Source organism: Elstera sp. (genome assembly GCF_044372965.1).
GTDB lineage: Bacteria > Pseudomonadota > Alphaproteobacteria > Elsterales > Elsteraceae > Elstera.
Window position 1 is genome coordinate 1 of sequence record NZ_JBILQX010000012.1, and the last position, 43,196, is coordinate 43,196.

Genomic DNA, 43,196 nt, shown 5'->3' on the forward strand with positions numbered 1-43,196 from the left:
CGACGCAAAAGCCGGAAAGCCTGCTGTACCGCGTGCTGATGGCCTCCAGCAAACCCGGCGATATTGTGCTCGATCCTTTCTTTGGTACCGGCACCACCGGCGCGGTTGCTAAATATCTGGGCCGCCACTTCATCGGCCTTGAGCGCGACGAAGCCTATGCCGCTGGTGCGCAAGCGCGGATCGACAGCGTCGAGCCCGCCCCCGCCGAGGCGATTGCGGCGACGCAATCGCCGCGCGAAGCCCCGCGCATTCCCTTTGGTAATCTGGTCGAACTCGGCCTGATCCGGCCCGGCGAGCTGTTGTTCGACGTGCGCCGCCGATACTCCGCCCGCGTCCGCGCCGATGGCAGCCTTGCTGCCGATAGCGCCCGCGGCTCCATCCACCAGGTCGCAGCCGCTTTGCAATCGGTTCCCAGTTGCAACGGTTGGACTTTCTGGCACGTCGAGCGGCACGGGCAATCCGTACCTCTGGACTCTCTCCGCAGCACCCTCCGAGAAGGACTACGCGCATGACCCCCCGTCCCCACTTCCCGCCGCCGCCGGTGCGTGTCAAAGCTGTTGACAGTCAAGTCATGCTGACCGTGCGCGTCGAAGCCGAGCTTGAACGCCGCCTCGCCAATCTCGCCCGCGCCACGGGCCGGACCAAGAGCCATTATGCCCGCGAAGCGATTATGCGCCTGCTCGCGGAAAAAGAAGCCCCGATCCGCGAAACCCCGTCTGTGCCGATGCCACGCTTCCAACCCGTGGTAGGCCGCTAGGGGATTTGCCCCAAAATTTAGAATCATCTCTTGATTCCGTTAGGATTAGAGACGAATTATTAACCTATCTCAGGTTTTACTGAGACAAGTGATCGAGAGAAGGGCAACGCCTCCGCTCTTCTCTCGGGCCCCGCCCACCGAGCGCTTGTGCCTCTGCTGCTCGGTGGACGGGGTTTTTTTATGCCAATCGTTACGCTTGCGACAGGTCAGCCGAACTGTACCGAGCGGCGGCTGAACGACCCATATTCAAACCCATCGATCGGAAAGTGAATCGCTTCGTCATAGGCAAGCGACGCGCCGACGACCATCAGCAACGGCAGAAAATGCTCGTCGGTCGGCAGCGACTCCTTCGCCCCCGGGGCTTGGCTCTCGAAATTCCCCAAGGCCTGAACGTCCTTTCGCGTCACCGCATCGGCAATCCAGGCATCGAACTCGGCGGCCCAGGCGCGCGGCGGCCCCTGGTGAAACCCGGCCCGCATATTATGGGTGATATAGCCGCTGCCAATAATCATCACCCCCTCGTCCCGCAGGGGCGCGAGCGCTTCGCCAATCCGAATCAGATCGGCGGGAGGGACTTTCGGAATCGCGATCTGCAGCACCGGAATATCCGCCTCCGGATAGCAGCAAAGCAGCGGAACATAGGTGCCGTGATCATAGCCGCGCGCCGGGTCGCGCCGGGTTTTCGTGACGCCCGCAAGGAGCGCCTCCACTCGGTCCGCCAACTCCGGCGCGGGCGGGCAGGGGTACTTCAACTGATACAGCGGCTCTGGGAAACCATAGAAATCGTAAATCAACGGCTGCGGGCTGGTCGCGCCGATAACGAGTTCCCGCTCCTCCCAATGGGCGGAAATCATCAGAATCGCTTTCGGGCGCGGCAGGGTTTTCGCCCACGCCGCAAGCCCGGCAACGCGCGCCTCGTCGGCCAAAAGCATCGGCGAGCCGTGGGCGATAAAAAGAGCGGGCATGGTCATGGGCGAATCCCTTCCAAAAAAGTCAGTGCCCCGCATACATGGCAGGCTTGGCCCCGGTTCGGCAGAGCGCTAATCTGCGACACATGGTTGACGAAACGGAAACCTTTCACCCTTCCCAGCCGCTCAGCGGCGGCTTAGACGATCTGCGCGCCTTCTGTGCCGTGGTCGATCTCGGCACGCTCACCGCCGCCGCGCGGCTGTTGGGCGAAACCAAAGGGTCGATCAGCCGTAAAGTGCAACGGCTGGAAACCCAGTTGGGAACGCGCCTACTCGCCCGCACCCCCCGCGCCGTCCATCCGACCGAAGAAGGCCGTCGCTTTCACCAAAGCGCGCGCGACGCCCTGGCCGTGCTGGACGATGCTGCCGATAGTGCCCGCCAAACCCGGCAAGCGGTGCGCGGGCTTATCCGGTTCACCGCGCCGGTGGATTTCGCCACGCACATCTTGCCGCCGCTGTTGGTGGCCTTTCAGCACGCCCATCCGCAGGTGCGTATCGAGATGGTCGGGCTCGACACCACTCTCGACCTTACCGCCCATCGGCTCGATCTCGCGTTGTGCGTTAGTCTGGGGCCGCTGGCCGATCTCTCCTACCCGGTCTTGCCGCTGCGCGCGATCACCATGGGCCTTTTTGCCGCCCCCACCTATCTCGATCAGCGCGGCGCGCCAACGACTCCCGGAAGCCTATCCGCCCACGCGACGATTCTCGCGGCCACCTTTCGGGGTCAATCGGCGCTCACCCTGCGACGCGGCCTAGAGGAAGAAACGGTCCCCGTGCGCGCCCAGCTTATCACCGCCGATTTCACCAGCGCGCTGCGCTGTGCCGAAGCCGGGGGCGGTATCGCCCCGCTGCCGCATCTGGTCGCCGCCGAAGCCGTGGCTCAGGGCCGCCTTACCCCCGTTCTCACCGATTGGAGCTTGGGAGAAGGCCATCTCTACGCCCTCACCCAGGACGGGCGCGGCGGCCCCGCGCGGGTGCGGGCTTTACTGAGTTTTTTGAAAACGGCGCTGAACGCGGATTAAACCGCGGGCGGAACCACGCCAGGGGCGGGCGTGCCCGCAAAATTGGCCGCAGCCCCCGCCGGTTGGCCTTCGGTGCCGCCCCGGACCGTGACCGCGTTCGACGCGAAAATAACGCCCGCATCGCGCAACGCCGCATAAACCCGCTTTAGCGCTTCCCGCTGCAACCAACTGGCGCGGTCGGGTTTGGAGGTGAACTTCAAGCGGACGACAATGGCGGTATCATCAATCGCGGCCACGCCCTGCATTTTGAGCGGCAGAATCATCAGTGGCGCAAACTCCGGCATTTCCGCCATGGCGAGGCCGACGCGCTTGATGGTTTTGCGGGCAACTTCGATATCGGTCTCGCGGTCGAGCCGGATATTGAACTTCACCGTCGCCCATTCGCGGCTGGAATTGGTGACGGAGGAGATTTGACCGAAGGGGATTGTATGGACGAGCCCGCTCTGGTGCCGCAACTGCACCGAGCGCAGCGTAATGCGCTCCACGGTGCCCTTCAGCCTGCCGGTATTGATATACTCACCGACGCGAAACGCATCGTCGGCGATAAAGAAAATGCCCGAAACGATATCGCGCACCAGGGCTTGCGAGCCGAAGGAAATGGCGAGGCCCAAAATCCCGAACCCGGCCAGCAGCGGGGAAATATCGATGCCGAGGCGCGATAAACCCACGAGCACGGTTAAACCGATAACGGCAGCCAGAACGACCGCGCGGAGTAGAGGTAAAATCGTACCGAAACGGCTGCGAACCTGAGGCTCTGCGCCCTCCTCTTCGGCGTCTGGGCCAACAGGGCCCGTCGCGTTTTTGGTCGGAGCGTAGGCAGTAAACAGCGCCGACAGAAAGGTCCAGATAATCCAACCGACGAGGAAAACGGCAATGACCGAAATCGGGCCTTCCAGCGCGGCCACCTGGGTGGGCGTAAAAATCTCAGCCAAAAAGAACTGCCAGAGGCGGCTTAAAACCCAAAGGCCGAGAATCCAGACAGCCGCCCCCGCCGTTGTTGCCGCAACCAAGGCCCAGGCGCGAATAATCGGGTTGGTTCCGACCAAACCCGTTTCGGAACAGGGCATATGGGCGATCCATTCGCGGATCAAGGCCCCAAGCCCCGCCGCCGTAATCGGGATGAGGACGAGCAGAATTTGCGTCGCCCCCGCCGCATTTGCCCAGCGCGCCCCATCCGGCGCAACCGCCGCGACGCGGCCCACGGCCCAAATCAGCACTGCCGAGGCGATTAAAAAAGTGGGGAGGGCCGAGGCCATGACGCGGCGCGCCGCGCTCACCGGCTCTGCCCCCAGGCACAGCGCGCGAATATCGCGCCGCCCAACCCAAAACCACCACAGCTTATAAACCGTTATTGCCCCGCCAAATAGGCTGAACCACCCGGCAATCGCCAAGGGCGACGACCCGATTCGCCCGAAAAGTTCGACGGTGAACAGAATCGACGGACCGATAAACCCATAAAACCGCATGCAGCGGGCATGAAACTCGGCATTGGGCATCGGCATAACCCGGCACGCGGGCCGACCGGGTGCGAGCAGAAATTCCGCCGTGGCAACATAGGCGATAAAGCCGATGGCAACGGCGCTTACCCCTTCGGCGATCCAGCGGGCCAAATCGGGTTCCGGGAGCAGCCGGGCGCTCAAGGTTTGCGACAGCAGCAAAAACAGACAAAGCCCGAGGATGTGGGATAGCCAGGTAGCAAGCCCACCCGCAACACGCTCGATCAGCGCGCTATCGGGCCGGGTCGGTCGCCAATCCAGCCGCGCACGCGGCCACAGCACCCGGACCCCACGCATCAGACTATAGCCCGCAAGGGCTGAGCCCAGCACGATTGCCAGCGCGACACCCATCGCCTGCAAGGGCGATCCTCGGTTGCGGATATCGCCCCACGCCCGGATCAAATCATCGCCAAGGCGCGGAATATAGGGGACGGAATCCCACCCATATTGGGTGCCGATCATAAAATTCTCGGTGAGTAACGCCCACCCGCTGCGCTCGGCATCGGGCGACAGCGGTGCCATCATCGCAGCCTGCGCCGCCGGCGTCATTAAGCGGAGTTCGACGGGCCGGCCCTGGCGCGACGCGGCATCGACCAGCCGTTCCACAACGCCCGGCGCTTCTTCCCCCGTTACGGTAATAATGATGGGAGTCGATGAATTCGGCGCGGCAGTCGCCGCCGTTCCGAGACCAATGATGCACACGAGGGCCGCCAGAAGCCCCCAAACCCGGAGGCCCCACCCTGCGCGCTTCAAGCCTTGGCCCCGCCGCAGCTTAATTCTCGCCCCCATCGCCCCCGAACAGCTTGGCGCGGTTGGGCAAAAGGGAGCGCAGCTTATCCATCGGTTTGGCGCGCGAGCCCGATTCGGGTGCGGTCGGATTCCCGGTCAAGTTAATCAACTCAACCCGCCGTTCGACCGAATTGCGGAACTCTTCGCTCGCCCCAGCCTTCATGGCTTTAGGCAGATATTCTTTGACCATCAGCAGAATAGCCTGCTTCTGCTTTAAGCGCTGATCCTGGGCAGCATCGCGCGCCTTTGCTAATAGATCGTCAATATAAAAAATATACCCTTCCTTTTCCATATTAACGATCGAGCGTTGCGCATCATGAATCAAGTCACGCGGCAGTTTTGGATTTTTAATGAAAATTTGAATATTTGTAACCGAGCGTTCCATTGATGAAATTTGCCCGGTTTGGGCATATTTCATCCCATCGGCGACCAATTGATCGACGCGTTTGCGGGTTTGCTCGACCAAACGGTCGAGTTCTTGCGCTTTTTGGATATTGTCCCGGTTTCCTGTCATGATCTTCTCTTAACGTAGAATCTCTTGAAAGTCCGTAAAAATCGAGATTCTTAAACGTGTGCGCGTGGGCGCATCCACACCGCCGTATCGTGGAAGACCGCCCCACCCGCTGGGGCCGGACTGAAATCCGATACAAGGGTATTGATGCCCAACTTCTCCGGGAAATCGCCGTTGCGCCAAAGCCCTTCGGCAACCAGGAGCGCCGGGTTCATGCCATCGCGCACCGTAGCGGTGAGTGTAATCGACCCTTGCGGATTCCCCACTGTGACAAGATCGCCATCGCTAATGCCCTGCGCTGCCGCCGTATCTGGGTGGATTAGCAGTTTCGGCGTGCCCTCGCGCACCCGCGACGCCCCGACGTCCGAAAAACTGCTGTTGAGGAACTGACGGGCGGGCGGGGCGATCAGCTTGAACGGATGCGTGGCGTCACGCGGGGCAATAATATCCCAATGGTCGGGCAAGCGCGGCAGGTTGGGATCATCGATCCCCACGCTCGACCAATCGGGCGCGAAATGGAATTTCTTGTCCGGGGTGGCAAAACCACTTTCAAACCGCCCTTCCTCCGACGACGGGGTACAATCAACCCAGCGCTGCGCCTCGAAGGTTGCCAGATCGGGATAGCCCGAGGCCGCGAGCGTCTGCTCGATCATCTCCCGCGCGGTCAGATCGAACCCCGGCTTGTCGCCAACGCCCAGGCGCTGCCCCAGGGCATTGATGAGATCATGGTTCGAGCGGCACTCCCCCGGCGGATCGATCAGGCGCATCCCCACCTGCAAATGCCCGTGGCCGCCAGCGGTGTAGAGATCGTCATGCTCCACGAACATGGTCGCGGGCAGCACAATATCGGCCATCAGGGCGGTGTCGGTCATGAACTGCTCATGGACGACCGTAAACAGATCCTCGCGGGCAAAGCCTTGCGCCACCAAGGCGCTATTCGGGGCCACCACCATCGGATTGGTATTCTGGATCAGCAGCGCCATCACCGGCGGGCCGTCCTGCAACTCCGATTGATCGCTCGTGAGTTGCCCCGTGAGCGCCGCGCCGATCCGGCTCATGTCCATCACGCGCACGTCGGGCCGGCGCATCGGCGTTCCGTCGATCAAGCGCTTGTCGAGCTTATAGAGCGTGGCGCCGTAGGACCAGAACGCCCCGCCGCCCGGAACTTGCCACGCACCCGTAACCGCCGGAAGGCAGGTGACAGCGTGAACGTTCAAAGTGCCGTTGCGCACGCGGCTAAAGCCGTAACCGATCATCAGATAGGCTTTTTGTGTGCCGGTATAAAGAGCCGCGAACTCTTCGATCTGCTGCACCGTGAGCCCGGTGATCGCCGCCGCCCATTCCGGCGTTTTAGCGGCGACCTGGGCTTCGAGCGCCGCGTAATCCTTCGTCTGCGCTGCCATATAGGCGCGGTCGGCCCGCCCGTCGCGGAAGGCAATATGCATGACGGCGCAGGCCAGCGCACCGTCGGTGCCCGGCAGCAAGGGAAGGTGCATGTCGGCAAGATCGGCAGTCGGCGAGCGGTAGGGGTCGATCACCACGATCTTCGCGCCATTCTGCTTGCGCGCCTTGCTCATAAACCCGGCGATATGGACGTGGGTCGTCACGGGATTGCCGCCCCAAATGACGATAATCTCGCTCTGGAGCATTTCCTGCGGATGCGTGCCGCGCTCGAAACCGGTGCCCGCCACCCAGCCCGACCGCGCGAGGGCCGTGCAGATCGTCCGCTTCTGATCGGAATAACCGAGGGCGTGGCGCAGGCGATGAATCCCGTCGCGCTGCACTTGGCCCATCGTGCCCGCATAATAATAGGGCCAAATCGCCTCAGCCCCATGGGTCTCGGCAATGGCTTTGAAGCGCGCGGCGATTTCGTCCAGCGCCTCATCCCAGGAGATGGGGGTAAACTGGCCACTGCCTTTCGGACCCGAGCGGCGCAGGGGCTGCATCAGCCGATCCGGGTGATGGACCCGATCCGCATAGCGCCCGACTTTCGCGCAGAGCACGCCCGCTGTGTAAGCATTGTCCGAGGCCCCCCGAAACCGCCCGACGCGGTTATCGGGCAGAATCTCCACCTCCAGCGCGCAGGTCGCCGGGCAATCATGCGGGCAGGCCGAGGATTTAAAGAGGGAAGCGGGCTTGGCGGCGGTATCGAGCGGCATTATCGGGTCCACGGCGGCAAAGGCAGAACACCCCGCTAGCTGACCAGAAGGTCAACCCTAGGTAAAGCGCGAAAGCGCACCCTGCCTGTTAAAGAGGCACTAAAGCCCCGGTTCCTGCCGCCCCTGAATCGACGGCGCGCCCGCCAGAAACGGATTCGGGCCGCGCGGGCGGGCGAAGGTGGCTTGCCAGCCGACCCAGCCAAAAATCCCGAAAATCCCCGGCACGGTCAGCCACGGCCAGAAAGAGAGAATCCCCGGCTCCTCAGCGGTGCGCACCACGGGCGGCGGGGTGGTGATCGTGCGCGTAACCGTCACGTCCTCCTGCGGCACGGCCATCGGGTTTGCCGGGCTGCGCTGCGACACGGGCGGACGATTGCTGATGCCCGGGGGGAGAATTTGCGCGCTTGCTTGCGGCGCTGCGGGCAAAGGGGGGGCCACCCGGGACGGCGTGCCGCCAGTCACGGACGGGGCCGAAATCGCCCCGCCACTCCGCTGCCCATAGCCGGTAATCACCTGCTGCGAGCCGCCGAGCGCTTGGCCGGACACCGAGGCTTGCGGCGCGGCGGCCACTTTCGGCGGCGGGGCGGCCGCCGCCGCCGCCGCCTGCTGTTGGCGCTTCTGAGCGCTTTCGAGACTGAGCGGATTGCTGAATTTGGTATCGCGCATCTGCCGAAGCGCGTTCAAGGTCGCGCCATCGAGCTTACCCGTGACCGGAAGTTTCGCCTCGGCTTGGAACTTTTGCAGCCCCTCCACCGTCTGCGGCGTCATCTCCCCGGTCGGGCGGCGGGCGAAATGGCCCGTGAGCATCAGAATCTTCTGCGCCTCCTCCACCTCATCCTTGCTTTGCGCCTGGGCGGGCAGCGGCAGAACGAGCGGGAGCAGCAGCAGAGCAGCCGCAGCAATCGGGGCGAGGGAGGAGGTCATGGGCTTCGACATAGGGTCTTTATCGGTGAAAATTGTATGACAACGCAAGAGGGTGCAGCAGGAGGCTAACCCGACAAAATGTCAGAAGCAGGGCAAGCCTAGCGGCGCAGCAGGGAAGCGGGTAGGCTTGGAGCACATAGGTTCCGCAATCGGGGATAATCGGCGTATGTCTCGATCCGTTCAATCGGCTGAGCCCGATTTGAAGCATAAAATTGGCAGCGTTTTACAGGCCATATACCTCAGTCTTTTTGTGGCGACTTTCGGGAGCACGCTGCTTTCCATCCTATCACCCGAGATTTTTACCGGCCTCAAAGCCCCCATTGAACAAGGTCTTCGTAAAATATTTCCATCTGTTGACCCGAACAAATGGGGATACGTCGTTTTTGCAGTCATGTTCATATTGGTCGCAGTGCAAACGACCCTCTTTCCCACGCGCAAGCAGACGGAGGCAACCGATGCACGTAAGGCGCTGAGAGCCGCCCTTGATGAATTGGAGCGCGCCGGGCTCGGCAAAAGCGAGGCTGCCAAAGATCTAGAACGGAAATTGCGCGCATTGGATCCGCATTAGCCGCACCCTCAGTCGTTCAGATCTAGGTGATTCTCGACTTCGCCATAAGGTCTCGATCCGTGAAAACTATCGGGCGACGCGATTGGTGTAGGATCGTACAACTATATAAGTTAGGATAGCTCAAGAACCATAGTTGAGAGCTAGGTGATGTTGAATCAAGAAGAACCTGAAAAAACCAGAGCAGAGTATATAATTGGTAAAATACTATTATATTTTAGTTTGTCTGGCATGGTTTCCGCATTTGGATTAAGTTTATTTTTTCAAATAAACGAAGAACCCTACATCACCCACTCAAAAAATATCGTAAAATTATTCCATAAAGTCCTGCCATGGACAACAATTGACAATCTATCATTCTCTTTATTTTTTATTTTTTTACTATTAATTTTTTTCCAACAATTCTATCTACCGACCCGCGAGCAAGATAAAATTTCAAGAACAGAGAAAAGATTGAAACGCTCTCTAAAACAATTGGAAAAAGAAGGGCTCGGCGATGGATTTCATGCGAAAGAAATCCGCCGCCAACTGGATGAATTATCCCTTAACAGCGGTTAACCCCCCGCCATTACCTCTAAATAGCGCTTCACCGTCGGCCCTAACCCATGAACCAGCGTGTCGGCGATAATCGCGTGGCCGATGGAAACCTCGTCCGGCTTTAAGCGCGCCAGACACGCGGGCAGATTGACCGTGTCGAGATCGTGCCCGGCGTGAACGCGCAAGCCCAGCGACCGGGCGTAATCGGCGGCGCGGCCCAAGTCTTCCAGCAGCGCATCGCCCGCCGGAGTGCCGAAAGCCTGGGCGAAAGCGCCGGTGTAAAATTCCACCGCATCGGCCCCGGCGCGCGCGGCATAGGCGACCGAGGTTTCCGTTGCATCACAGAAGACCGACACGCGCAGCTTGCCGTTGAAGAAGCGCACGGCGGCGGCCAAGCCATCGTGATCGTCATACGCGCGCCAGCCGCGCGACGAGGTGACTTCCCCCGGCATGACGGGAACGACGGTGAATTGATGCGCCCCAACCTCATAGGCGCAGCGCATCAGTTCAGGGCGCAAATCGCCCTCGACATTAAGTTCCACGGCACCGCTGGCCACCTCCGGCAGACCGGCGAAGGCGATCACATCCTCAAGCGTGGCGTGGCGTACGTCGGCGCGCGGGTGCAGGGTGAGCCCTTGCGCTCCTGCGGCGATACAGGCGCGAGCAGCGTCGAGCGGATCGGGACTATTGCCACCGCGCGAGTTCCGCAGCAGGCACACTTTATTCAGATTGACGCTCAACCGGGTCATCGCCGCATTCCTTCTTCTGAACGACAGCGCAAGAACCGGGCTGCCCGCTGATCGGGCGCATGATGGGATCAGCGCGCCCGAGAACCAAGAGGATGTTAAGCATGACTGACGTGCTGGAAGCCGCACCGCCGCACCTCGCGACCGAGGGGGTCGCCCGCCTCGGCGTGCTGCTGAGCCCCGAGGAGTGCCGGGCTTTGCAGGCGCTGTATGATGACCCCGCGCATTTTCGCAGCCGTATAGTGATGGCGCGGCACGGGTTCGGCCAGGGGGAGTATCAATATTTCGCCTATCCCTTGCCCGGCCCGGTGCAGGCGCTGCGGGAACGGCTTTATGAAATTCTCGCGCCCCTCGCCAACCGATGGGCGGAAGCCCTAGGGCAAGCCCGGCGCTTTCCGCCCAGTCTCGCCGCCTTCACCGCCGAGTGCCACGCGGCGGGGCAGAGGCGGCCAACGCCGCTGCTGCTGCACTACCGGGCGGGGGACTATAATTGCCTGCACCAAGATCTTTATGGGGAGCAAGTTTTCCCGATCCAAGTGGTGATAGCTCTCTCCGATCCTGCGGACTATGACGGCGGGGCGTTCGTGCTCGTCGAACAGCGCCCGCGCCGCCAGTCGCGCGCCGAGGCACTTACGCTCCGGCAGGGGGAGGCGATTGCCTTTGCCGTGCGCGAGCGCCCCGTCCAGGGCACGCGCGGTGTCTATCGAGTTCAGATGAAACACGGGGTTAGCACGGTGACGCGCGGCGCGCGCATGACCCTGGGGTTAATCTTCCACGACGCTCTTTAGGGAAAACTGCGCCGCGACCCAGGCCGGAATATCGCGGATATCGGCCAAGCGCACATAGCGCGGATGCCCCAGCGGCTCCGGCGCTTGCTCGTGCGCCCAGGTGAGATGATAGGGGATATGGACGCCCCAGCCGCCGATCTCCAAAATCGGAATCACGTCCGAGCGCAAGGAGTTGCCGACCATCACAAACTGCTCGGGCGGAATGCCGTGGCGGGCCAGCAGGCGGGAATAGGTGCCCGTATCCTTTTCACTGACAATTTCCACCGCCGTGAATAGATCGGCCAAGCCCGAGCGCGCCACCTTATCTTCCTGATGGAACAGATCGCCCTTGGTAATCAGCATCAGCGGAAACTGGCCCGCCACCTGCTCCAGCACCTCGGCGACGCCGTCCAGCAGCGTGACCGGATGGGCCATCATCTCCTTGCCCAAATCGAGCAAGGATTGCAGCACAAGCGCCGGAACCGCGCCTTCTGTTACCTCAATCGCCGTTTCGATCATCGAGAGCGTATAGCCCTTCACCCCATAGCCGAAGACGCCGAGATTGCGGCGTTCGGTTTGGATCAGGCGCTCGCGCAGCGCCGCCGGATCGGTATAGGGCGCGAGCAACTGGGTAAACGCCTCTTCGGTCAGCGCAAAGAAGCTTTCATTGTGCCACAGGGTATCGTCGGCATCGAAGGTCAGAACCGGAAGATCGCGCATCATCAGAAGAAGGTCTTCGCCAGATCGAGAGTGGAGCGGTGGTTGATATCGTCGAAATGCACCGAAAGCCACGCATCGGCACTCTTGCGCCCGATCTCGAACAAATGCTCGAGAAAGGCGGGTTCGGATGAAAGTTTACTGGAGGCCCCCAACGCAGCCAATTCCTGTTCGGCTTCGATCATATGCATATTGAGTTGCTTATATTGTTCGGGCGACAAATGACCGCCATCAATCAGCCGGGAAACGAAGTGAATGGCGCGCATCTCGCGCATCAGGGAGGAGTTGAAGCTGATCTCCCCCACTCGGTCGAGAATATCGCGCCCCGTCGTCGGCACCTCCTCCCGGTACATCGGATTGATCTGTACCAGCAGCACGTCCGAACTATCGCAATTGTAAATCAGCGGGAAAATGGCGGGGTTGCCCATATAGCCGCCATCCCAATAGGCCTCGCCCTGCACCTGCACCGCCTGAAACATAAAGGGCAGGCACGCCGAGGCCATCAGCACATCGGCGGTCAACTCGTGCTTTTCAAAAACGCGCACCTTGCCGCTGCGCACATTGGTTGCGCAGATATAAAGCTTGATGCCGCCCACGGTCCGCAACCGGTCGAAATCCACCGTGGCTTTAATCAGATCTTCCAGCGGGTTCTTATTCAGCGGGTTCCACTGGTAGGGCGAAAACAGCCGCGTCATCAGATCGAACCAGAAGAAGCCAAGGGAATCATCAACGCGCCAACTGTTCTGCATCGCCCGCCACGGCGAGCGCTGAAGCGGGCTGTAGCGGCCCGATTCACCCACCTTGGTCCAGAAACGCCGCAAAGCGCTGCGGGCACCGTCGCGCCCGTCTTCGGCGAAACCATCGGCCAGCACCGTGGCGTTCATCGCGCCTGCGGATGTGCCGACAATACCTTCGATTTCCAGCCGCTCGTCTTCGAGCAACCGATCGCAAACGCCCCAGGTGAAGGCTCCGTGAGAACCCCCGCCTTGAAGTGCCAGATTGATAATTTTATGGGCTGCCATAGAATGCAGTTTACTCGAGCAACGGTGCCGAGCAACCCCTTCCCGACGCACCGCCGCCTTTCGATCAGTTTTCGGGCAATTGGGTGCAAGCGTCTGGAAAAAGCTAGCTTGCAAGCTTATCTTCAATCAACAGGTGAGGAAAATAGGACCGCCAACGTGCAAAAAATAAGCAAGCGCCTTTGGGATATTGGGCGGATGGCTTGGGACCGCCTCATCCTAACAGGTGCTCCGCCAACGCCTGAAAACTATGCCCTGTGGTATCATGCCACCGGTGGAACAGTGACGGGTTTGCCCGAAGCGATGGCTGAACTCGCCTCGGCTGGCATGCTGAGCCAGACGGCGGCGCTCGAACAGATGCAGACGCGGTTCTTCCCAGACGGCATAAAGCCCACCCCTGCCGCGCTCGAAACGCCGCCCGAGGCGATGCCCGAGGCAAAACCTCTCGAAACGCGCCCCTCCAATCTGTCGCTGGTTTATCGCGCTTCCGAGGATGCGGGCGATATTATGGATGCTGCGGCAGAAGTTCTCTCGCAGGCCGGTCGCGCCCATTCCGACTATGCCGAAACCCTGGCAGGGCTTCAGCCGACACGCATCGACACCCCCTCAAGCCTGAAAACGGCCATTCGCCTGCTGACCGAAGAGACCGATAAGGTTATTGGCGAAAACACGGCCCTGCGGGCACAGTTGGAGGGGCTTTCGGGCCGGATGCGGGCCCTGCGCGAAGAGTTAACCGCCACCCAGTCCGAACTTGGGCGCACGCAAGCTAATCTCTCGGAAGCGCGAATCGCCGCCGATACCGATGCGCTCACCCATCTGCCCAACCGCCGCCGCTTCGAGCAGGATCTGGGCGCGCTTATCCGCAGCGCCGACGGAAAATTCTGCCTCGTGCTGGCCGATATCGATTTCTTCAAGAATTTCAACGATCAGCACGGCCATGTTATGGGAGACCAAGTGCTGCGCCTCGTCGCCCAGGGCCTCGCCCGCCGGGTTGAAAAACTGGGGCGCGCCTACCGTTTCGGCGGGGAAGAGTTTGCCCTCCTGCTGCGCGACATGACCTTGCCGAAAGTATTCGATCTCTGCGAAGCCATTCGCCGCGATGTCGCCACGCGGGAAGTCGTCAACCGCAGCACATCGCAGCCGCTCGGGCGGATTACGCTCTCGGCGGGCGTAACGGTATCCCACGCGGGCGAAACCGCTGATCTGATCATCGACCGCGCGGATCGCGCTTTGTATGCCGCTAAAAACCAGGGCCGCAACCGCGTGATTGCCGACCCTCCTCTCCCCGGTCAAGAGAGTGCCGTGCTCAAAACGCCAGTGTGAAATTTGGCATCGTTTCATGCGCTCGTAAGACGCTGTTCACCATATCCCCACTATCATTGTAAACTTCAGGGGTAAGCGTTGGGGGTAAAGGTCCGATGAGTGAGCAGGCTGGGCGGCAGACAATTGCCTTTCTATCGAACCAGACGTTAACCCCCGTTCAAAAAAAATTGGCCGATCGGCTAGAGGCGCAGGGGTATCGCTGCGTTTGGCTGGTGCCGGGGCAACGGTGGGACCGCTGGTTGGCGGCCCAGGGCGTCCCCGAGACCCATCGCCTCGCCTTATACCCCCTCACGAAAAGCTCCAAAAAACTCTCCCTTGCCTCAGCCAAACGCATCGCCGGGCAGTGGGAGCAGGAAAATCGGCCTACGATTGCCGCCCTTATTCGCATGGACCGGCTCATGCGCGACCAGCCCGCCGACCGGGCATGGCAGATTCTCGCCGCCTACGGGCAGGCCATTGAGGGCTTCTTAAAAGATCAAAATGTCGTCGCGTGCTTCGGCGAGCAAACCTGGGCGTGGGAAATGCTGACCGCCCTTATCGCCCGCCAACAGGGGCGCGGCTGTTATTTCTACAGCACGGTGCGTATCCCGTCCGAACGCTGGGGCCTGTTCGAGCCCATCACCCATCGGCTGGTACAGTGGCGTGTTGCCAGCGCGGCGGATACCGAATGGGCTAATGCTTTTCTGCCGGAATGGCGGGCACGCCCCGTCAAACCCTTTTATGCCGCAAGTCACCCCTCGGCGTTAACTTTCCGGCGGTATTGGTGGGACGAGCTTCGTCGCCGCTTCGGCCCCACCTCCGACGCGCGGACCGATATTACCGTCCGCCCGCCGCTTGCCGCCCTGAAGGACCGGCTGAGGCTGGCCTGGAATGCCGCGCGGTTGCGCCTAGTCCCGCCGTTCGAAGCGGCACCGGTGCAGGGGCGCTTCGTGTTGTTCTGCCTGCATCACGCCCCCGAAGCCTCCATCGATGTCTTCGGCGCGCCCCATTCCGATCAGGCGCACCTGCTTCGGCGGCTGTCACGGCTGCTACCCGCAACCCACGAGCTTTGGGTGAAGGAGCATCCCGACTGGCTTGGCGACCGCTCCCCCGCTTGGCTGCGTGAGATCGCCGCCCTGCCGAACGTCCGGTTAATCGCCCCTAGCGAGAGCACCTTTAAGCTGCTCCAGCGCGCCGATCTCGTGGTGACGATTACCGGGACGGTCGGCTATGAGGCCGCCCTTATGGGCCGCCCAACTGTGGCGCTGGCCGCGCTGTTTTTCGATCCGCTCATGCGCGTCTCGGCGGCGGATTTTCCCGATCCCCTACTCTGGCCGATGACCAGACTGTTAACGCCGCCAACGGAAGCCGCGCAGCAACGGCACGACGCGGAATGCCGGGACTTTCTTGCCCGCCTACACGCCAATAGCTTCGAAGGCTTCCCCGATCGCCTCGCGCGGCAGACGCAGGAAGGCCGCGAAAACCCTGATGAAATCGAGTCTATTGCTTTGGGATTATTGGCATTTCTACGGGAAGCTCACCCGCCCGCTCCACCGTCGGCCCCGTAAGCCGTCATACGGGTACTGCATGCGGATGCACCTGCGATATGCGAGTCTTGCGGAGCTTCTATTCTTTTTTGAATGAGAGTTTTGTCGAAACCATAAAGAATTTTAACTAACTGTTAGCAAGATGCCGTTAAGGTGGGTTAATCAAAGAGAGCGAGCTGGCAGAAGGCCGCTTGCCACAGTGTTAAAACCGGTTCCGTTCCGGATGGAGTTGAAAAATGGTCGCAGTCACGCCAAGCCTTGGATCGGTCGATAAATATATCGGTGCTGCCGAAGCCGCAATCCGCAAGGGGTTGGGGACCGCGCCCACGACGACCGCACCGGCTAACTCTGCTGCCGCGACGAACACACAGGCCCAAGCGCTTGCTATCACCGATACGATTGCCTTGGCTGATCGCGCCGACTCGCTGATCGCGGTTTATGGTGTCGACGGTCGGTTCAAGACGACGGTCCAGGGTCTGAAAGACAATACCAGCGCGAAAGTGCTGGGCGCGATTGGCGCTGGGCAAGCTTCTTACACGCAAGCCGCCCCGACGACGACGCTGCAAACGCGCACGCTGGAAAACGGCACGACGCGCAATACCGAAGTTACCATTGCCGCCCGCACGGTGGAGCAGACCGCTGCCAAGAATAACAATGGTCTCGGCGTTCAGCGCAGCTTCACCGAAACCGTGATCCGTGAAAGCGGCGGTAATCTGAAAGCCGGTCAAGCCTATGCCGATACCGTGCGCCAGGAAAAAACCACGGCAACCACGGTCGCTAATGCGGCCAAGGGTACGCTGACGCAGACGTTCGACATTCAGGCCGTCGTCACGAGCTCCGCCGATGGTAATACGGTTTATGAAAACCGCAATCGAGTGATCGTTTATAGCCTGGCAAAAGACGGCAGCTACCAGAAGTCGCTGAAGGAAGTTCTGACGTCGCTCACGAAAGATGCCACTGGCGCCGTGATCGCTTCGAACCAAACGCTGACGACCGAAACCTCGCTGCTGAATGCGCAAACCGGCACGCTGAAAGTCAGCCGCGTCGATGAGGGCGTGACGGCGAACAACATTAACGGTCAAACCCTGGTTCTCGCCCGCCGTACCGCAACGACGATCACGACGACCGATAAGAGCGGCGGCACGGCCCCCACTGTTGGTACGGTAACGATCAGCGAAACGGCGCAAGCATCCTCAGTGCTCAGCAAAAACGATGGTACGACGGACACAAGCTCCACCTCGCAGCGCACGTCGAGCTTCAAAAGCACGGGGACGGTCGTAACGAGCGCGAGCACGACGGTCGCGGCACAAGCCTCGTGGCTCAAGGCCGATGGGTCAATCGGTGGCGGCTCCACGGAGCGCACTGCGAGCTTCACCCTGGCGCAAGCCGCGAGCGAGCAGGTCCTCAACAGATCGAATGCAACCGTTGCCGTTACGAATGTCGGCGTGCGGGCCAATGGTATTATCGATGTGCAGGCCTATAATGTCGGCGTGAAAACCTCGACCTCCTCCAAGGGTAAACTATCGGCGCCGGTCTTCTCGACCGTCGGCACGACGGTTCAGGGCCAAATCGCTGCGGGCACGCAGAACGCCGCCTCCACCGGCACAAAAGGCCCAAGCTATCTGCTGGCAAACGGCGTGCTAACCATCCAAGCCGCAACCGAGCGAACCACGGGTCCGAAGGTAACGTTGGATTTGGTGAACCGGAAGCTGCAAGCCACGGGCAGAATCACCACGGCGGGCGCTTCGGCCGATGGGATTGCCGGTATGCTGCAAGCTTACAACAACAAGGGCACGACGCCCTTGGCTGTCAGCCGCGATAAGGATGATGTTCTGACCGCCGTTGAAAAGAACCCGACGAACGTAAAAACGGCCCAGACGGCTATTCAAGCCTACCAGAGTAATTTTGCGCTAGGCACGGCGACCAAGGGCGTGCGCGCCTTCACCCCGGTCTCAGACTTGGTTAAGCTGGCTTAAGTCTACTCCCCTCCCAAGGGTGTGGTGAACCCGTTCGCTTCCCGGAGCGAGCGGGTTTCTTTTTGTCTCGGGTGGGACCTTCTCCTCCCCGGCCCGACTGAGTAGAGTGGGCGCATGCGCATCCTTCATGTCGCCAAGTTTTACCCGCCCGCGTTCGGGGGCATGGAAACCGTCGTGGCCAGCATGGCCGAAGGGGTTGCCGCGCTCGGGCACGAGGTTGTCGTTCTCGCCCATGCCGCGGATGGCGACACGCGGCCCCTGCACCCGGCCCCCGGTGTGACCGTGTTGCGCGCGCCCTATCGCTTCGCGCTCGGCACGCTCGCCTTCTCGCCTACTTATGCGCGGCTCTATCGGGAATGGCGGGGTTGGGCGGATGTAGTGCATGTTCACACGCCCTTCCCAATTGCCGACTTACTGATTGCGCTCTGGCCGCCGAAAGCCCCGATTGTCGTGACGTGGCATAGCGATATTGTCCGCCAGAAGTTGCTGAAATATGCGGTCGCCCCCTTGGCCCATGCGCTGTGCCAACGGGCGGCAGCAATCCATTGTTCGGCAGAGTTCATTCGGCGGGATTCAACCTTTCTGCCGCCCTATCGCGACAAAATTCGCGTTATCCCTTTCGGGCGTGCGGTCGAGAGCTTTACTGCGGCGGCGGCTGACGCGGCGGCGAAAGCCGAAACAAGCGCAGCGCGCGGCGGGCGCTTCGCCCTCGCGGTCGGGCGGCTGGTTTATTATAAGGGCTTCGATGTGCTGATCCGGGCCGCCGCCGATCTGCCCGATCTGCGCCTTGCCATTATTGGCGACGGGCCGATGCAGGCGGAACTGCAACGCCTGATCGATACGCTGAACTTGCAGGAGCGGGTAACGCTCCTCGGCGGCGTTAATGCGGAGGTGCTGGCGGCCCATTACGCCGCGGCTGATCTGTTTGTTCTACCCTCCACCCACCGGTCAGAAACCTTCGCTCTCGTCCAGGTCGAAGCCATGGCAGCGGGGCTTCCGGTGATCAATACAAGCCTGCCAACGGGCGTTCCCGAGGTGAGCCTTGACGGCGTCACCGGGCTAACCGTTCCGCCCGGCGACCAAGCTGCCCTTACCACGGCGCTAAAGCGCCTTTGGAGCGATGCCGAGTTATGCGCCCGCTTTGGGGCCGCAGGCCGGGCGCGGGCACTGAGCGTTTACAGCCAGTCGGCCGCCGCCGAACGTTTCATTGGGCTTTACGAAAGCCTGCGGTAAGCCGTCGCCCGCTGCCATCCATTCGGTGAATAAGCACCCCCATCGCCAGTAGCGCCGTAATCACGTAGAGCCCTTGCGAGGCAACGATGAAGCTGGTGATCGGCATGAGAAACAGCACGATCGACATATAACCCGTCAGCGGAAACCACGCCGTCGGATGCCGGAACGTCGCCCGCCACAACAGCGAAAGCACGAAGCCAAAAATCATCATAAATACGGGGCCACCCCAGTGATAATCGATGAACAGGGGCACGAAGAACGTCGCATAGACGCCGACGCGAATATCGAGATTATTGATCGTCTCATTGACCGAGCTATCGCCGACGACCATGCCGAAGAACTTATAAATATGGAAAAAATTAAAGGCTCCCCACAGGGGCTTTTCAGGGAGACGATCAAAAATATAAAGATACTCAAAACCAGAATGGCAGTAATATTGCGTAAAATGAACGATCAAGCTGATAATCGATGTCATAATCCCCTTGTTTTCAACCAAATAGGATAAAGCGAAATCATTGGGCGGCACGGTAAACGCATACCCTGAATTTTGACTTGATGTATAAAAATCCTGCCCCATCGATTCGACACGAATTTCGAACATTAGAAAAAATAAGTTCAAAATCAAAATGCCCGCCGCTGCTACGACCAAGCGATTGCGCAGCCACTTGAGATCATCGACCAGGATCGAGCGGGTAACGAGAATGAACCCCAAGCTGACTGCCATTTGCGAGCGCGTGCCGGAAATGATCGACTCGAATGATGGGTAGAGGAAAATCAGCGTCGCCAAAGCCCCAAGCCACCAGCGCCGCTCGGTTTTCGGCAGGCAATAATAGAAGAAGATCATCCCAAAGCAGATCGGGTAGATCACCGCGCTGGCCGCCGACAGGGGGGAGGCGCTGGTCGCCTCCAACTGCGCCCGGACCGAGGCAAAATCTTCGCCCAACGGCACCCCACGCAAAATAAACCGGTCCGTCATCCGCATCGCGACGCCAAGGCCGGACAAGCCTAAGGCCACCAGAAACAAAGGTTTCGGCAGCGGCGCGGCCCAAAGGTCGCGCGCGGCGGGCTTCTGCGGGAAGAGGGTGTGAAAGAGTATCGCCCCAACCGCAAGACCAAGATAGCAGGCCAGTGCGTAGGCGACCGCCAAAGTCGACGGGTCCGCCACTGTGGACCGGAGCGGCGCAACAAGGGCGAGGATCAAATAGGTCACGAGACCAAGAAAGGCCGTTCGCACGGGCTCTAACCGCCGTAGATAGGCCCCCGACAGATGAATCGGGGCAACTGGTTTCTCTAAACTCATCGCCCCCTCCCGCGCGACGTTAACGATTAGGCAAGACTCCCGGTCGATACTCCCCGGAGCCCTTGCGTATCACATCCCTCACAAACCACAAAGAATCACGCTTGGTCAATTGGTTATGGAACTATTCTATAAAATCGGTTAAACGTATGCGGAACTGTCTGACAGTGGATATGCGCCCATGATCGCCCACCTGCACCCGATTGCCCGAAACATCCGCTTGGCCAGCTTGGCCGGAGCTTTGGTTGCCTGCGCGCTCCCGGCAGCCGGGCAATATCAGCGCCCGATTCTGCCACAGAACAATCCGGCTATCGAACCGAACGACCGCACCGGCGAGGATCAACCGGGTGTCATGACGCGGCCCTATCCCGAGTTCGACCCTCCAGGGATTGCCGTTGGTAGCTTTATCCTGTCGCCGCGCCTTGTGACCGATCTTGGCTATTCGGATAATATCTATGCACGCCCGAATAATACCAAAGCCAGCGCCATCGGTGCCATCGCGCCGGAAGCGAAACTGCGCTCCAATTGGTCGCGCCATTTGCTGGAAGCCTCGGCCCACGGCGAAGCCAAGCGCTATGCGTCGCAAAAAACCGAGAATATCGAGAACTATGGGTTCACGCTCGGCGGGGCGCTCACGCTCACCAGCGACAGCGAGGTTACGGCGGGGGTTCGACGGGAGCGGCAGCATGACCTGCGCGGCGATCCCGATAGCCTAAGCCGGGCGACCGACCCGATGCCGCTTGACCTTACAACGGGGGACATCGGCTTTCGCCAAGCCTTCGGGCGTTTCAGCGTTAAGCTCGACGGCGGCTTACGGGACTATCAGTATCAATCAATGACCGGCGGTAATGGTCGCCTGATCGACGGTAACGACCGCAGCTTTATGACGGCAGGCGGGCGCGGGCGCTTGAATTATGAGGTGAGCCCCGATCTCATTCTGTTCGGCGAGGGCGGCTGGCAAGCCCGGCGGTACGATCGGGCGGCGGGCAATGGGCTGAAAAATCGCGATTCGACCGGGCCGGAAGCGGGGGCTGGGGTGAATTTTGCCCTCAGCGCCCTCTGGTCTGGCGAAATCGCCGTGGGCTATGCCCAGCGCGATATTGAGGATGAGAGTTTCGGTAGCGTGTCGGCCATGACCGCGCGCGGCCAAATTCTGTGGAACATGACGCGGGCCACATCCTTGCGGGCACAAGCTTTACGCGGAATCGGCGAAGCGGCGGTTGGCCCGTCCATTGCCTATGTCTCGACCACCTATTGGCTGGGGATCGAGCATCAGCTTCAGTCGGATTTCCTGCTGGGCGCGAATATCTCAACCCGCAATGTCGATTACGCCAAAAGCCGGGACGAGACCGATATTCTCTCCGTCGGCGCGCGCGCGACCTGGTTTATCAACCGGAACTTCCGCGCCCAGGCGGAATATAGTTTTAGCCACCGCGACGGCACAATTGCCGAGTCGAACTTTGACCGCACTATCGGTATGCTGCGCTTTGTTTCGAGCTTCTAGGCCAGGATGATCTAAGATATCTGCATGATCAACCGGCGCCACTGCCTTTTGCTGCTCTCAACCGCGCTCGCCTTTGGCGGGATCGGGGGCGCACGCGCGCAAGGGGCGGAAGCGGGCATCGGCGAGTATCGCCTGGGGCCGGGCGACCGGGTGCGGATTCAAGTCTTCAACGAAGCCGATCTATCGGGCGATTACGATATCGATGGCACGGGCCTGATTTCCCTGCCGCTGATCGGGCAAATGTCGGCGGGCGGCTTGCGCGTGGCCGAGCTGGAAGCCTCCATTGTCAAATCCTTAGGCAATGGCTTTCTGAAGAACCCGCGCGTTACCGTTGTCGTGCTCACCTATCGGCCCTTCTACATCTACGGCGAAGTACGCCAGCCGGGCGGCTTTCCCTATGTTAACGGCATGCGCATGGTTAATGCCGTCGTGCTGGCCGGGGGCTATACGCCGCGCGCGCGCCAGGGCCGTTTGTTGATTACGCGGCTGGTAAACGGGCAGAAAACCGAACTGGAGGGCGACGATGATACGCCCGTTCTGCCCGGCGATATCATTCGCGTCCCCGAGCGATTCTTTTAGGACGGCGGGGATATGACCCAGATTCAACCCGCCGCCCCCGCGCCGCCCCCGGTTGCGCTGCCCCTGCCGCCGCCGCAGGACGAAAACGAACTGCTCAACCTCGGCCGCTTGCTGGGGATGATCCGGCGACGCTTGCCGATCATGGCCGCCGTTTTCGGCATTATCACGGTCAGTACGCTTCTGTGGGTGATGGCACAGCCGAACGGGTATACGGCGGAAGCCTCGCTGGCGCTCGATACGCGCCGGGTGAATGTTCAGGAAATTCCCAACTTCATTACCGGCGTCACGCTCGATTTCCCCATCGTCCGCACGGAAGTTCAGGTTTTGCAATCCTGGCCGCTGGCGGCGCGGGTCGTCCAGTCGCTCAATATGGGCGAGCATCCCGAATATGGCGGGCGGCGGGCGGGCACGCTCGCGCGGTTGACGAAGTCACTGAGGCTTCCGGAGAGAATCCAGGCGCTCTTCGCCCCCAAAAGTCGGGCACCGCTGAGCATGGACGAGCTGGTTAGCCGGTTTAGCAGTAGCCTTTCGGTCGTGACCGACGGGCGCTCTTACGTTATCCGCGTGCAGTTTCGCTCGTCCGATCCGGCCTTAGCCTCGGCTGCGGCCAACCAACTGGTTGCCCTTTATCTTTCCGGTCAGGAGGAAGAGCGGGTTCAGACGGTCAAGCGGATTAACGGGTGGTTGAATGAGCGAGCCGAAGAGCTGCGCACGCAAGTCCGCCGGTCCGAGCTTGCGGTTCAGCAGTTCCGCCAACAGAATAATCTTGCCGAACTCAAAGGCAATTCGGTCTCCCAGCAGCAAATTAGCGATCTTTCCAATCAGCTGATCCTCGCCTCCGCCGAACGCGCCGAAAAGGAAGCCCGCCTGCGGCAGATTCAGCAAAGCCGGGGAAGCGGGGGTGCCATGAGCATTGGCGAAGTGATGAACTCGCCGCTTATTGCCCGCCTGCGCGAGCAAGAAACCCAAGTGATCCGCCGCGAAGCCGAGTTGACGGACCGGTACGGCGAGAAGCACCCAACCATGATCGCCGTGCGCGCCGAGCGCGAGGATTTGCGCGGCAAGATCGATGCGGAAATTGCCAAAATCGCCCAGGCCATCAGTGCAGAAGCCGATATCGCCCGCGCCCGCGAAGCCTCCCTGCGCGGCAATCTCGATGGCTTGCGCCGTCAGGCCGCGCAAGCCAATCCCGCCGAAGTGCGCTTGCGCGAGTTGGAGCGCGACGTAGACGCGAACCGCGCCGTGCTAGACGCGTTCCTAACGCGCATTCAGGAAGGCGCGACCCAGGAAAATTTCGTTAATCCCTTCGCCCGCGTCGTCTCGCCCGCGCAAGTGCCAAAATCGCCCGATCAGCCGCGCGCGGGCCTGATTCTGATGATTTCGGCGGTGATCGGCGCGGCCTTGGCGTTTATTCTCGCCGTCGTGATCGATACTTTCGACCGGACCGCCCGATCCACCGAGCAACTGGAACGGGAAATCGGTATCTCCTGCCTCGGCCTCGTGCCGCGCACGGGCCGCCTTGGCAGCCGCGCCGATATGGTCTTGAGCCAGCGCGGCGGGCTGTTCGCCGAAGCCATCCGGTCGATCCGCGCCGCGCTCAAGGTTTCTTCCTTGGGGACCCCGCCGAAAGTTATTCTGTTTACCTCCGCCGTTGCGGGCGAGGGCAAAAGCCTGCTGGCCCTCAGCGTCGCCCGGTCCGCCGCGCTCGACGGCAGCCGCGTGCTGTTGATCGACTGCGATTTCCGCACCCCGATGGTTGCCCGAGCGCTGAAGGTGCCCGCCACCAATGGATTGGATCAGCTTTTAATGCATGGTAACGCCAACGGCTCGCCGATCCGCACCGACGATGCCAGCGGCCTGCACTATATCCCCACCGAAGCCGCGCCCCATAAGGCGCAAGAGCTTCTCGGCGGGCGGCTCTTTGCCGGGCTGCTCAAGGAAGTGCGCCGCCATTACGATCTGATTATTCTCGATAGCCCGCCGGTCGCGATGGTTTCCGATACTTTACTGATCGCCCAGCAGGCCGATGCGACGCTGGTTGTGGCCCAATGGCGGAAAACCAAAATCCATATGTTGAGCCGCGCGGTTCGCCGCCTCGCCCAAGGCCATGGCCGCGCCGCCGCCCTGGTGTTGAACCGGATCGATCCGGGGCTGTTCGATCGCTATACGCGCGGTCGTCGCCTCTCACTCGATTAGCCCATGTCGCGCCTTAGCCAAGCCAGAACCGCCGTTTTATTCTTAGCCTCCTATGGCAGCGCGCGCGGGTTGGCCTTTCTAGGCCCCCTGTTGCTGCCCAGGCTCCTCGCCCCGGATACTTACGGCGGGGTGGAACTCGCCCTGTCCCTTGCCGCGCTGCTGGGGAGTGCGGTTGGCCTGGGCGTTCCGCAAGCCGCCCCGCGCTTGAAGTTGATCCTTGGGCATGCGGGCGTCATGGAGGTGCTGGCCCTAGCCTTTCTGCTCTCGGCCCTCCCGCTAGCCCTTGCCAGCGTCTTGAGCGCCTGGCAGGGCCTGCCTTGGGTTGTGACGCTCACCTGCGGGCTCGGCGTTCTCTACGGTGCCCAATATGGCTTGAGTTTTTGGGCACGGGTCGAGGGGCGCAAATTTCTCTCGACCTGGGTTGATAACGGCACGCTCGTGGTGCTCGGCGGGAGCGCTGCGGTGCTAACGCTCGTGGCGGTCTCGCCCAGCCCGCGCCAAATCATCGAGAGTGTTTGGGCGCTCGCGCTGCCTTTAGGTGCTCTCGGCGTCGGCGTTCTTCTGGTGCTGCGCCCGCAGGGGCTGCTGGGGCAGTGGCGCACCGCCTTGAAAGAAGGGCTGCCGCTGCTGGCAACGGGGCTGGTTCTTGCCGCTTTTGCCGCCGCCCCGCGCCTGTTGGCCGGACGGTTCTTGCCGCTCGCCGATGTTGGCGCTTTGGCCTTCGCCGCCCGCCTCTGCTTGCTGTTGCTGGTGGTGCATCAATTGCTGATGACCTGGCATTTTCGCAATCTCTACACGTGGCCCGCCGCGCGCTGCGATAAAATCTTCGCCGGATTGTTGAGCGGGCTTGCGGCCATGGGATGCCTCGTCGTGCTCGCCTGGCCCTGGGTTGCGCCGATCCTCGCGCCGGATCAGCCCCCCCTGGGGCGCCTGACCGTGGCGCTGGTCGCCGGGCAGACCATTCTATGGATTGCCCTTGCGCTCTTTGAAGCGATGATTGGCCGGCAGGGGCTCGGGCGGCACGCGGCCCCGATTCTCGCGGCGGTCGGTCTTTTGGCCTGGGGCGGGATTGAAGCCGGGTTACTCGCGGTCCCCGCCTCCCCAGGCTTGATCGCGCTCGCAAGCTGTGGCCTGCTGGCGATGGGGGTGGGAACGCAATGGCTGCTGTTGTGGCGCTCCGGTTTGGTGTTGCCGCGCGCGGGGCTCGCCCTTGCCGCCGCCGCCGTACCGCCGCTGGTGGCGCTTCTGCCGGGCCTGTAAGAGTGAAAGCGACGAGCCTATGCGCCGAGTGTTAACCGCCCTGATCTGCCTGCTGCTGCCCGCGCGCGTTAAACCGCCCCTGCTGCGACTGCTGGGCCACCGGGTAGCCAATTCTGCCCGAATCGCGCCGTCGCTCGTCTGGGTCAACCGCTTGGCCTTGGGGCCGAAAAGCCGCATTGGCCCTGGGAATCTGATTTCGGTCCGGCGCGTGCTGCTGCGCGAGCGCGCCTATATTGGGTATGGCAATCTCATTCTGGGGCCGCTGTGTTTGGCTTTCGCGCCGATTGGGGCTATCGGGAACCGCAATGTCGTCCTGCGCACCCGCGCGCCCAGCCTCGCCCTCGGCCCGGTCCTGTGGCTCGGCGAAGGCTCGAAGATCACCGCCGGGCACCATATCGACCTCACGCGGACGATCCGCTTCGGCGCTTGGTCAACGCTCGCGGGCAAGGGCTCGCAAATTTGGACCCATGGCTACGTGCATCTCAGCCAAGGATCAGGCCGGTCGCGCGTCGATGGGCGGGTTTGGATCGGTGACAATGTCTATATCGGCGCGGGGTCGGTGGTTGGGCCGGGCGTGACTATTGTGGATGGGGTGAGTATCGGCTCGCTCTCCAGTGTTGCCGCCGATCTGCTCGAACCCGGCCTCTGGGTGAGCCAAAAGCTGCGCCACATTGCGCTTACGCCCGAAGAGCGCATTGACAGGTTGCCGATCATCTCGCCGCCCGAGGAGCGGGAACAGGTGCGCTGGAAGGGCCCGCATCGCCCGGATAGGGCGTAACTTAAAACGTTCCGGATAGGGCGTAACGAATAGCGTCCCGGATAGGGCGTGACTTAAAACATCCCGGATAGGGCTTAGCCCTTCAAATAAAACCGATTGATGAAGGGATCGAGCCCCTGCGGCAGCGGCGCGACGGGCTTGGGTGGCGCGTAAGGCAAGCCCATCAAACAATAGGTGACTTGGAAAATCAGCCGGGGCCGGTCTAAAGGCGGCAGGCCCCGATGCAGGCCATAGGTGTTTTCGAGAAAACAACTGCCCGCCGGGCCGGTGAAATGCTTCTCATCGCCCAGTTCCGCCGCTTCCTGTTCGGTGTAGCGGCGAATATCGAGGTGCGAGGCGCGGTCGTGGGAGCCCGGCACATAAATGTGCGGACCACAGCGCTCATCCACATCGGTGAGATAGAGGAAAAATTTATAGAAGGCCCAATCGTCCACATCGCGGTGAAACTGCTCGGCGTGTTCCGGGGTGCCATCGCCGGGCAATGACCACCAAGCGGCGAGATAACCAATACTCGGCTTGCACCCCAGCAGCGCTTCCACGCTGGCCAGCAGCAGCGGATGATTGGCAAGCGCCACCGCATGGGGCGCCGCCACCACGGTTTCCGCATCGAAGAACGCTACATGGGTTTCAGGCCGGGCTTCGGTGAGCGGTAAAAACTGCCCGAAGGTGGGCCGGTACGGGTCGCGCGCCATCTGCTCAGAGAAATACGCCCGCATCTCGGCGATTTGCTGCGGCTCCACAAGGCCGGTGAGCATATGATAGCCCTGGCGGTTCATATCATCGACCAAGGTCTGCGTCAGCGCGGCCTCATTGCTGCCGGGCTTAACCTCGGAGCGCGGGCGCCGACCCGCCAGCCAACGCGCTACTTTCGCGCGGCGCTGCGGGTGCAGAACCCGGCGCTGTGCCTCGAAACCCCAGTAGTAGGGCGACGCCATCAACCGGGAGCGGCGCAGGATTTTTTCGACAAGCTGGCTCATAATCGCCTCATGCAGGATCGATAGCGCGCGGGCCGGGTTTGCTGCGCATAGGTTGGCCGGTGACGATGGTGAAGGGGGGAACGTCGCGCGTTACCACCGCCCCAGCCCCAATTACCGCTTGCCGCCCAATCGTAACGCCCCCCAGGATCATCGCCCGCGCCCCAACCCAAACGCCCTCTTCCAGAACAATCGGCTTGGTTGTGTGGCGATAGGGGGGAGGTTGGCTGAAATCAAGCCCAGCGGTTTCAAGAACGGCCCCTTTTGACAGGCGAACGTGATCGCCCAGGGTGATGCCGCCGACCGCGCCAAGCGTGCAGCCAGGGCCGACGATAACGCGCTGCCCCCAGCTAATCCGCGCTGGGCATTTTACCTCGGCGCTCCAGTGGAGCACACAGTCGCGCGGGGCGTTTGGGGCAAGCGCGGCAAAGCGCGCGCGGCTCGCCAACCGGCCCAATCCTGCCATTAGCCCTAGCACAAGGCGGGTAAAAGCACGGCTCGGGGCACTATACAGAAGCGCGAAGAATAACGCGCGACGAGAAAATCCCACCGAAGGGTGCCCCTTTTACACGGTCCGCAGTTTAGCGAAAAAAACCGGCGAACTCGACAGAACCAGCAGCCAAGCCACTGCAGCTACCAACCATAAAACAGTGAGGCCCGGCATCAGCACGCTCAAGACCGATGGGATCAGCGTTGCACTGGCATACAGCGCACCCGCCCACCGATGGCTGACGTGATCCCACAGCACATGGTGCAGATGGTCACGCCCGCCCCGAAACGGGCTCTGCCCGCGGCCAAGCCGTACGGCCAACACCCGGCCCGCATCGAACACCGGCACGATGAACCAAAGCAGCAATTGGTCGATAGAAACCGCCCCAGCATTATGCGCATGCAAGCCAAGCACGCCAATCGTGCAGGCCACCAGATAAGCCCCACTATCGCCCGCAAAGACCAGCCCGCGCAGATTGGCGATCAAGAACGCCCCGCAGCAGAGCATAGCAACACAATAAGAGGCGAGCGGCAAAGCGTCGGCGGTTACTTGGAGCAGCGTTAACCAGAGCATCGCATAGCCTGCAAGAATACCATTACGCCCGTCGATCAGGTTCACCGCGAAAACGAAGGAAACCAGCACCAGAGCGGCAGCGATAAAGGCAAAGGCCGGGACAATGCCAACGCTCATATCCCAAGAAAAGTTAAGAGCCTGTGGAACGAGTGTCGAGTCGAGCCAGAAAGCGGCCATGGTTGCTAATGTCGAGAGCACCAATCGCAGCCGAGCATCAATATCGGACCGGTCGTCCACAAGACCGATAATGTAATGGCACGCCACCAATACTACACCAACCTTAACGGGAAACGACATACCTGCATCGAGGGAATGCAAAAATACGCACGCCAATCCGGCAACAGCAAGCGCCGTTCCGCCCATCTTGGGGGTGGGGCGCGCATGAAACTTGCGCACATTATTGGGGATATCGAGAACACCGAGGCGCAGGCCGAGCGGGCGAGAAAGCCACAAAATCAGCACTGTAAGACTCAAAGCTACCGCCGATTGGATGAGTACCATCGTCATGAGCCGCTCCTGTTTCCTACGTCGGTGTTTTTTGCCCTGCGGTGAAGGTAGGCTGTTAGGTCTAAAATTTCTCTTAATATGGAAACAAATTATCGTGAAAACCCTTGTTATCCGTGCAATGCGGTGTAGCAAAAAAACAGCCCGAGGTCACGTGACAAGCCGGGCTCAGATCGATTCAAAACAAACAAACTTGCCACGGCGCATTAATAAAAAATTATTTTATTAATAGACAGTTAAGGTTTGAGCGGCGATAAAGCTTCCTATGCAGCAGCCCTCTCTTTCAGAAATTGCCGAAGGTCTTCGCCACGAGCCCGAAATGATCGCCCACCTTATACAGGACTGGGTTCTGCACCGGGATGGGCTGGTCCTTGTCGTTAATAAACCTGGCGGATTGCCGGTGCATTCGGTCGCTGGCGGCAAGAGCTTGCACCTCAGCCAATTGCTTTTTGCATGGCAATATGGGCTGAAGCAGCCGCCGCTGTTGGCGCACCGACTGGATCGGGATACCTCCGGGTGCCTCATTCTCGCCCGCCACCGCCAAGCGATGATCCGCATGACGGACCTTTTTGCCAGCCGTCAGGTGGAGAAATGCTATTGGGCGGTGCTGGATGGGGTTCCCGACGCCGAGAGCGGTACGATCACGGCCCCGCTGGTCGATATGAAGCGGCCGGGCGGCGTTACCGTTCGGCTCGCCCGGCCTGACGATGGCGACGACGCGCTGGACGCGGTAACGGATTGGCGCGTTCTTGCGGTGCAAGACCGCCGGGCATGGGTCGAATTCCACCCGCGCACGGGGCGCAGTCATCAGTTGCGCGTTCACGCCGCCTCGGTGCTGGGGTGTCCGATTGTGGGCGACCGCCTCTATGGCCGCCACGAGGCCGCCGGCTTGCATCTCCATGCGCGCAGCGTGCGCTTTGCGCCACGCGCCAATAAGCCGCCGCTGGAGGTCAAGGCCCCCGTGCCCGATGGGTTGGCCGAGGTTCTCGCGCGCTTCCCCTATATGCCGTCGCCCGACTGATCCTCATCCGGGTCGAGGTCTTCGTCGCGCGGCAGTTCGATACAGGGGGTGAAATCCAATGTGATGGCCGTGCCGGTGCCAACGCGCGTTTCGATAGCGATGGTGACGCCATGGGCATCGAGCAATTCTTTGGTAATCGCAAGACCGAGCCCCGTACCGCGCTCCCCCGCCGATCGATAAGCGTCGCGGTCGTCGAAAGTCGCAAAAGGCCGGAACAGATCGCCCAAACGCTCAGCCGGAATCCCCGGCCCCATATCGCGAATAGTCAGAAGATAGCGATGTTCGTCGCTAATCCGCGCTTTCAATTCCACAATCTGCCCCGCTTGGGACGCCTTGATGGCATTCGAGAGGAAATTGCAGATCGATTGAGCAAGGCGCGTGCGGTCGCCGATCACAAGCGGCCAATCCTCACCACCGCGATACAGCACGGAAACCCCCTGCCGCCGCGCTAAACCAGAACTGATCCGGACCGTTTCGTCCAAGAGTTCCAGCATTGGGATGGGATGCCGATGCAGAATGATTTCGGCATTCTCAATGCGGGCAATATCTAAAATATCGTTGATAATGGCCAACAAATGCGCGGCGCTTTGGTGAATATCGCCCGCATAGCTGGAAACGCGCCGGGGGTCGGTCACATATTGGTCTCGGATAACCTCCGAAAACCCCATGATGGCATTCAGGGGGGTGCGCAGTTCGTGGCTCATGGTGGCCAGAAAGGTGCTTTTCGCCCGATCCGCCCGAACCGCCCGGGCGCGTTCGGCCTCTAGGCTCAACTCGCGCGCTTTCAGCGGGCTGATATCCCGATGGCAGAGCACACGCCATGCCCCCTTCTGCGCCAGAATGGTTTGCATATAGCGCCCGTCGCCCGAGGCATAGTCAGCACTCCAAACGCCGGGCGGCGTGATCGAAATCGCCTCAGCTTGCCAGGGTGCAAGCGCGATAAATGCCTGAAAGGCCATCCCTTGACTGGGTGCCCGGTCCAACAAAGCCGCCATTGCCGAATTCCAAAGGACCAGCCGCCCCTTTTCATCGAACAAAGCCACCGCATCGGTTACAGAGGCAACCGCCAACCATTCTTCCCGCAAGCGCGCTAAATGGCGCGAAAGCCGCGTTTGCGACCCCTGGGCAACAATCGCCTGCCGATAGGTGCCATTAACCCGCTGGATCGAGAGAATGAGCGCAATCCAATAAACACCCACCAAAAAGGACAGCGCCCAGTAGCTTCCCCCCTGCCAAGCAAATAAGAATATCCACGGAACAAGCCCACCCGTCGCAAAAGCAATCCCTACGCGCGGCAAGGCGGCCAGCGTAGTGGCCGCCCCCGAAACCAAGGTCGCAACCACAAGCGCAACAACAAATTGATCTTGGGGCAGCACATCAATCGTGAGCAGGCAAACACTGCCCCACAGAATTCCCGAAAAACCAGCACCCCAAACCGCCCGCCGGGCTATTCGATCAAACCGCGCCCGCGTGAGATGGGAACGGTTATCCTTGCGCCGCGACCAGCGCAGCAGATGCCAAATGCTGCCCGTTAGGTGAAGAAAAAGCCAAATGAGGAGCGCACCCCATTTCCAACCACTCAGCGCCCCGACAAAAAACAATTGGCCCGCAATCACTGAAGCCGCCACCGCTGTGACTAGGCTATTGATTGGCGTTTGGCGAATGAGCAACCGCAAAACTTCGGCGTGATAGCGATTGCTCCCCGGATTAGCCCTAGTCATGGCACGCCTTCGTCACCTTTCCTCACTCGTCGGGGAGAAACTGCGCCCGGTACGGCACGCATAGGATCTGCGCATCCGGCAGGTTAAACTTTAGCATAATTTGAAATATATCGATCTAGATAGTGACGGCAGTCTTCACAGATGGTTTTGCCGAGAAACAAATTCACCTCAGGCTTCTTCCCCCCGCAGTGATCCGCATCCTGCCGTCAATCGTACGACTTTTAGTTTCATCGTCGCGAAAGCTCTCTCCAATGGAAGATCTCATCCGGCTGCGCCGAAAGTCGGCGCTGTTTATGGTCGTTTTCATCGCGGCTCATATTCCCGCCGTCGCCTTGCTCACCTGGTTGCGCGGTGGAAGCCTGATCGTGCCGGTTCTCGTAAGCCTAGGACTAAGTGCCCTTCCACTCTTCGCGTGGCTGGCCAATAAGATCGCTCTTTCGACGCGCCTCACCATCGCTGCCGCCCTTATCGGTCAAGTCTCGCTGCTGGTCTATGGATTGGCGGGCCACCCGTGGCAGGCCGATATGCATATGTATTATTTCGCCGCGATTGCCATGCTGGCCGCCTTTTGCGATGGGCGCGTGGTGCTGACCGGGGCGACGGTGACGGCGGTGCATCATCTGGTCCTGAATTTTGTCTTCCCGGCAGCGGTTTTCTCCGGCGGATCAGATTTTGCGCGCGTAGTCCTGCATGCTGTGCTGGTTGTCATGGAAACGGGAGCGTTGATTTGGCTATGCCTGATGCTGGGGAAAGCCTTGGTTCTATCCTCAAGCACGCTCAAAACACTGGAAGAGAAAACCGAAGCTGAAGCCGCGCAGGCGGAGCGTTTGCGCCAATCTGAAGACGCGCAGGAAACGAAATTGCGCACCCAGCGCCTGCACCTCGCCGAACAATTCGAAACGCGCGTCGGCCAGGTCATGCGCCGTCTCGCCGAGTCTGTTACCGTTATGCAGAAATCGGCCCACCTATTGGCCACCTCTGTCAACCAAGTGGCCGACGCATCCCAGGATGTGACCCACAGTTCCCATATCGCCAACGATGGGGCCATTGCCGCGGCTTCTGCAACGCAGGAGTTGCATCACTCTATTCACGAAATCGGCAGTAAAATCGACGCGACGGCAAACGCCGCCCAACGTGCCGTTCTTTCCGCCGAACAGACCGGCGAGCGCGTGCAGCATCTCGCTGATGCCGCCGACCGCATCGGGCAGGTCATTCGTCTCATTCAAGATATTGCCGAGCAGACCAATCTGCTGGCGCTGAACGCCACCATCGAGGCGGCGCGCGCCGGGGATGCAGGGAAAGGCTTTGCCGTGGTGGCCGCCGAAGTCAAACAACTCGCCACGCAAACCGCGCGCGCGACGGAAGATATTCAGACGCAGGTAACGGCGATTCAGAGCGAAACCGAGCAGGCGGTGGACGCAATCTTCAAAATCGGTGCGGCCATTACCGATATCAACGGGCTGGCCGGATCGGTCGCCGCCGCCGTGCACCAGCAAGATACTGTCACCGCCGATCTTGCCGGGCGGGTGGCGACGGTTGCACAGGAAATGGCGACGGCCGTTGGTGCGATTGGGGCAATTTCCGGCGACACCCGCGCCGCGCGGCAGGTAGCCGATACCTTCCTGGGCGTCGCTCGGACGCTGACTGAGCAGACTGATCAGTTGCGCGGCGATGTGGATAGCTTCCTAACCGATGTCCGCAGCGATGCCAAAGCCGCCTAACGCGCCGCGCTCGGGCGGGGGGCGGCGCTGGTTGGGCCGCCTCAGTGTGCTCGTTAGCGGAATACTACCCCTGCTGGCGCTCGCCGCCGCGCTCCACCCGGAGCCCGGAACCCAAACGCCGGTGGCGGCGGTTTTTCCGCTGACCTATTCCGTCGAAGACACTTTGCAGGCCCTCAGCCTTACCGGCGCACGGCTTGTCGCGCCGGGCGGCATCGGGGCCGTGTTTATCGTGCAGAGCAACGATCCGGACTTGAGCGACCGTCTTTATAAGGCCGGGGCGTGGTTTCTATTGAACAGTACCGCCGCCGCTTGGTGCCAAGCCGCGCCCGGTTAAGCCGCGTGGCTGCTGGCCGATTGGGCCGTGAGAATGAGATAGAGGGCTTCGGCGGTTTCGGCCCCGCGCAGCTTATCGCAGATGCCTTTATCGCGCAGCAGACGCGAGACGCGCGCAAGGGCTTTCAAATGATCGGCACCGGCCGCTTCCGGCGCGAGCAGCAGAAAAATCAAATCGACCGGCTGTTCGTCAATCGCCTCGAAATCGACCGGCTTGTCGAGTTTGGCAAAGAGGCCGCGCAATTTCGGTAAATGCCCAAGCTTGCCGTGGGGAATGGCAATCCCGGCCCCGACACCCGTAGTGCCTAAGCGTTCGCGCTCCAGCAAGACTTCGAAAATGTCGCGTTCGCCCGCGCCATCGGGCCCCATCAGGTCTGCCGCACGCTTTGCCAGTTCCTGCAACGCCTGCTTCTTGGTTGCTGCCCGCAGATTGACGATTACCGCGTCTGGGGAGATGAGGTCTGCAATATCCATCGGTTCCTGCTCTGACAATTTCCGGCGCCCCTGCCGTCCCCCTCAAGAAAGGCAGGAAGGGCGCGATGGATCGCGCCCTTCCCCTTTTCTCTCAAGCGCTACCGCATAAGATCGCCGGAGGGGCAATCATTGCGCGGCGGACAGTACGCCCTTTGCATCGACGCGCCCGCTGGGGTTAACAGTCTGGCTGTTGCCCTGGGGATCGATCCAGCCGATATGACCGTCGGCACGGCGATAAATCACGTTCAACCCGCCATGGGTTGCGTGGCGGAACATGAGCACGGGCAGGTCGCCAAGGTCAAGCCGCATCACCGCATCGGGCACGGCCAGGGTTTCGATGGCTACTTGCAATTCCGCAACAATCATCGGCTGATTGCTGAGCGGCGTGCTCTCTTCCTCGGCCTCCGGGGCAAGAACGTAAGCGGCGGCAGATTCAGCATCCTGCGGCGGAACACCCCGGTGGTGATCTTCCTTCAGGCGGCGCTTATAGCGGCGAATGCGCTTTTCGGCGTGCTCAATTGCCTCATCGGCCGCCCGATGGGCGTCGGTCGCGCTGGCTTTCGCTTGAACCGTAAGATTTCGGGCAACGTGGACGGTGATATCCACCCGGATCAAATGCGCATCGGGGGATAACACCACCGTGGCATCAAGCGGACGGGCGAAATACTTATTCACCGCTTCGGTTAGGTTCGTGGTGATATGGGTGCGCAGCGCATCGCCCACATCCATTTGTTTGCCTTTAACAGTAACCTGCATGGCAACCTACCCATTTTTCTGTGAAAGACTAGGCTATGCGGCGGGTTCGGGCAAAAGAGAACAATGGTCCCCTAATTTTTCACTCAGTTGACACCGATCTTTATCGGTTCAGACTCGAGTTAACCCCCTAAACCGTCGCAGATATGCAACAGTGTTGCCGGTTCTAACTCTTGTCGGCGCTTCTCCCTATTTGTGTTGAAGATAGCGTTACAGAGTTTTTTAGATTCCGAAAGCCTTTTCGCGTCGTCGCTGCACAGAAGAGGAAATTCGCATGGCCTCCCGATATTTTGCCACCGTCCGGCGGGCAATATCGACGCCATCCGCCCTTAAAATATCCACAATCTTATCGTCCGACAGCACTTCGGTCGGCTTTTCGGCGTCGATCAGCGCCTTGATGCGGTAGCGCACCGCTTCCGCCGAATGGGCCGCCGAGCCGTCCGCCGATTGAATGGCCGAGGTGAAGAAATATTTCAGCTCCAGCATGCCGCGCGGGGTTGCGATATATTTTGCCGTCGTTACCCGGCTCACGGTGCTTTCGTGCAGCCCTACCCCTTCGGCGATATCGCGCAGAATGAGCGGCCGCAAATGGGTGATGCCATAGCGAAAGAAGCCATCCTGCTGGCGCACGATCTCGCTCGCCACTTTTAGAATTGTGGTCGCGCGCTGATGCAGGGCTTTCACCAGCCAATTGGCGGTTTGGAACTGCTCGGAAATGTAATCTTTGTCCGTCTTGCTCAACGGCTGGCGGCGCACGCGGCTATGGTAGCGGTTATTCACCAACACGCGCGGCAGGGTTTCCGGGTTGAGTTCCAGAATCCACGTCTCATCGGGGAGCGCGTGCATCAGAATATCGGGCGTTACCGGGTCCACGTCGCTCCGCTCGAAAGCAAGGCCCGGTTTGGGATTGAGCGCGCGGATCTCGCCGATCATCTCGCTCATATCGGCGGCATCGACGCCGCAAATCCGCTGCAAGGTGGCGACATCGCGGTGCGCCAGCAACGGCAGATGATCCAGCAGCGCTTGCATCGCCGGATCGAGCCGATTGCGCTCGGCCAGTTGCAGCGCCAAACATTCGCCTAAGGTGCGCGCGCCGACCCCCGTGGGATCGAAGCGCTGCACTTGCTTCAGAACCGCCTCGATCCGCGCTTCGTCACAGCCAAATTGGTCGGCGAACCCGAGCAGCGGTTCGGACAAATAGCCCGCGTCGTCAATCGCCTCGACCAAAGCGGCGGCGATCATCCGGTCGGTGCTGTGGGTGAAGGTGAGCCCGACCTGTTCCATCAGGTGCTGGCGCAGGGTGGGCCGCTCGGTGAGCGTTTCCTCTAGCCCGCGCATATCCTCATCGAAATCGCCCCGGCTGCTGCCGCCCGACCCGCCGCTGCCGCCATTCATGCTGAGGCCAGCTTCGACCATCCCCAAATCGGTGCCATCGGTTTCGGTCACGCGGCCAGGGCTGCTGTCGGAATCGGCCCAGGAGGTATCGAGCGGCGATTCAGCATCCGGCAGCGGCAGTTCCGAGCGCAAAGCCTCCACCGCATCGCGCGGCACCTCCACCACGGGCACCGGCTCTGACGCAACCTCCTCGCGCTCCAGCAGCGGATTGCGCTCCAACTCGGCATCAACGAAAGCCGATAGCTCCATGTTCGACAGTTGCAGCAGCTTAATCGCCTGCTGCAACTGCGGCGTCATCACCAGAGATTGCGATTGCCGTAAGTCGAGACGGGGAGCCAGAACCATGAAGTAGCAGCGCCCTTTAGAGACTGAAACGGTCGCCGAGATAGACCCGGCGCACATCCTGATGGCTGACAATTTCGCGCGGCGTGCCGTGCATCAGCACGACGCCATCGTGCAGAATATAGGCGCGGTCGACGATATCGAGCGTTTCGCGGACGTTATGATCGGTGATCAAAACGCCAATGCCGCGATCTTTGAGATGCTTCACCAAATCGCGGATATCGCTTACCGCAATCGGATCGATCCCGGCCAAGGGCTCATCGAGCAACACGAAATCGGGCTGGGACGCCAGCGCGCGGGCGATTTCGGTGCGGCGACGCTCCCCGCCGGACAGAGCCAAGGCGGGTGTGCGGCGCAAATGATCGATGGAAAATTCCGCCAGCAGCGCATCCAGCATCGCTTCGCGCTTATCGCGGTCCGACTCCACAACCTCCAGCACGGCGCGGATATTCTGCTCCACGCTCATACCACGAAAAATCGAGGCTTCCTGGGGCAGATAGCCGATCCCCAGCCGCGCGCGGCGGTACATTGGCAGATTAGTAATATCGTGACCATCCAGCGTAATGCGGCCCGAATCGGCGCGGATGAGGCCCGTAATCATATAAAAGCAGGTCGTCTTCCCCGCGCCATTTGGCCCCAGCAGCCCCACCGCCTCGCCGCGCGACAATGACAGCGAAACATCGCGCACCACGGGGCGTTTCTTATAGCGTTTACCAAGACTATGGACCGTCAGCCCCGCCCCGCCGAGGGGAACCAGGCGCGGCGTTGCCGGCGTCTCGTCATTCTCCGGCGTGTTTGTTCCGCGCCCCGTTAAGCGCTGCCACCAGGAACCCGCCGATTGGCCCGTTTCAGTTTCTTGGCCCATTAGGGTCCCTTTCCAGCCGAATCGGCCCGATTGGCGGGGGCTTCCGTCGCATTGGGAACCAAAAGCCCCCGCACCGGCGCACCTTCGCGCCCGGCGGCGGTGCCGCGCAGAATGCGGCTGACCCCGGTTTTCAAATTCACTTCGGCATAATCGCCATTCAGTTGGTTTTTACCCTGCGTCACCTTCACCGTGCCGAGGAGGGTCGCGATTTGGCGATCCATATCATACACACCCTTTTCGGACGAGGCGGCTTCCTTGGGCGTGGCGATAGCAAGATTGCCAAACCCGTCGAGCTTGGAAATACGGTTGGCTTTGCCGCTGGCATCGGTCGCGAGATGGGCGGTCAGCACATCCGCGCTCACGCGCCGGTCGGCTTCCACCGCAACCGCATTGCCGCGCGCTACGGCCACTTTGCGCCCGTCCCAATATTCGAGACTGTCGCGCGCCGTAATCGTTTGGGTTTGCGTGGTCAGTTTCAGGCCCGTGCCGGTCAGCACCATCACTTGCCGCTCCAGATCATACACGCCCTTATCGCCCACAACGCGCTCGGTGGCGGTCACGATAATCACGTCTTTGTCGGCTTCGACTTTGGTGATCTGGGTTTGCCCGTCGGGGAGTTCCTTATAGTAGGCGCGCAAAGTTTGCGCCGTCAGCGTCACCCCGCCGCGCTGCACCCGCGCCCCGCCCGAGGCGATATAGAGTTTTTCATCGCGCCGCCACTCAATGCCCTTTTCAGCATCAATGGAAACGGGGCCGCCGCTGCTTGGGCCACTCAAGGGAAGCTGGGCGAGCGCAGGCCCCGCAAGCAGGAGCGCAAAGGCGACACTGCGCAGAATCGGAAACAGCGTCACGACGCGCCCCCGCCATCCCGCAACACCACCCGCGAGCGGCCGAGTAGAAAAATCTTTTGACCCTTATCGATAATCTCAAACCCGTCTTCGGCACTCAAATCACCACTTGGCCCCTGGCCGGTGATGGGGAGAATCCCGGCGACGCGCTTACGGGTTAGATCGACCTGCGATTGCTCAGTATGCATTTCATAACCACTGTCATGAAACAGCGTAACGGCCCCGCTCAGCGTCAGCAACCCATGCTCCTTATCGTAGCGGCCCTCATGGGCGGAAAGCTGCACCCAATCGCCTTTCGCGCCGGTCAAATCGGCTTTCGGCTGCGTCAGCAAAATCTGCGAATCCTGCGTCACCGCGCCAGGAATAGCGAGTTGGGTCGCCTCGGTCGCCGTTACCGTATAGGGGCGTTGTTGATCGTCGGTGCCAACGAAGCGCGGGTTGAGCATCCGCACCGTCGCCTCTTCCTCGCGCGTCACGGGCAGTTTCGAGAGCCGAAAGCGCTTTTCGTCGGGGAATAGGCTGGGCCAGGCCAGCAGCACCGCCAACAGCGTCAAGGCCGTCGCAGGCAGCATCAGCCGCGCCGCCGCCACCCAGCGGGAGCGCGATTGAACCTGCCGAACCGAAACGGCGGCGGCCATCAATGGACCCCCGCGCGCAAGCAATCGTGAATATGAATGAGCCCGACCGGCTTTTGGTTTTCGAGAACGAAGAGGCTGGTGATGGCCTTGCCGTTCAAAATCGCCACCGCTTCCGCCGCCAGCGCCTGCGGGCGAATGGTGACGGGGTTGCGCGTCATCAGATCAGCAACCGGGCGGTCGATATTGTCGATATGACGACGCAAATCGCCATCGGTGACGATCCCCAGCAAACGCCCCTCGGCATCAATCACGCCGGTGCAACCGAAGCGCTTGGAGGTCATTTCCAGAATCGCGGCGCGTAAACTGGTGTCAGGCCCCACCAAGGGCACGGCCTCGCCGCTATGCATCAAATCGGCCACGCGCTGCACTTTGCGCCCCAGCGCGCCGCCGGGATGGAAGGTTTTAAAGTCATGGGCCGAAAAATTCCGCCGCTCCAGCAGGGCCACGGCCAGCGCGTCGCCCAAAGCCAGCGCCAGCGTGGTGGAGGTCGTCGGCGCGAGACCATTTGGGCAGGCTTCCGCCGTGTTGGGGAGCGGCAACACCACATCGGCGGATTCGCCCAAGGTGCTGGCGTCCTGCCGGGTGATCGCCACCAGCGGAATCTGAAACCGGCGCGTATAGGCGAGAATATCTAAAAGCTCGTGGGTTTCGCCGGAATTAGACAGGGCGAGCACCACATCGTCGCGGGTGATCATGCCAAGGTCGCCATGGCTGGCTTCGCCCGGATGGACGAAAAACGCCGGTGCGCCCGTGGACGCCAAGGTCGCGGCAATCTTGCGCCCGATATGGCCGCTCTTGCCCATGCCCGTCACGATAATCCGGCCCGTGGCCCGCTCCAGGCAATCCACCGCCGCGACCAGCCGGTCGCCCAGAGTGCCCTCGAGCCCGGCGATCAAACTCCGCAGCCCCTCGGCCGCAAGCGCAAATACGCGCCGCGCGACCATTTGATCGGAAACCGAAAGGGGCGCATCAGAGGGCGCTGCAAGATCGACCGTTGAAAGTTTCGTCACGTTTTTTTCCGGCATAAAGCCTGTCAGTTGGAGCGCAAAGCCCCGGTTTTAAAGGCGTGGCCGTGCTTTTGCATGACACGGGGCCGACCGCTCGCCTGCACTATGCGCCGCCCCTGCCGGAAAGGTCAATTGCCCACAAAATCGCCAAAGGTCGCAGCCGGGATAAAAGGGGTAAATTTTTCTGTTTTACAATAAGAAATTTCTGTTAAACAGAAACTTTAACTCAGGAGGATGCGATGACTGCGATTGACGATAGCCTTGCGATTATGGCGCGGGTCGGGCGGCGCGCGCGGTGGGTGATTTTGGGATGCGTCGCCCTGCTGTTCGCCCTCGTGGCGCTGATCAGCTTCGAGCTGCCGATGTTTCTCCTCAATCACCCCCACATCGCCCCGCTAGTGCCCGGCACCCCCGCCGTACACGCCGCCCTGGCCGAGATGCCCGCATGGCGGCGCGGGGCATTGTTCGCGATTCTGCTGGTGAGCGCCGCCCCGTTCCTATGGGCTTTGGCGGAAGGAGCCGTATTGGCGCGCCTGATGGCGACGGGTGAGGGTTTCTCGCCCGCCCTGCCGCCGCGCCTTCATCGGATCGGTTGGGCGCTGGTGCTGACCCTCGTTAGCCGTCCGCTGGCCGGCATGGCGTTGACGGCGCTGATTACGGATTATCTGGCCGGGGTCGGCACGCCCAGCGTTCAACGCGCCACCACGCTCGCCTTTAGTTCCGACGACCTTGGCTTTGCGCTGATCGGCGTTGCTGTTATCGCGCTGGCCGCGATTGCCCGCCGCATCGTCGCCGTGGCCGAAGACGCGCGCGGCATCGTCTAACCCGTGGCGATTCGCGTTCATCTCGACCGGCTGATGGTGGAAAAAAAGCTGAAGTCGAAGGATCTCGCCGAAGCGCTCGGGATCACCGAGGCCAATTTTTCCCTGCTGAAAAATGGCCACGTGAAGGGCATCCGCTTCGGCACGCTCGATAAGCTGTGCACGCTGCTGAACTGCCAGCCGGGGGATTTGCTCTCGCAAATCCCCGACGATACTGACTAGCCCTGCCGCAGCAACGGCGCGGCTTTCTGCCCCAGCGCGATCCAGGTTCCGGCAAAGCCCAACACCAAGGTAATGCCGAGGCTCAGCAGCGTCACCCCCGCCACGGGGAGCAGCAGAAACACCCAGTCGGCGCGCATCAGAAACGTCACCACGCCCCAGCTCGCCAGCGTGCCGATGGCAATGGCGATAAAGGCGGTGGCAAGGCCCAGAACACCATATTCCAGCGCATAGGCCGCCAGCAAATCGCGCCGGGTTGCCCCCAACACTTTCAGCACGATGGCATCATAGACGCGGCGATGGTGCCCGGCGATTACCGCGCCCGCCAGCACGAGCGTTCCCACCACCAGCGTCAGCCCAGTCACCGCGCGCGCCGCGGCCCCAATCGCCGCAAGAATGCCGGTGACGGTTTCCAAGGTTTCGCGCACGCGCACGGCGGAGACGCTCGGGAAAGCATCGCCCACCTGGCGCAACATTGCCTCTTCCCCGGCGGGCGGGACGTGAATCGTCGCAAGATGTGTATGGGGGGCGGAATCGAGCAAGCCGGGGGAGAAAATCAGCACGAAATTGAGATTGAAACTCTCCCACTGAATCCGCCGCAGATTGGCGATTTTGGCCTCCAGATTGCGCCCGAGCACATTCACCGTCAGCGTATCGCCGATCTTAACGCCGAACCCTTCGGCGAGCCGCACATCGAGCGACACCAGCAGCGGCCCGCGATAATCGCTCGCCCACCACTCCCCCGCGACGATCTGGCTGCCTTCGGGCGGCGTTCCGGCATAGGTCAGCCCCCGGTCGCTATCGACGGCCCAAGAGACTTCTGGGTCGATCACGGCTTTTTCAACCGGCGTGCCGTTGAGGCCGGTAATCCGCCCGCGCAAGGAGGGCACCCGCTGCAATTCGGACGCGCCGGGAATGCTGAGCGCCAGCGCATCAAACTGGGCGGTTTGGGTGGAGGGAATATCGATGAAGAAAAACGCCGGGGCCTGATCGGGCAGGCGTTCCACCACCTGCCGATTGAGGTTCCCCTCGATCAAGGCGACCGTGACCAACACCGCAAGCCCAAGGCCGAGCGAGAGCACGACGCTGCCGGTCGGCGCGCCGGGCCGGTCGATATTGGCGAGCGCCAGGCGCAGTTTCGGGTTGCGTCCCCCCGCCCAGCGCGCCGAGGCCAGCCGCCGTGCGACAAACTTCAGCCCGTCCGCCGCGAGCCGGAACACACCGAAGCTCACCACCGCCCCGCCGACGAACCACGCGGCTAAAATCTGCTGCTGCGCGGTGAGAATCGCCAGCGCCGCGAGCAGAACCGCCGACAGCAGCATCGTGCCGATAATCGCTTTCCCCGGCGCTTGCCCGCGCGACGATCCGGCGTCGCGGAACAGGCTTGCCGCCGAAACCCGCTGCGCCCGGCCCAAAGGCCAAAGGCTGAACGTCAGCGCCGTCAGCAGGCCGAACACCGCCGCCAAAGCCAAGGGGGCCGGATACAGCCCCACCGCCAACGGCACCGGCAGAAACGCACCAATCGCCCCCGCCGCCAGCCAGGGCGCACCCGCGCCGATCATCAGCCCGACGAGCGTGCCGCCGCCCGCCATCACCGCAATCAGCATCAGATACAGCCGGAAAATGAAGCCGGACGAGGCCCCCACGGCCTTCAGCGTCGCAATCGTCACGCTCTTGCCGTCCAGATACGCGCGGACGGCATTGCCCACCCCAACACCGCCAACCAGCAACGCGGTGAGACCGACGAGGGTGAGGAACAGCGCCAACCGCTCGACGAAACGCTCCACCTGGGGCGAGGCTTGGGAAGGATCGCGCACGCGCCAGCCCTCGCCGGGGAATTTTTCCGTA

The 43,196-nt window shown here is 61.2% G+C and carries 41 protein-coding genes; 20 read left to right on the forward strand and 21 right to left on the reverse strand.

The features are described from left to right. Together ACIQ36_RS03230 and ACIQ36_RS03235 are read left to right on the forward strand one after the other, a co-directional pair. On the forward strand, positions 1 to 512 hold a 512-nt coding region (locus ACIQ36_RS03230; protein WP_395825769.1), incomplete at its 5' end, for a DNA methyltransferase. Beyond that, complete coding sequence (locus ACIQ36_RS03235) at positions 509 to 757, forward strand: ribbon-helix-helix domain-containing protein (protein ID WP_229671569.1); 249 nt, start codon at positions 509 to 511, stop codon at positions 755 to 757. The genes ACIQ36_RS03230 and ACIQ36_RS03235, both read left to right, overlap by 4 nt. Positions 758 to 963: 206 nt before the next feature. On the opposite strand, the gene ACIQ36_RS03240 is transcribed toward ACIQ36_RS03235, so the two are convergent. After that, positions 964 to 1,728, reverse strand: a complete 765-nt coding sequence (locus ACIQ36_RS03240; protein WP_395825773.1) for a dioxygenase — start codon at positions 1,726 to 1,728, stop codon at positions 964 to 966. An 83-nt stretch (positions 1,729 to 1,811) separates the two neighbouring features. Between ACIQ36_RS03240 and ACIQ36_RS03245 the strand changes: the two genes are divergently transcribed. After that, entirely contained in the window at positions 1,812 to 2,747 is a 936-nt protein-coding gene (locus ACIQ36_RS03245; RefSeq protein WP_395825776.1) for a LysR family transcriptional regulator, read from the forward strand. Here the strand turns inward: ACIQ36_RS03245 and ACIQ36_RS03250 are convergent. The 4 genes from ACIQ36_RS03250 to ACIQ36_RS03265 all read right to left on the reverse strand — a co-directional run bounded on the left by ACIQ36_RS03250 (position 2,744) and on the right by ACIQ36_RS03265 (position 8,638). After that, on the reverse strand, positions 2,744 to 5,032 hold the full coding sequence (locus tag ACIQ36_RS03250) for a mechanosensitive ion channel family protein (protein ID WP_395825780.1): 2,289 nt from the start codon (positions 5,030 to 5,032) through the stop codon (positions 2,744 to 2,746). The two genes, ACIQ36_RS03245 and ACIQ36_RS03250, sit on opposite strands and share 4 nt — an antisense overlap. Further along, positions 5,016 to 5,546, reverse strand: coding sequence for a hypothetical protein (locus ACIQ36_RS03255; RefSeq protein ID WP_395825783.1), 531 nt, complete (start codon positions 5,544 to 5,546; stop codon positions 5,016 to 5,018). The genes ACIQ36_RS03250 and ACIQ36_RS03255 overlap by 17 nt, the downstream gene beginning before the upstream one ends. Positions 5,547 to 5,596: 50 nt before the next feature. Continuing rightward, the gene (locus tag ACIQ36_RS03260; RefSeq protein WP_395825786.1) at positions 5,597 to 7,702 is read right to left on the reverse strand and encodes a molybdopterin-dependent oxidoreductase; all 2,106 of its coding nucleotides are present in this window, start codon (positions 7,700 to 7,702) and stop codon (positions 5,597 to 5,599) included. A gap of 99 nt (positions 7,703 to 7,801) precedes the next feature. Beyond that, positions 7,802 to 8,638: a peptidoglycan-binding domain-containing protein gene (locus ACIQ36_RS03265; RefSeq protein ID WP_395825789.1), complete on the reverse strand. Its 837-nt coding sequence runs from the start codon at positions 8,636 to 8,638 to the stop codon at positions 7,802 to 7,804. Positions 8,639 to 8,792: 154 nt separating this feature from the next. Between ACIQ36_RS03265 and ACIQ36_RS03270 the strand changes: the two genes are divergently transcribed. After that, positions 8,793 to 9,194 carry a hypothetical protein gene (locus ACIQ36_RS03270; protein ID WP_395825792.1) on the forward strand — a complete coding sequence of 134 codons (402 nt, stop codon included), beginning with the start codon at positions 8,793 to 8,795 and terminating at the stop codon, positions 9,192 to 9,194. A 147-nt stretch (positions 9,195 to 9,341) separates the two neighbouring features. Beyond that, positions 9,342 to 9,749, forward strand: coding sequence for a hypothetical protein (locus ACIQ36_RS03275; protein ID WP_395825795.1), 408 nt, complete (start codon positions 9,342 to 9,344; stop codon positions 9,747 to 9,749). Here ACIQ36_RS03275 and ACIQ36_RS03280 read toward each other — a convergent pair. After that, on the reverse strand, positions 9,746 to 10,477 hold the full coding sequence (locus ACIQ36_RS03280; RefSeq protein ID WP_395825798.1) for a pyridoxine 5'-phosphate synthase: 732 nt from the start codon (positions 10,475 to 10,477) through the stop codon (positions 9,746 to 9,748). The genes ACIQ36_RS03275 and ACIQ36_RS03280 overlap by 4 nt on opposite strands. 101 nt (positions 10,478 to 10,578) lie before the next feature. Here ACIQ36_RS03280 and ACIQ36_RS03285 point away from each other — a divergent pair, with 101 nt between their 5' ends. Then, a complete protein-coding gene (locus ACIQ36_RS03285; protein WP_395825801.1) occupies positions 10,579 to 11,262 on the forward strand; it encodes a 2OG-Fe(II) oxygenase in 684 nt (227 codons plus the stop codon). On the opposite strand, the gene ACIQ36_RS03290 is transcribed toward ACIQ36_RS03285, so the two are convergent. Further along, positions 11,239 to 11,964: an HAD family hydrolase gene (locus ACIQ36_RS03290; protein WP_395825804.1), complete on the reverse strand. Its 726-nt coding sequence runs from the start codon at positions 11,962 to 11,964 to the stop codon at positions 11,239 to 11,241. The two genes, ACIQ36_RS03285 and ACIQ36_RS03290, sit on opposite strands and share 24 nt — an antisense overlap. After that, positions 11,964 to 12,980: a patatin-like phospholipase family protein gene (locus ACIQ36_RS03295; RefSeq protein ID WP_395825807.1), complete on the reverse strand. Its 1,017-nt coding sequence runs from the start codon at positions 12,978 to 12,980 to the stop codon at positions 11,964 to 11,966. The genes ACIQ36_RS03290 and ACIQ36_RS03295 overlap by 1 nt, the downstream gene beginning before the upstream one ends. 195 nt (positions 12,981 to 13,175) lie before the next feature. On the opposite strand from ACIQ36_RS03295, the gene ACIQ36_RS03300 reads away from it, so the two are divergent. The 4 genes from ACIQ36_RS03300 to ACIQ36_RS03315 all read left to right on the forward strand — a co-directional run bounded on the left by ACIQ36_RS03300 (position 13,176) and on the right by ACIQ36_RS03315 (position 19,035). Continuing rightward, complete coding sequence (locus ACIQ36_RS03300) at positions 13,176 to 14,300, forward strand: diguanylate cyclase domain-containing protein (protein WP_395825810.1); 1,125 nt, start codon at positions 13,176 to 13,178, stop codon at positions 14,298 to 14,300. A gap of 95 nt (positions 14,301 to 14,395) precedes the next feature. Further along, entirely contained in the window at positions 14,396 to 15,847 is a 1,452-nt protein-coding gene (locus ACIQ36_RS03305; RefSeq protein WP_395825813.1) for a hypothetical protein, read from the forward strand. A 215-nt stretch (positions 15,848 to 16,062) separates the two neighbouring features. Further along, on the forward strand, positions 16,063 to 17,802 hold the full coding sequence (locus ACIQ36_RS03310) for a hypothetical protein (RefSeq protein WP_395825815.1): 1,740 nt from the start codon (positions 16,063 to 16,065) through the stop codon (positions 17,800 to 17,802). Positions 17,803 to 17,916: 114 nt separating this feature from the next. Next, a complete protein-coding gene (locus tag ACIQ36_RS03315) occupies positions 17,917 to 19,035 on the forward strand; it encodes a glycosyltransferase (RefSeq protein WP_395825818.1) in 1,119 nt (372 codons plus the stop codon). Here the strand turns inward: ACIQ36_RS03315 and ACIQ36_RS03320 are convergent. Beyond that, positions 19,007 to 20,335, reverse strand: a complete 1,329-nt coding sequence (locus tag ACIQ36_RS03320) for a hypothetical protein (RefSeq protein ID WP_395825821.1) — start codon at positions 20,333 to 20,335, stop codon at positions 19,007 to 19,009. The genes ACIQ36_RS03315 and ACIQ36_RS03320 overlap by 29 nt on opposite strands. Before the next feature lie 178 nt (positions 20,336 to 20,513). On the opposite strand from ACIQ36_RS03320, the gene ACIQ36_RS03325 reads away from it, so the two are divergent. The 5 genes from ACIQ36_RS03325 to ACIQ36_RS03345 are packed head-to-tail and all read left to right on the forward strand — an operon-like array spanning position 20,514 to position 26,649. Next, positions 20,514 to 21,836: an outer membrane beta-barrel protein gene (locus ACIQ36_RS03325; protein ID WP_395825823.1), complete on the forward strand. Its 1,323-nt coding sequence runs from the start codon at positions 20,514 to 20,516 to the stop codon at positions 21,834 to 21,836. Positions 21,837 to 21,860: 24 nt separating this feature from the next. Beyond that, positions 21,861 to 22,415 carry a polysaccharide biosynthesis/export family protein gene (locus ACIQ36_RS03330; protein WP_395825826.1) on the forward strand — a complete coding sequence of 185 codons (555 nt, stop codon included), beginning with the start codon at positions 21,861 to 21,863 and terminating at the stop codon, positions 22,413 to 22,415. A 12-nt stretch (positions 22,416 to 22,427) separates the two neighbouring features. Next, positions 22,428 to 24,611: a GumC family protein gene (locus tag ACIQ36_RS03335; RefSeq protein WP_395825829.1), complete on the forward strand. Its 2,184-nt coding sequence runs from the start codon at positions 22,428 to 22,430 to the stop codon at positions 24,609 to 24,611. Between the two features lie 3 nt (positions 24,612 to 24,614). Beyond that, positions 24,615 to 25,871, forward strand: a complete 1,257-nt coding sequence (locus tag ACIQ36_RS03340; protein WP_395825832.1) for a hypothetical protein — start codon at positions 24,615 to 24,617, stop codon at positions 25,869 to 25,871. Between the two features lie 19 nt (positions 25,872 to 25,890). Beyond that, a complete protein-coding gene (locus tag ACIQ36_RS03345; protein WP_395825835.1) occupies positions 25,891 to 26,649 on the forward strand; it encodes an acyltransferase in 759 nt (252 codons plus the stop codon). 74 nt (positions 26,650 to 26,723) lie between these two features. Here the strand turns inward: ACIQ36_RS03345 and ACIQ36_RS03350 are convergent, their stop codons facing one another. From ACIQ36_RS03350 to ACIQ36_RS03360, 3 genes are all read right to left on the reverse strand, one after another. Beyond that, positions 26,724 to 27,626: a phytanoyl-CoA dioxygenase family protein gene (locus ACIQ36_RS03350; RefSeq protein ID WP_395825838.1), complete on the reverse strand. Its 903-nt coding sequence runs from the start codon at positions 27,624 to 27,626 to the stop codon at positions 26,724 to 26,726. A 7-nt stretch (positions 27,627 to 27,633) separates the two neighbouring features. Beyond that, positions 27,634 to 28,089, reverse strand: coding sequence for an acyltransferase (locus ACIQ36_RS03355; protein ID WP_395825841.1), 456 nt, complete (start codon positions 28,087 to 28,089; stop codon positions 27,634 to 27,636). Between the two features lie 99 nt (positions 28,090 to 28,188). Beyond that, positions 28,189 to 29,193, reverse strand: coding sequence for a glycosyltransferase family 4 protein (locus ACIQ36_RS03360; protein ID WP_395825844.1), 1,005 nt, complete (start codon positions 29,191 to 29,193; stop codon positions 28,189 to 28,191). Positions 29,194 to 29,455: 262 nt separating this feature from the next. Here ACIQ36_RS03360 and ACIQ36_RS03365 point away from each other — a divergent pair, with 262 nt between their 5' ends. Further along, positions 29,456 to 30,211 (forward strand): RluA family pseudouridine synthase, encoded by a 756-nt coding sequence (locus tag ACIQ36_RS03365; protein ID WP_395825847.1) that lies wholly within the window; start codon positions 29,456 to 29,458, stop codon positions 30,209 to 30,211. Here the strand turns inward: ACIQ36_RS03365 and ACIQ36_RS03370 are convergent. Then, positions 30,190 to 31,932, reverse strand: a complete 1,743-nt coding sequence (locus ACIQ36_RS03370; RefSeq protein ID WP_395825850.1) for a sensor histidine kinase — start codon at positions 31,930 to 31,932, stop codon at positions 30,190 to 30,192. The genes ACIQ36_RS03365 and ACIQ36_RS03370 overlap by 22 nt on opposite strands. A gap of 251 nt (positions 31,933 to 32,183) precedes the next feature. Here ACIQ36_RS03370 and ACIQ36_RS03375 point away from each other — a divergent pair, with 251 nt between their 5' ends. Further along, complete coding sequence (locus ACIQ36_RS03375) at positions 32,184 to 33,653, forward strand: methyl-accepting chemotaxis protein (protein ID WP_395825853.1); 1,470 nt, start codon at positions 32,184 to 32,186, stop codon at positions 33,651 to 33,653. After that, positions 33,637 to 33,987, forward strand: a complete 351-nt coding sequence (locus ACIQ36_RS03380; RefSeq protein ID WP_395825856.1) for a hypothetical protein — start codon at positions 33,637 to 33,639, stop codon at positions 33,985 to 33,987. Before ACIQ36_RS03375 ends, ACIQ36_RS03380 begins: the two co-directional genes overlap by 17 nt. Here ACIQ36_RS03380 and ptsN read toward each other — a convergent pair. The 7 genes from ptsN to ACIQ36_RS03415 all read right to left on the reverse strand — a co-directional run bounded on the left by ptsN (position 33,984) and on the right by ACIQ36_RS03415 (position 40,311). Next, entirely contained in the window at positions 33,984 to 34,460 is a 477-nt protein-coding gene (gene ptsN, locus ACIQ36_RS03385; protein ID WP_395825859.1) for a PTS IIA-like nitrogen regulatory protein PtsN, read from the reverse strand. The two genes, ACIQ36_RS03380 and ptsN, sit on opposite strands and share 4 nt — an antisense overlap. A gap of 126 nt (positions 34,461 to 34,586) precedes the next feature. Beyond that, positions 34,587 to 35,216 (reverse strand): ribosome hibernation-promoting factor, HPF/YfiA family, encoded by a 630-nt coding sequence (gene hpf, locus ACIQ36_RS03390; RefSeq protein WP_395825862.1) that lies wholly within the window; start codon positions 35,214 to 35,216, stop codon positions 34,587 to 34,589. Between the two features lie 219 nt (positions 35,217 to 35,435). Continuing rightward, complete coding sequence (rpoN, locus tag ACIQ36_RS03395) at positions 35,436 to 36,953, reverse strand: RNA polymerase factor sigma-54 (protein ID WP_395825865.1); 1,518 nt, start codon at positions 36,951 to 36,953, stop codon at positions 35,436 to 35,438. A 16-nt stretch (positions 36,954 to 36,969) separates the two neighbouring features. Then, complete coding sequence (gene lptB, locus ACIQ36_RS03400; protein ID WP_395825867.1) at positions 36,970 to 37,815, reverse strand: LPS export ABC transporter ATP-binding protein; 846 nt, start codon at positions 37,813 to 37,815, stop codon at positions 36,970 to 36,972. Then, positions 37,815 to 38,666 carry an LptA/OstA family protein gene (locus tag ACIQ36_RS03405; protein WP_395825869.1) on the reverse strand — a complete coding sequence of 284 codons (852 nt, stop codon included), beginning with the start codon at positions 38,664 to 38,666 and terminating at the stop codon, positions 37,815 to 37,817. The genes lptB and ACIQ36_RS03405 overlap by 1 nt, the downstream gene beginning before the upstream one ends. After that, entirely contained in the window at positions 38,663 to 39,301 is a 639-nt protein-coding gene (gene lptC, locus ACIQ36_RS03410; protein ID WP_395825872.1) for an LPS export ABC transporter periplasmic protein LptC, read from the reverse strand. Before lptC ends, ACIQ36_RS03405 begins: the two co-directional genes overlap by 4 nt. After that, positions 39,301 to 40,311 (reverse strand): SIS domain-containing protein, encoded by a 1,011-nt coding sequence (locus tag ACIQ36_RS03415; RefSeq protein WP_395825875.1) that lies wholly within the window; start codon positions 40,309 to 40,311, stop codon positions 39,301 to 39,303. The genes lptC and ACIQ36_RS03415 overlap by 1 nt, the downstream gene beginning before the upstream one ends. 236 nt (positions 40,312 to 40,547) lie before the next feature. On the opposite strand from ACIQ36_RS03415, the gene ACIQ36_RS03420 reads away from it, so the two are divergent. Then, positions 40,548 to 41,132, forward strand: a complete 585-nt coding sequence (locus tag ACIQ36_RS03420) for a hypothetical protein (protein ID WP_395825878.1) — start codon at positions 40,548 to 40,550, stop codon at positions 41,130 to 41,132. A gap of 3 nt (positions 41,133 to 41,135) precedes the next feature. After that, a complete protein-coding gene (locus tag ACIQ36_RS03425; protein ID WP_395825881.1) occupies positions 41,136 to 41,351 on the forward strand; it encodes a helix-turn-helix domain-containing protein in 216 nt (71 codons plus the stop codon). Here ACIQ36_RS03425 and ACIQ36_RS03430 read toward each other — a convergent pair. Further along, the coding region (locus ACIQ36_RS03430; protein ID WP_395825884.1) for an ABC transporter permease at positions 41,348 to 43,196 on the reverse strand (1,849 nt) is incomplete at its 5' end. The genes ACIQ36_RS03425 and ACIQ36_RS03430 overlap by 4 nt on opposite strands.

Coding starts and splice junctions, on each gene's coding strand:
- ACIQ36_RS03235 (WP_229671569.1), top strand. CDS start 509: ATGACCCCCCGTCCCCACTTCCCGCCGCCGCCGGTGCGTGTCAAAGCT.
- ACIQ36_RS03240 (WP_395825773.1), bottom strand. CDS start 1,728: ATGACCATGCCCGCTCTTTTTATCGCCCACGGCTCGCCGATGCTTTTG.
- ACIQ36_RS03245 (WP_395825776.1), top strand. CDS start 1,812: ATGGTTGACGAAACGGAAACCTTTCACCCTTCCCAGCCGCTCAGCGGC.
- ACIQ36_RS03250 (WP_395825780.1), bottom strand. CDS start 5,032: ATGGGGGCGAGAATTAAGCTGCGGCGGGGCCAAGGCTTGAAGCGCGCA.
- ACIQ36_RS03255 (WP_395825783.1), bottom strand. CDS start 5,546: ATGACAGGAAACCGGGACAATATCCAAAAAGCGCAAGAACTCGACCGT.
- ACIQ36_RS03260 (WP_395825786.1), bottom strand. CDS start 7,702: ATGCCGCTCGATACCGCCGCCAAGCCCGCTTCCCTCTTTAAATCCTCG.
- ACIQ36_RS03265 (WP_395825789.1), bottom strand. CDS start 8,638: ATGTCGAAGCCCATGACCTCCTCCCTCGCCCCGATTGCTGCGGCTGCT.
- ACIQ36_RS03270 (WP_395825792.1), top strand. CDS start 8,793: ATGTCTCGATCCGTTCAATCGGCTGAGCCCGATTTGAAGCATAAAATT.
- ACIQ36_RS03275 (WP_395825795.1), top strand. CDS start 9,342: ATGTTGAATCAAGAAGAACCTGAAAAAACCAGAGCAGAGTATATAATT.
- ACIQ36_RS03280 (WP_395825798.1), bottom strand. CDS start 10,477: ATGACCCGGTTGAGCGTCAATCTGAATAAAGTGTGCCTGCTGCGGAAC.
- ACIQ36_RS03285 (WP_395825801.1), top strand. CDS start 10,579: ATGACTGACGTGCTGGAAGCCGCACCGCCGCACCTCGCGACCGAGGGG.
- ACIQ36_RS03290 (WP_395825804.1), bottom strand. CDS start 11,964: ATGATGCGCGATCTTCCGGTTCTGACCTTCGATGCCGACGATACCCTG.
- ACIQ36_RS03295 (WP_395825807.1), bottom strand. CDS start 12,980: ATGGCAGCCCATAAAATTATCAATCTGGCACTTCAAGGCGGGGGTTCT.
- ACIQ36_RS03300 (WP_395825810.1), top strand. CDS start 13,176: ATGGCTTGGGACCGCCTCATCCTAACAGGTGCTCCGCCAACGCCTGAA.
- ACIQ36_RS03305 (WP_395825813.1), top strand. CDS start 14,396: ATGAGTGAGCAGGCTGGGCGGCAGACAATTGCCTTTCTATCGAACCAG.
- ACIQ36_RS03310 (WP_395825815.1), top strand. CDS start 16,063: ATGGTCGCAGTCACGCCAAGCCTTGGATCGGTCGATAAATATATCGGT.
- ACIQ36_RS03315 (WP_395825818.1), top strand. CDS start 17,917: ATGCGCATCCTTCATGTCGCCAAGTTTTACCCGCCCGCGTTCGGGGGC.
- ACIQ36_RS03320 (WP_395825821.1), bottom strand. CDS start 20,335: ATGAGTTTAGAGAAACCAGTTGCCCCGATTCATCTGTCGGGGGCCTAT.
- ACIQ36_RS03325 (WP_395825823.1), top strand. CDS start 20,514: ATGATCGCCCACCTGCACCCGATTGCCCGAAACATCCGCTTGGCCAGC.
- ACIQ36_RS03330 (WP_395825826.1), top strand. CDS start 21,861: ATGATCAACCGGCGCCACTGCCTTTTGCTGCTCTCAACCGCGCTCGCC.
- ACIQ36_RS03335 (WP_395825829.1), top strand. CDS start 22,428: ATGACCCAGATTCAACCCGCCGCCCCCGCGCCGCCCCCGGTTGCGCTG.
- ACIQ36_RS03340 (WP_395825832.1), top strand. CDS start 24,615: ATGTCGCGCCTTAGCCAAGCCAGAACCGCCGTTTTATTCTTAGCCTCC.
- ACIQ36_RS03345 (WP_395825835.1), top strand. CDS start 25,891: ATGCGCCGAGTGTTAACCGCCCTGATCTGCCTGCTGCTGCCCGCGCGC.
- ACIQ36_RS03350 (WP_395825838.1), bottom strand. CDS start 27,626: ATGAGCCAGCTTGTCGAAAAAATCCTGCGCCGCTCCCGGTTGATGGCG.
- ACIQ36_RS03355 (WP_395825841.1), bottom strand. CDS start 28,089: ATGGCAGGATTGGGCCGGTTGGCGAGCCGCGCGCGCTTTGCCGCGCTT.
- ACIQ36_RS03360 (WP_395825844.1), bottom strand. CDS start 29,193: ATGACGATGGTACTCATCCAATCGGCGGTAGCTTTGAGTCTTACAGTG.
- ACIQ36_RS03365 (WP_395825847.1), top strand. CDS start 29,456: ATGCAGCAGCCCTCTCTTTCAGAAATTGCCGAAGGTCTTCGCCACGAG.
- ACIQ36_RS03370 (WP_395825850.1), bottom strand. CDS start 31,932: ATGACTAGGGCTAATCCGGGGAGCAATCGCTATCACGCCGAAGTTTTG.
- ACIQ36_RS03375 (WP_395825853.1), top strand. CDS start 32,184: ATGGAAGATCTCATCCGGCTGCGCCGAAAGTCGGCGCTGTTTATGGTC.
- ACIQ36_RS03380 (WP_395825856.1), top strand. CDS start 33,637: ATGCCAAAGCCGCCTAACGCGCCGCGCTCGGGCGGGGGGCGGCGCTGG.
- ptsN (WP_395825859.1), bottom strand. CDS start 34,460: ATGGATATTGCAGACCTCATCTCCCCAGACGCGGTAATCGTCAATCTG.
- hpf (WP_395825862.1), bottom strand. CDS start 35,216: ATGCAGGTTACTGTTAAAGGCAAACAAATGGATGTGGGCGATGCGCTG.
- rpoN (WP_395825865.1), bottom strand. CDS start 36,953: ATGGTTCTGGCTCCCCGTCTCGACTTACGGCAATCGCAATCTCTGGTG.
- lptB (WP_395825867.1), bottom strand. CDS start 37,815: ATGGGCCAAGAAACTGAAACGGGCCAATCGGCGGGTTCCTGGTGGCAG.
- lptC (WP_395825872.1), bottom strand. CDS start 39,301: ATGGCCGCCGCCGTTTCGGTTCGGCAGGTTCAATCGCGCTCCCGCTGG.
- ACIQ36_RS03420 (WP_395825878.1), top strand. CDS start 40,548: ATGACTGCGATTGACGATAGCCTTGCGATTATGGCGCGGGTCGGGCGG.